Annotated in this window: 62 protein-coding genes, 1 tRNA gene and 1 pseudogene (2 of these 64 running past the window's edge); 25 read left to right on the plus strand and 39 right to left on the minus strand. The window is 69.3% G+C overall.

The features are described from left to right. On the plus strand, nt 1-148 hold the 3' portion of the coding sequence (locus tag BJ981_RS10785; RefSeq protein WP_184610422.1) for an NIDO-like domain-containing protein. The gene continues 3368 nt to the left of window position 1, outside the view; 148 of the gene's 3516 nt are visible here — the last part of the coding sequence; its start codon lies off the left edge, out of view; it ends in the stop codon at nt 146-148. A gap of 56 nt (nt 149-204) precedes the next feature. Here BJ981_RS10785 and BJ981_RS10790 read toward each other — a convergent pair whose 3' ends face one another. Both BJ981_RS10790 and BJ981_RS10795 read right to left on the minus strand, forming a co-directional pair. After that, nucleotides 205-1563 carry a hypothetical protein gene (locus BJ981_RS10790; RefSeq protein WP_184610425.1) on the minus strand — a complete coding sequence of 453 codons (1359 nt, stop codon included), beginning with the start codon at nt 1561-1563 and terminating at the stop codon, nt 205-207. Continuing rightward, nucleotides 1560-2096, minus strand: a complete 537-nt coding sequence (locus BJ981_RS10795; RefSeq protein ID WP_184610427.1) for a SigE family RNA polymerase sigma factor — start codon at nt 2094-2096, stop codon at nt 1560-1562. Before BJ981_RS10795 ends, BJ981_RS10790 begins: the two co-directional genes overlap by 4 nt. Before the next feature lie 162 nt (nt 2097-2258). Between BJ981_RS10795 and BJ981_RS10800 the strand changes: the two genes are divergently transcribed. Then, complete coding sequence (locus tag BJ981_RS10800) at nt 2259-3047, plus strand: arylamine N-acetyltransferase family protein (RefSeq protein ID WP_184610429.1); 789 nt, start codon at nt 2259-2261, stop codon at nt 3045-3047. Here the strand turns inward: BJ981_RS10800 and BJ981_RS10805 are convergent, their stop codons facing one another. The 5 genes from BJ981_RS10805 to pobA all read right to left on the minus strand — a co-directional run bounded on the left by BJ981_RS10805 (nt 3048) and on the right by pobA (nt 7257). Then, the gene (locus BJ981_RS10805) at nt 3048-3953 is read right to left on the minus strand and encodes a DUF72 domain-containing protein (protein WP_184610431.1); all 906 of its coding nucleotides are present in this window, start codon (nt 3951-3953) and stop codon (nt 3048-3050) included. A gap of 5 nt (nt 3954-3958) precedes the next feature. Next, the gene (locus BJ981_RS10810; protein WP_184610432.1) at nt 3959-4786 is read right to left on the minus strand and encodes an MBL fold metallo-hydrolase; all 828 of its coding nucleotides are present in this window, start codon (nt 4784-4786) and stop codon (nt 3959-3961) included. Between the two features lie 75 nt (nt 4787-4861). After that, the gene (pcaG, locus tag BJ981_RS10815) at nt 4862-5374 is read right to left on the minus strand and encodes a protocatechuate 3,4-dioxygenase subunit alpha (RefSeq protein ID WP_184610434.1); all 513 of its coding nucleotides are present in this window, start codon (nt 5372-5374) and stop codon (nt 4862-4864) included. Next, a complete protein-coding gene (gene pcaH, locus BJ981_RS10820) occupies nt 5374-6042 on the minus strand; it encodes a protocatechuate 3,4-dioxygenase subunit beta (protein ID WP_221314688.1) in 669 nt (222 codons plus the stop codon). The genes pcaG and pcaH overlap by 1 nt, the downstream gene beginning before the upstream one ends. A gap of 42 nt (nt 6043-6084) precedes the next feature. Then, nucleotides 6085-7257, minus strand: coding sequence for a 4-hydroxybenzoate 3-monooxygenase (gene pobA / locus BJ981_RS10825; protein WP_184610438.1), 1173 nt, complete (start codon nt 7255-7257; stop codon nt 6085-6087). Nucleotides 7258-7418: 161 nt separating this feature from the next. Here pobA and BJ981_RS10830 point away from each other — a divergent pair, with 161 nt between their 5' ends. Both BJ981_RS10830 and BJ981_RS10835 read left to right on the plus strand, forming a co-directional pair. Further along, the gene (locus BJ981_RS10830) at nt 7419-8186 is read left to right on the plus strand and encodes an IclR family transcriptional regulator (RefSeq protein WP_184610440.1); all 768 of its coding nucleotides are present in this window, start codon (nt 7419-7421) and stop codon (nt 8184-8186) included. An 89-nt stretch (nt 8187-8275) separates the two neighbouring features. Then, complete coding sequence (locus BJ981_RS10835) at nt 8276-8668, plus strand: DUF3224 domain-containing protein (RefSeq protein ID WP_184610442.1); 393 nt, start codon at nt 8276-8278, stop codon at nt 8666-8668. On the opposite strand, the gene BJ981_RS10840 is transcribed toward BJ981_RS10835, so the two are convergent. Continuing rightward, complete coding sequence (locus tag BJ981_RS10840) at nt 8653-9654, minus strand: helix-turn-helix transcriptional regulator (RefSeq protein ID WP_184610444.1); 1002 nt, start codon at nt 9652-9654, stop codon at nt 8653-8655. The genes BJ981_RS10835 and BJ981_RS10840 overlap by 16 nt on opposite strands. Before the next feature lie 43 nt (nt 9655-9697). Between BJ981_RS10840 and BJ981_RS10845 the strand changes: the two genes are divergently transcribed. The 4 genes from BJ981_RS10845 to BJ981_RS10855 all read left to right on the plus strand — a co-directional run bounded on the left by BJ981_RS10845 (nt 9698) and on the right by BJ981_RS10855 (nt 11465). After that, the gene (locus BJ981_RS10845) at nt 9698-10174 is read left to right on the plus strand and encodes a hypothetical protein (RefSeq protein ID WP_184610446.1); all 477 of its coding nucleotides are present in this window, start codon (nt 9698-9700) and stop codon (nt 10172-10174) included. Between the two features lie 294 nt (nt 10175-10468). After that, nucleotides 10469-10588, plus strand: coding sequence for a DLW-39 family protein (locus BJ981_RS37460; RefSeq protein ID WP_211264163.1), 120 nt, complete (start codon nt 10469-10471; stop codon nt 10586-10588). A 60-nt stretch (nt 10589-10648) separates the two neighbouring features. Beyond that, a complete protein-coding gene (locus BJ981_RS10850) occupies nt 10649-11374 on the plus strand; it encodes an HAD family hydrolase (RefSeq protein WP_239139362.1) in 726 nt (241 codons plus the stop codon). 15 nt (nt 11375-11389) lie between these two features. Beyond that, nucleotides 11390-11465: transfer RNA gene (locus BJ981_RS10855), tRNA-Ala, on the plus strand. 44 nt (nt 11466-11509) lie between these two features. Here the strand turns inward: BJ981_RS10855 and BJ981_RS10860 are convergent. The 4 genes from BJ981_RS10860 to BJ981_RS37930 all read right to left on the minus strand — a co-directional run bounded on the left by BJ981_RS10860 (nt 11510) and on the right by BJ981_RS37930 (nt 15119). Beyond that, nucleotides 11510-12187, minus strand: coding sequence for a site-specific integrase (locus tag BJ981_RS10860; RefSeq protein WP_184610450.1), 678 nt, complete (start codon nt 12185-12187; stop codon nt 11510-11512). A 357-nt stretch (nt 12188-12544) separates the two neighbouring features. After that, nucleotides 12545-13330 carry a MerR family transcriptional regulator gene (locus BJ981_RS10865; RefSeq protein ID WP_184610452.1) on the minus strand — a complete coding sequence of 262 codons (786 nt, stop codon included), beginning with the start codon at nt 13328-13330 and terminating at the stop codon, nt 12545-12547. Between the two features lie 83 nt (nt 13331-13413). Beyond that, entirely contained in the window at nt 13414-14796 is a 1383-nt protein-coding gene (locus BJ981_RS10870) for a serine hydrolase domain-containing protein (protein WP_239139363.1), read from the minus strand. Between the two features lie 194 nt (nt 14797-14990). Continuing rightward, a complete protein-coding gene (locus BJ981_RS37930) occupies nt 14991-15119 on the minus strand; it encodes a hypothetical protein (RefSeq protein WP_260324625.1) in 129 nt (42 codons plus the stop codon). Between the two features lie 178 nt (nt 15120-15297). Here BJ981_RS37930 and BJ981_RS10875 point away from each other — a divergent pair, with 178 nt between their 5' ends. Beyond that, a complete protein-coding gene (locus BJ981_RS10875) occupies nt 15298-16254 on the plus strand; it encodes an alpha/beta fold hydrolase (RefSeq protein WP_184610454.1) in 957 nt (318 codons plus the stop codon). A 399-nt stretch (nt 16255-16653) separates the two neighbouring features. Here BJ981_RS10875 and BJ981_RS10880 read toward each other — a convergent pair whose 3' ends face one another. Further along, nucleotides 16654-17499 (minus strand): class I SAM-dependent methyltransferase, encoded by an 846-nt coding sequence (locus BJ981_RS10880; RefSeq protein ID WP_184610456.1) that lies wholly within the window; start codon nt 17497-17499, stop codon nt 16654-16656. 383 nt (nt 17500-17882) lie between these two features. Continuing rightward, nucleotides 17883-18083, minus strand: coding sequence for a hypothetical protein (locus tag BJ981_RS10885; RefSeq protein WP_184610458.1), 201 nt, complete (start codon nt 18081-18083; stop codon nt 17883-17885). A gap of 811 nt (nt 18084-18894) precedes the next feature. On the opposite strand from BJ981_RS10885, the gene BJ981_RS10890 reads away from it, so the two are divergent. After that, nucleotides 18895-19299: a hypothetical protein gene (locus BJ981_RS10890; RefSeq protein ID WP_184610459.1), complete on the plus strand. Its 405-nt coding sequence runs from the start codon at nt 18895-18897 to the stop codon at nt 19297-19299. A gap of 97 nt (nt 19300-19396) precedes the next feature. On the opposite strand, the gene BJ981_RS10895 is transcribed toward BJ981_RS10890, so the two are convergent. The 5 genes from BJ981_RS10895 to BJ981_RS10915 form a co-directional block, all read right to left on the minus strand. Then, nucleotides 19397-19789, minus strand: coding sequence for a hypothetical protein (locus BJ981_RS10895; protein ID WP_184610461.1), 393 nt, complete (start codon nt 19787-19789; stop codon nt 19397-19399). A gap of 694 nt (nt 19790-20483) precedes the next feature. Continuing rightward, nucleotides 20484-20894, minus strand: coding sequence for a type II toxin-antitoxin system VapC family toxin (locus BJ981_RS10900; RefSeq protein ID WP_184610464.1), 411 nt, complete (start codon nt 20892-20894; stop codon nt 20484-20486). Continuing rightward, entirely contained in the window at nt 20891-21211 is a 321-nt protein-coding gene (locus BJ981_RS10905; RefSeq protein WP_184610466.1) for a type II toxin-antitoxin system Phd/YefM family antitoxin, read from the minus strand. Before BJ981_RS10905 ends, BJ981_RS10900 begins: the two co-directional genes overlap by 4 nt. A gap of 9 nt (nt 21212-21220) precedes the next feature. Continuing rightward, a complete protein-coding gene (locus BJ981_RS10910; RefSeq protein ID WP_184610468.1) occupies nt 21221-21874 on the minus strand; it encodes an SMI1/KNR4 family protein in 654 nt (217 codons plus the stop codon). Between the two features lie 120 nt (nt 21875-21994). Beyond that, nucleotides 21995-22315 (minus strand): hypothetical protein, encoded by a 321-nt coding sequence (locus BJ981_RS10915; RefSeq protein ID WP_184610470.1) that lies wholly within the window; start codon nt 22313-22315, stop codon nt 21995-21997. A gap of 420 nt (nt 22316-22735) precedes the next feature. On the opposite strand from BJ981_RS10915, the pseudogene BJ981_RS39620 reads away from it, so the two are divergent. Next, nucleotides 22736-23246 (plus strand): annotated as a pseudogene (locus BJ981_RS39620) (DUF4386 domain-containing protein). 199 nt (nt 23247-23445) lie between these two features. Here BJ981_RS39620 and BJ981_RS10925 read toward each other — a convergent pair. Next, nucleotides 23446-23751 carry a hypothetical protein gene (locus BJ981_RS10925; RefSeq protein WP_184610473.1) on the minus strand — a complete coding sequence of 102 codons (306 nt, stop codon included), beginning with the start codon at nt 23749-23751 and terminating at the stop codon, nt 23446-23448. A 416-nt stretch (nt 23752-24167) separates the two neighbouring features. On the opposite strand from BJ981_RS10925, the gene BJ981_RS10930 reads away from it, so the two are divergent. Next, on the plus strand, nt 24168-25028 hold the full coding sequence (locus tag BJ981_RS10930; protein ID WP_184610474.1) for an RDD family protein: 861 nt from the start codon (nt 24168-24170) through the stop codon (nt 25026-25028). Nucleotides 25029-25042: 14 nt separating this feature from the next. Here BJ981_RS10930 and BJ981_RS10935 read toward each other — a convergent pair whose 3' ends face one another. Next, complete coding sequence (locus tag BJ981_RS10935; protein ID WP_184610476.1) at nt 25043-25720, minus strand: response regulator; 678 nt, start codon at nt 25718-25720, stop codon at nt 25043-25045. Beyond that, nucleotides 25717-26811 carry a sensor histidine kinase gene (locus BJ981_RS10940; RefSeq protein WP_204070365.1) on the minus strand — a complete coding sequence of 365 codons (1095 nt, stop codon included), beginning with the start codon at nt 26809-26811 and terminating at the stop codon, nt 25717-25719. The genes BJ981_RS10935 and BJ981_RS10940 overlap by 4 nt, the downstream gene beginning before the upstream one ends. Before the next feature lie 134 nt (nt 26812-26945). Between BJ981_RS10940 and BJ981_RS10945 the strand changes: the two genes are divergently transcribed. Further along, nucleotides 26946-28136 carry a serine hydrolase domain-containing protein gene (locus BJ981_RS10945; RefSeq protein WP_184610477.1) on the plus strand — a complete coding sequence of 397 codons (1191 nt, stop codon included), beginning with the start codon at nt 26946-26948 and terminating at the stop codon, nt 28134-28136. Nucleotides 28137-28438: 302 nt separating this feature from the next. Here the strand turns inward: BJ981_RS10945 and BJ981_RS10950 are convergent, their stop codons facing one another. From BJ981_RS10950 to BJ981_RS10965, 4 genes are all read right to left on the minus strand, one after another. After that, nucleotides 28439-28876, minus strand: coding sequence for a hypothetical protein (locus BJ981_RS10950; protein WP_184610478.1), 438 nt, complete (start codon nt 28874-28876; stop codon nt 28439-28441). A 256-nt stretch (nt 28877-29132) separates the two neighbouring features. Next, complete coding sequence (locus BJ981_RS10955; RefSeq protein ID WP_184610479.1) at nt 29133-29678, minus strand: dihydrofolate reductase family protein; 546 nt, start codon at nt 29676-29678, stop codon at nt 29133-29135. A 136-nt stretch (nt 29679-29814) separates the two neighbouring features. Next, nucleotides 29815-31452, minus strand: a complete 1638-nt coding sequence (gene abc-f, locus BJ981_RS10960) for a ribosomal protection-like ABC-F family protein (RefSeq protein ID WP_184610481.1) — start codon at nt 31450-31452, stop codon at nt 29815-29817. A 326-nt stretch (nt 31453-31778) separates the two neighbouring features. Further along, complete coding sequence (locus BJ981_RS10965; protein WP_184610482.1) at nt 31779-32246, minus strand: GNAT family N-acetyltransferase; 468 nt, start codon at nt 32244-32246, stop codon at nt 31779-31781. 97 nt (nt 32247-32343) lie between these two features. On the opposite strand from BJ981_RS10965, the gene BJ981_RS10970 reads away from it, so the two are divergent. Then, nucleotides 32344-33195: a DUF72 domain-containing protein gene (locus BJ981_RS10970; RefSeq protein ID WP_184610484.1), complete on the plus strand. Its 852-nt coding sequence runs from the start codon at nt 32344-32346 to the stop codon at nt 33193-33195. Nucleotides 33196-33216: 21 nt separating this feature from the next. Here BJ981_RS10970 and BJ981_RS10975 read toward each other — a convergent pair whose 3' ends face one another. Further along, a complete protein-coding gene (locus BJ981_RS10975) occupies nt 33217-33759 on the minus strand; it encodes a GNAT family N-acetyltransferase (protein ID WP_184610485.1) in 543 nt (180 codons plus the stop codon). Nucleotides 33760-33871: 112 nt separating this feature from the next. Further along, nucleotides 33872-34252, minus strand: coding sequence for a phosphodiester glycosidase family protein (locus tag BJ981_RS37465; RefSeq protein ID WP_275422308.1), 381 nt, complete (start codon nt 34250-34252; stop codon nt 33872-33874). Nucleotides 34253-34350: 98 nt separating this feature from the next. Here BJ981_RS37465 and BJ981_RS37470 point away from each other — a divergent pair, with 98 nt between their 5' ends. Continuing rightward, entirely contained in the window at nt 34351-34671 is a 321-nt protein-coding gene (locus BJ981_RS37470) for a hypothetical protein (protein ID WP_221314689.1), read from the plus strand. 655 nt (nt 34672-35326) lie between these two features. Here the strand turns inward: BJ981_RS37470 and BJ981_RS10985 are convergent. The 4 genes from BJ981_RS10985 to BJ981_RS11000 all read right to left on the minus strand — a co-directional run bounded on the left by BJ981_RS10985 (nt 35327) and on the right by BJ981_RS11000 (nt 37644). After that, entirely contained in the window at nt 35327-35737 is a 411-nt protein-coding gene (locus BJ981_RS10985; protein WP_184610487.1) for a PPOX class F420-dependent oxidoreductase, read from the minus strand. Between the two features lie 80 nt (nt 35738-35817). Next, a complete protein-coding gene (locus BJ981_RS10990) occupies nt 35818-36168 on the minus strand; it encodes a DUF1801 domain-containing protein (RefSeq protein ID WP_184610489.1) in 351 nt (116 codons plus the stop codon). A 355-nt stretch (nt 36169-36523) separates the two neighbouring features. After that, nucleotides 36524-37105, minus strand: coding sequence for an ArsR/SmtB family transcription factor (locus BJ981_RS10995; protein ID WP_184610491.1), 582 nt, complete (start codon nt 37103-37105; stop codon nt 36524-36526). A gap of 143 nt (nt 37106-37248) precedes the next feature. Continuing rightward, nucleotides 37249-37644: a hypothetical protein gene (locus BJ981_RS11000; RefSeq protein WP_184610492.1), complete on the minus strand. Its 396-nt coding sequence runs from the start codon at nt 37642-37644 to the stop codon at nt 37249-37251. Between the two features lie 590 nt (nt 37645-38234). Between BJ981_RS11000 and lpdA the strand changes: the two genes are divergently transcribed. The 5 genes from lpdA to BJ981_RS11025 all read left to right on the plus strand — a co-directional run bounded on the left by lpdA (nt 38235) and on the right by BJ981_RS11025 (nt 42050). Beyond that, entirely contained in the window at nt 38235-39635 is a 1401-nt protein-coding gene (lpdA, locus tag BJ981_RS11005) for a dihydrolipoyl dehydrogenase (RefSeq protein ID WP_184610494.1), read from the plus strand. Between the two features lie 134 nt (nt 39636-39769). Further along, nucleotides 39770-40291 (plus strand): RICIN domain-containing protein, encoded by a 522-nt coding sequence (locus BJ981_RS11010; protein ID WP_184610496.1) that lies wholly within the window; start codon nt 39770-39772, stop codon nt 40289-40291. Between the two features lie 96 nt (nt 40292-40387). Then, complete coding sequence (locus tag BJ981_RS11015) at nt 40388-40591, plus strand: DUF6203 family protein (protein ID WP_184610498.1); 204 nt, start codon at nt 40388-40390, stop codon at nt 40589-40591. Between the two features lie 244 nt (nt 40592-40835). After that, the gene (locus BJ981_RS11020) at nt 40836-41459 is read left to right on the plus strand and encodes a PadR family transcriptional regulator (protein WP_184610500.1); all 624 of its coding nucleotides are present in this window, start codon (nt 40836-40838) and stop codon (nt 41457-41459) included. A 153-nt stretch (nt 41460-41612) separates the two neighbouring features. Next, nucleotides 41613-42050, plus strand: coding sequence for an SgcJ/EcaC family oxidoreductase (locus BJ981_RS11025; protein WP_184610502.1), 438 nt, complete (start codon nt 41613-41615; stop codon nt 42048-42050). Between the two features lie 48 nt (nt 42051-42098). On the opposite strand, the gene BJ981_RS11030 is transcribed toward BJ981_RS11025, so the two are convergent. Both BJ981_RS11030 and BJ981_RS11035 read right to left on the minus strand, forming a co-directional pair. Further along, nucleotides 42099-43328 (minus strand): AI-2E family transporter, encoded by a 1230-nt coding sequence (locus BJ981_RS11030; RefSeq protein WP_184610504.1) that lies wholly within the window; start codon nt 43326-43328, stop codon nt 42099-42101. A 135-nt stretch (nt 43329-43463) separates the two neighbouring features. Then, nucleotides 43464-43907, minus strand: a complete 444-nt coding sequence (locus BJ981_RS11035; protein WP_184610506.1) for a hypothetical protein — start codon at nt 43905-43907, stop codon at nt 43464-43466. Between the two features lie 217 nt (nt 43908-44124). Between BJ981_RS11035 and BJ981_RS11040 the strand changes: the two genes are divergently transcribed. Beyond that, on the plus strand, nt 44125-44658 hold the full coding sequence (locus BJ981_RS11040; RefSeq protein WP_184610508.1) for a peptidylprolyl isomerase: 534 nt from the start codon (nt 44125-44127) through the stop codon (nt 44656-44658). A gap of 167 nt (nt 44659-44825) precedes the next feature. Then, the gene (locus BJ981_RS11045) at nt 44826-45707 is read left to right on the plus strand and encodes a rhomboid family intramembrane serine protease (RefSeq protein ID WP_184610509.1); all 882 of its coding nucleotides are present in this window, start codon (nt 44826-44828) and stop codon (nt 45705-45707) included. 86 nt (nt 45708-45793) lie between these two features. Here BJ981_RS11045 and BJ981_RS11050 read toward each other — a convergent pair whose 3' ends face one another. Further along, a complete protein-coding gene (locus BJ981_RS11050) occupies nt 45794-46039 on the minus strand; it encodes a cell division protein CrgA (RefSeq protein ID WP_184610511.1) in 246 nt (81 codons plus the stop codon). Nucleotides 46040-46349: 310 nt separating this feature from the next. Between BJ981_RS11050 and BJ981_RS11055 the strand changes: the two genes are divergently transcribed. The 3 genes from BJ981_RS11055 to BJ981_RS11065 are packed head-to-tail and all read left to right on the plus strand — an operon-like array spanning nt 46350 to nt 47733. After that, nucleotides 46350-46973 carry a class E sortase gene (locus BJ981_RS11055; protein WP_239139364.1) on the plus strand — a complete coding sequence of 208 codons (624 nt, stop codon included), beginning with the start codon at nt 46350-46352 and terminating at the stop codon, nt 46971-46973. A gap of 32 nt (nt 46974-47005) precedes the next feature. Further along, nucleotides 47006-47164, plus strand: a complete 159-nt coding sequence (locus BJ981_RS11060) for a hypothetical protein (RefSeq protein ID WP_184610513.1) — start codon at nt 47006-47008, stop codon at nt 47162-47164. Then, complete coding sequence (locus BJ981_RS11065; RefSeq protein WP_184610515.1) at nt 47161-47733, plus strand: anthranilate synthase component II; 573 nt, start codon at nt 47161-47163, stop codon at nt 47731-47733. Before BJ981_RS11060 ends, BJ981_RS11065 begins: the two co-directional genes overlap by 4 nt. A gap of 183 nt (nt 47734-47916) precedes the next feature. Here BJ981_RS11065 and pknB read toward each other — a convergent pair whose 3' ends face one another. The 4 genes from pknB to BJ981_RS11085 form a co-directional block, all read right to left on the minus strand. Then, nucleotides 47917-49764: a Stk1 family PASTA domain-containing Ser/Thr kinase gene (pknB, locus tag BJ981_RS11070; protein WP_184610517.1), complete on the minus strand. Its 1848-nt coding sequence runs from the start codon at nt 49762-49764 to the stop codon at nt 47917-47919. Nucleotides 49765-49846: 82 nt separating this feature from the next. Then, nucleotides 49847-51292, minus strand: a complete 1446-nt coding sequence (locus tag BJ981_RS11075) for a serine/threonine-protein kinase (protein ID WP_275422305.1) — start codon at nt 51290-51292, stop codon at nt 49847-49849. Further along, nucleotides 51289-52737 carry a peptidoglycan D,D-transpeptidase FtsI family protein gene (locus tag BJ981_RS11080; RefSeq protein ID WP_184610519.1) on the minus strand — a complete coding sequence of 483 codons (1449 nt, stop codon included), beginning with the start codon at nt 52735-52737 and terminating at the stop codon, nt 51289-51291. The genes BJ981_RS11075 and BJ981_RS11080 overlap by 4 nt, the downstream gene beginning before the upstream one ends. Next, on the minus strand, nt 52734-53687 hold the 3' portion of the coding sequence (locus BJ981_RS11085) for an FtsW/RodA/SpoVE family cell cycle protein (protein WP_372436939.1). The gene runs 423 nt beyond the window's last position; the window shows 954 of its 1377 coding nt (coding positions 424-1377); its start codon lies beyond the right edge, outside the window — the gene reads right to left on this strand; it ends in the stop codon at nt 52734-52736. The genes BJ981_RS11080 and BJ981_RS11085 overlap by 4 nt, the downstream gene beginning before the upstream one ends.

Genomic DNA, 53687 nt, shown 5'->3' on the forward strand with positions numbered 1-53687 from the left:
GGAGGTCGGCGCCTACACCGCCACCACGCGGCAGTACACGGCGAAGGTCACCGACGGCCAGCTCAACGTCCGCTTCGCCGACCGATCGGGCGACACGCTCGTCAACGCGATCCGCATCTCCGAACGCCCGGACAAGACCATCACCTGACCCACCGAGCCCCACCGGTCCGTCCCGACCCCCGCGGCGAGACGGACCGGCGGGGCTCACCAGTCCCCCGGCCCGGCGACGGCGGAGTACAGGTCCCCGAGATCCAACCGGCCACGGTGGACGACCGCCCCTCCGGCGGACAGGACGCGGTACTCGTACGTCCTGAGGCGCGACCGCGGCACGGCGGTCTCGAACACCGCGACCCCGTCGGGGCCGGTCGTCCTCGTCGCCGCCCGGTCGTCCTCGTCCCACAACTCCACGCGTGCCCCGGCGCGTCCCGGCACGTACACGGCCGCCGTGGCGGGGGAGCTGTCGTCATGGCTCGCTTGGCCGGTGACGGTCGTCCAGCCCACCGGCTCGTCCAAAGGCGTCTCGTCCCTTATGGCGCGGCCGAGCCGGTCCTGCTCCGTGCTCCCGTCGGGCGCGGTGTAGGTGGTCTGGACGATCAGGAACCGGGGCGTCGTGTGGCCGCGCACCATGGCGATCAGCGCCCGCCGCCGCCCGCCCAGACTGCCGCCCCACACGAAGCGGTAGGTCAGCGTCTCCGGCGGCGTACCGATCGTCCCCAGCCCGTACAGGAGCCCACGCGCCTCCGCGGACGCGAGGCCTCCGGACGCGGCTTCAGCGGCGTTGTCCACCTTGTCCCAGAACGTTAGATCGCTGCGATAGGACAGCGAATAGGACGGTGGCATCGCCCCCGAATACCGGCTGTCCAGGCGTGTCTTGACCGACAACTGCTCAGGCACGGCGTCGGGCACGGCCGAGAAGAACACCCCCTGGTCGACGGGGTACTCGAGCACGCGCGGCGCGGCGGGGGAGCCGTCCGGGTGGAAGGACAGCCGGGGCCGTACTTTCACGGCCGACATGCGCGGCGGGCCGAGCACCAGCAGCAGGTTCTTCTGGCCGGGGTCGAACCAGATCAGCGGGTCGTCGTCGCCGGGACCCGCGGAACGGCTGCCGAAGAGCTGCTCCTGCTCCAGGCGGTCGGCTGGAGCTCCGGCGAGCCCGGTGAGCACGAGCCCGTACGCCGCCCGTTCGTCGCCGACCACCACGACCACCATCCGCCGGCCCGCCGTCTCACCCGCGAAGAGCACCCGCGCGGCAGAGCCCGTGAACCGGACCCGGACTCCGTCGAGCAGCCGCTGGTCATGCGCGAGCGATCCGCGCGCGGGCCAGTTCAGCAGGCCCTGCCTCTCGGCGCTGACGCTCGTCCTGTCCCGGGCATGCAGTCCGGCCGGCACGCCCACCCCGGCCAGCACCACGGCGGCGGCGGTGGCGGCCACCGCGGCACGGCGGTGCCTGCGAACGCGGGCCATGCGGCCGGCGACGGCGGCGTAGGGGTCCGGATGGTCGGGGATCCGGTTCGCCCGCGAGGCGAAGGTCTCCCGCAGTCCGGATTCGATGGGGTTGGTCATTGTCTCCTCCCGGCCATGCCCGGGCCGCCGGCCCGTTCGTTCGTCGTCCGCTCGCGTCCCGGGTCCCGCAGCGCGTCCCGCAGCCGGTCCAGCCCGCGCGAGGTCTGGCTCTTGACCGTGCCGGGCGAGCAGCCGAGTACCCGTGCCACCTCGGCCTCGGGCAGGTCCTCGAAGTAGCGCAGCACCAGCACGGCCCGCATCCGCGGGGGAAGGCGCAGGACGGCCGTCCACAGCTCTTCCCGCAGGTCGAGCCCGGCGTGGGGGTCGCCGGACGCGCCGGGTTCGGGGACGCGGTCCGTGAGCTGTTCGGGGACGCGCCGGCGGCGCCACCACGCGACATTCAGATTGATCACGACCCGCCGCACGTAGAGCTCGGGGTCCTCGATGCGGCTCCAGCGGCGGTGGGCGCGCACGAGGGCGATCTGTAACAGGTCCTCGGCGCGGCCGTGGTCGCCCGTCAGCAGGTAGGCCGTGCGCTGCAGGGCGCGCCACCGGGAGGTGACGAAATCACGGAACTCATCCTCCGTCTGCACCGGCCACCTCCGTTGGTCTCACTTGTTCCGATACCGGACGGCGTCGAAAAGGTTGAGACGTCCGGCGGCCTTCTGGGGGAATGTCGCGGAGGTGGACGCGGAGGGGGCGCGTGGCGGTATGAAGGAGTGAAGGTGAGTCGGGTGCCGAAGGCGGAGGGGTCGATGGACGAATCTCGGGTGGACGCTTATCTGGCGCGGATCGGTGTCGCGCGGCCGGACGTCGTGGACGCGGAGGCGTTGCGGGCGATCCAGTACGCGCATCTGCGGACGGTGCCGTTCGAGAATCTGAGCATCCACCTGGGGCAGCCGGTCGTGCTCGACGAGGAGCTTGTGGTGGCGAAGATCGTCGATCAGCGGCGGGGCGGCTTCTGCTACGAGCTCAACGGCGCGCTCGGCGCGCTGCTCGCCGCGCTCGGCTACCGGGTGACCCGGCTGGCCGCGCAGGTGTTCGGCGGCGGCGAGCCGGGGCTGCCGTTCGACCACATGGTGCTGCGGGTGGACCTGGACGAGCCGTGGCTCGTCGACGTCGGCTACGGCAGCTTCACCCACTACCCGCTGCGCCTGGTGACCGGCGTGGACCAGCCCGACCCGGGCGGCGTGTTCAGGATCGTCCGCCACGGCGAGTACGGCGATCTGGACGTCTACCAGGACGGCAACCCCGAGTACCGCGTCGACGCCCGCCCGTACCGGCTGAAGGACTACCTGCCGACCTGCTGGTGGCACCAGACCTCGCCGGAGTCGCACTTCACGCGGACGCTGACCTGCTCACGGCTCACCGAGACGGGGCGGATCACCCTCAGCGGCGCCAAGCTGATCACCACGGTCGGCGGGCGGCGCGACGAGGTGGTGCTCGGTGACGACGCCGAGATCCTCGACGCCTACCGCACCCACTTCGGCATCACGCTGGACCGGGTTCCCACGGTCGCCGCCCCGCCGGTCGCGGCCGTCTGATCACTCGGCCGGTGGCGGCGGCCGGGCGGCGACGTCCCCGAGCAGGGCGGCGAGCTGCCGGGCGTTGGTCTGGGCGTGGTCCCGGTAGCAGTTGTTCATGAGCACGTGGGTGCGTTCGGTCTCGCCGGCCAGCTCGCGCAGCCTCGGCGCCCACTCCTTCAGCTCCCGCTCGGAGTAGAGGTAGCCGAAGCGCTCGTGGATGTCGCGGCTGGTCCACTTGTCGCTGTGCCCGTGGAAGCGGACGATCCCCAGGCGGGAGGTGGCCGCGACCACCGGGGGGACCGAGTCGGGGTAGCCCTGCGGCATGTCCACGCAGACGTACGGGATGCCGTAGGAGCGCAGGAAGTCCAGCGTCTCGGCCTGGTTCTGCTCCGACATCCACGTGCGGTTGCGGAACTCCACCGAGATCGGCAGCGGGTCGGCGCGCGCCTTGCACTCCAGGATGTACTGCTTGCCGCGCCTGCCGATCGGGAACCAGCGCGGGAACTGGAACAGCACGGCCCCGAGCCTGCCCGCCTCGCTCAGGGGCGCCAGCCCCGCGAGGAAGCGTTCCCACACCTGGTCCACGACGGCCGGGGCCACGTCCTGGACGTACAGGTTCCGCTTGTCCTGCGGCACGTCGTCCCTGAGGTCCTTGGGCAGCGCCCGCGGCTGGGTCGGATGGCCGGTGAGCAGCGAGAACGCCTTGACGTCGAAGGTGAACCCCGGCGGTGTGCGCTCCGCCCAGAGACGCGCCGTGTCCTGCGCCGGGGTCGCGTAGTAGGTCGAGTCGATCTCCACCAGCGGGAAGCGGCACGCGTAGTAGCGCAGGCGCTCCTCGGCCGTCGTGACGTCCGGCGGGTACCAGCCCGAGGCGAGCAGCGTCCTGTCGGTCCACGAGGCCGTGCCGACCTCGATCTCGCCCACCGGCTTCAGTAGGCGCCGTATCCGGCCGGGTGGCCGAGGACGTGGAAGGTCTCGCCGCGGGCGATGTACCGGACGCGGTCCGACAATCCGAGCATGTCGACATGCTCGCGGAAGTCGTCCAGGCCGGAGGCGAACGCGTCATAGTCGTCGTAGTGGATCGGCAGATTGACATCGGCCCCCATGAGCCGGACCCAGCGCGCCCCCTGGTCGCCGTCCATGGTCGTCATCAGCACCCCGAGGATCGTCGTGCCGCCCAGATGGACGAGCGCGACGTCGATCTCGGGGAACCGCTGCGGGATCTCGGCCAGGCGGTCGTACAGCAGCGTGTCCCCGCTGATGTGCATGCGCAGGCGCACGTCGCCGTCCCGGCCGAACTGCAGCATGCTGCCCATCACCGGGGGCACCAGCATCCGCGCCGCCGGCGGGGCGTGACGGCCGGGCAGCGCGGTGATCCTCAGCGTGGAATCCCCGTGGCGCAGGATGCTGTTCTGCCAGGTGTGCAGGCCCGTGGCGTTGCGGAATCCCTTGCGGCGCAGCCACGTGGCGGCCTGCGGCGTGGTGATGATCGGCAGGCTCTGGTCCAGCCCCTCGGTGGCGTACCGGTCCCAGTGGTCGCCGTGCAGGTGGGACAGTACGACCGCGTCGAGCGGTGGGAGCTGGGCGATCCCGATCGCCGGGTTCGTCCGCCGGCGTGTGCTGATGCCCCAGCCGAGATACGCCCGCTGGCCGCGGTGCAGGAAGCTCGGGTCGGTCAGCACGGTGAAGTCCATGCAGCGGATCACGGTGGTGGCGTTTCCGACGAAGAAGACGCTCGCCTCAGCAGGATCGGACATCACAATCCCCCTGTCTCCTGATATTTCAGGTTAAGCACACCGAGGCGGCGGCTTCGAAGCCGGGGGACCCGCCGCTCAGCAGGACAGGAAGACCGTCTCCTTCTCCCCTTGCAGGTGCACGTCGAACTCGTAGACGTTCTCCGACCGCTCACGCGCGATCAGCGTGGCCCTGCGCGCGGGCTCCAGCGTGTCCAGCAGCGGGTCGGGTTCGTCGCGCAGGTAGATCCGCGTCAGCACCGGCCGCAGCAGGCCCCGCGCGAACACCAGCAACGCCATGTACGCCCCGTCCGGCCGTACCGTCCGGAAATGGTAAAAACCCTCCGGCGTGGTGGCGCAGCGCCCGAAGCCGGACGTCCCCACCCCCTTGCGCCGCAGGGCGCCGCGCGGGCCCGACGTGCCCGTCCACAGCTCCAGCAGCGCGTCCGGCAGCGGCTCCCCCGCGCCGTCCAGCACCCGTCCCCTGATCTCGACGGCGCCCGGATGCGTCTCGGACACCAGCTCCCAGTCCTGGTCATAGGGGAGCGCGTGGGCGAAGAACGGGCCCACGGTCTGCGAGGGCGTCACGTTCGCCGCGCTGGTCTCGTACATCACGCCTCCATAGGGGTACGGCCGAGGACGATGTCGAACTGGTAGCCGAGTGCCCACTCCGGCTCGGTGAGGTCCAGGTCGAACCGGGACACGAGCCGCTGCCGCGCCGCGTCGTCCGGGATGGACTGGAAGATCGGGTCGAAGGGGAAGAGCGGGTCGCCGGGGAAGTACATCTGCGTGACCAGCCGCTGCGTGAACGCCGTCCCGAACACCGAGAAGTGGATGTGCGCGGGACGCCAGGCGTTGTGGTGGTTGCGCCACGGGTAGGCGCCCGGCTTGATCGTGACGAACCGGTACCGCCCCTCGTGGTCGGTCATGCACCGTCCGGCCCCGGTGAAGTTCGGGTCCAGCGGGGCGGGGTGCTGGTCGCCCCGGTGCGCGTACCGGCCCGCCGCGTTCGCCTGCCAGACCTCGACCAGCGAGCCGACGACCGGGCGGCCGTCCGCGTCCATGATCCGGCCGGTGACGATGATGCGCTCCCCGATCGGCTCGCCCGCGTGCTGGCGGGTGAGGTCGTGGTCCAGGGGGGCGACCTCCTCGTGCCCGAAGACCGGCCCGGCGAGCTCGATCGCGTCGGGCCCGAGCTCCGGCATGACCGGCGGGCGCGCGGGCGCCCGCAGGATCGTGCTGCGGTACGCGGGGCTGAGGTACGGGGGATGGATGTTCAATGCGTGTTCCTTCACGGATTCGGTGCGGTGGGGCCCGCCAGGTCAGTCGCCCGGCTCGTAGGGGAGGCCCACGTAGTTCTCGGCCAGCGTCCGGGCGGCGGCCTCGGACGAGGTCACGTACTCCAGGTGGGAGGTCTGCAGGCGCCGGGCGTAGGGGTCGTCGGTGTCGAAGGTGTGCAGCAGCGTCGTCATCCACCAGGAGAAGTGCTGCGCCCGCCACACCCGCCGCAGGCACGCCCGCGAGTACCCGTCCAGCAGATCCGCCGAGCCGGTCTCGTACCGGTGGGCCAGCGCCCGGGTCAGCACCCGCACGTCCGCGACGGCCAGGTTGAGGCCCTTGGCGCCCGTCGGCGGCACGATGTGCGCGGCGTCCCCGGCGAGGAAGAGGCGGCCGTACTGCATGGGCTCGGCCACGAAGCCGCGCATGGGGGTCACGCCCTTGTCGATGATCTCGCCGGTGGTGAGCGTGAAGCCCGGCACCGTCTCCAGCCTGGTCTTCAGCTCGTCCCAGACGCGCTCGTCCGGCCACGCCGCGAGGTCCTCGTCCGGGGAGACCTGCAGGTAGAACCTGCTGATCTCGGGGGAGCGCATGCTGTGCAGGGCGAAGCCCCGCTCGGTCCTGGCGTAGATCAGCTCGTCGGCCGACGGGCGCACCCTGGCGAGGACGCCGAGCCACGCGAAGGGGTACTCGCGCTCGTACGTGGTCAGCACCCCCGGGGGGATCGACGGCCGTGAGACGCCGTGGAAGCCGTCGCAGCCCACGATGAAGTCGCAGTCCAGCCGCTCGCCGCCGAAGGTCAGGTACGGCCGGCCTGAGTCGACGTCGTGCAGGGCCACGTCGTCCACCTCGAACCGCACGTCGCCGCCGGCGGCGAGGCGGGCCGCGATGAGGTCCTTGACGATCTCCTGCTGCCCGTACACGGTGATCACGTGGCCGGGGACCAGCTTCTCGAAGGCGATGCGGTGCCCGGCGCCGCCGAACCGCAGCTCGATACCCTCGTGGGGCAGGCCCTCGCGCAGGAGCCTCTCACCCACGCCCGCCTCCACGAGCGTGTCCGTGGTCCCCTGCTCCAGCACCCCCGCGCGCACCCGCCCCTCGGCGTGGTCGCGGCTGCGCCGTTCCAGCACCACGGATTCGATGCCCTGGAGGTGGAGCAGATGGGAGAGCAGGAGACCGGCCGGACCCGCTCCGACGATCCCCACCTGTGTTCGCATAAGGGAAGCATCGGGGCGAGAGGGCCCGGTCACGAGCTTCCGGTTCCGCTCAGTGGAAACTCGGGGCAAAATATCCACAGCATGTGGATGACGACCTGTGGACGCATCAGGGCAGGTGAGGCTGCCGGCCCTGCTCGTGCCACGCATCGGAAGGGGGCGACGTGGCGGGCGGGTCTCGCGAACCCGGACGCTCGGTGACATCCCGGGTGCTGGCCATCCTGCGCTCCTTCGACGGCGACCACCTCGGTCTCACGCTGACCGAGATCTCCCGGCGCAGCGGCGTCGCCCTGACCACCGCCCACCGCCTCGTCGGCGAGCTGGAGGCGTCCCAGGCCCTCACCCGCGCCCAGGACGGCCGCTACCGCATCGGCCTGCGCCTGTGGGAGATCGGCCACCTCGCCGCGGGACGGCTGCCCGAGATCGCCCATCCCTGGCTCCAGGAGGTCTACGCGACCACGGGGGAGAACGTCCACCTCGCCGTCCGCGACGGCCTCGACGTGCTCTACGTGGACAAGGTCCACGGCCGCCGTGCCGTCCCGATCGTCTCCCGCACCGGCACCCGCCTGCCCATGCACCCCACCGGCGTCGGCAAGGCCCTGCTGGCGCACGAGGCCGACTGGTTCATCACCTCCTACCTCGAACGCAGGCTGGAACGGCCCACCCCGCACACCATCACCGAACCCGGGCGTCTGGCCCGCGAGCTGGCCTCGGTGCGCTCCCAGGGGTACGCCTTCACCTACGAGGAGATGACGCTCGGATCCTGCTCGGCCGCGGCGCCCATCATCGTGGACGGCCGCCCGATCGCCGCCCTCGGCATCGTGCTCGCCTCGCGCCGGGCGCGCGAGCTGCCCCACATGGTCGATCCGCTGCGCGCGAGCGCCGCCCAGATCGCCCGCGCCTACGGCAAGGACTCCCCGTCCGTCACCTGACCGTCCTCGCATCCCATGGCGTACCTGTCACAGGATGTCAGCCTCACCGGCCAGGATGGTCGTCACGTCCACGAGCGGGGAGGACCGCCATGCCACGTGCCGAGGGCACTTTCGACATAGACAGCTGGGAGCCCCAGACCTACGACGAGCGCGAGGGGGCCACCCTCAGCCGGGTGCGCATCACCAAGACGTTCCGCGGCGGCCTGGAAGGGGCCAGCACCACCGACATCCTGACCGCGGTCGCCCAGGTGGAGACCTCGGCCGCCTACTGCGGGTTCGAGCGCTTCACCGGCGCCCTCCACGGGCGCGAAGGCACCTTCGTCCTGCACCACACCGCCACCAGCGCCGGCGACGAGCAGACGCTGCACTGGACCGTGCTGCCGGACTCGGGCACCGGCGAGTTGCGGGGCATCACGGGTGGCGGCGGCATCGTCAACGACGGCGGCGCGCACTCCTACCACCTGGACTACGAGCTCGGCTGACCCACCGGAGACAGCGCGAGGTACATGCCGGCCAGCTCGCGCGCCGTCGCCTCCAGCCGGGCGCGCAGCTCACACGGCGCCAGCACCTCGACCTGGGACCCGAGCTTCATGAACTCGGTCTCGGCGTGGTCGAGCGACTCGATGGGCACCACGGCCGTCACCCAGCCCCCCGCCCCGGACGGCGTGGCCGTCCTGTCCACGGCCTCGACGACGGCGCTGCTCATCAGCTCGCGCAGGCGCCTGCGCCCCGCGGGGGACAGCCGTATCGTCGCCTCGCCCTGGTAGAGCCTGCTGCGGAACTCCGCGAGAAAGGACCTCCAGTAGGCGGCCAGGTCGAAGTCGCACGGCCGCTCGAACGTCTCGTCCAGCACCTCCAGGTCCAGCACGTGGTGCACCCGGTACGTCCTGACGTGCTCGCCGCGCCGCGCGACCAGATACCACTTGCCGCCCTTGAGCACGATGGCGTACGGGTCGAGCAGGCGGACGACCTCGGCGGGCTCCCTCCAGCGGCGGTAGCGGATCTGGACGCGACGCTGGTTCCACACGGCGTCGGCGATGGGGGCCAGGTGCGGCGAGCGGTCGCCGTCGTAGTACCAGCCGTGCGCGTCCAGGTGGAACCGCTCCTGGATGCGCGCCGCCCGGTCCCGCAGCTCCGGGGGCAGCGCCGCCTGCAGCTTGAGCTGCGCCGCGGCGACCACGGCCCCGAGCCCCAGCTCGGCGGCCGGCCCCGGCATGCCCGCCATGAAGAGCGCCTCGGCCTCCTCGCTGGTGAGGCCGGTCAGCCGGGTGCGGTAGCCGTCCAGGAGCTGGTAGCCCCCGGCGGGCCCGGCGTCCCCGTACAGCGGCACCCCCGCGGCGTGCAGCGACTCGACGTCCCGGTAGATCGTGCGGACCGACACCTCCAGCAGGTCGGCGAGCTGCCGTGCGGTCAGCCTGCCGCGCGCCTGAAGCAGCAGAAGGATGGAAAGCAGCCGGCTCGCGCGCATTCACTGACAATACGTGTCAGTGTGCCGTTCGTACCGTGCAATCATGCCTTTCACCGAGGGGTTTCTGCGTGTTACGGGGACGATCGACGTCGCCGGACGCCACGTCAAGCGTTACCACGTCAGCACCCTCGACGCCGAGATCGAGCCGGAGGTCCAGCGGGCCGCGTACGCCTTCCTGCCCCGCCTGCTGCCCGGCCCCGACGAGACGCCGCCCGCCGCGTTCACCGTCCTGCACCGGGGGAGCGGCGGCGCCTGCTACCTCAACGCCTACACCTGGGTCTGGGACAACGTGCTCGAATGCCACACGGCCGCCGCCGGAGTGCCCTTCCTCGGCTGTGCCGACACCGACCCCACCCACTTCACGGAGCTCGCCAGGCCCTGGATCGGCTGCGTGTGGGAGCTGCCGCCCCTGGAGCACGAGCGGGCCGCCTGGGTACGGCACATGCTCGCCCCGGACGAGCCCCTCCTGCCCGCCTACCTGGCCGACACGCTCCCGGAGGGCCGGGTCGGCGGCGGCTGAGATATGTGCTGTCCGCTGATTGTCCGCTATCAGACGAAAGTTGCGGCGTGAGATATCTCGGCACGGTAGTTCGCGGGTGTAGTGCCTGATCAGCGGCTTGACGGACACTTACCCCAAGGCCCTAACCTCCTTACGGAAGTCGGGAAGCCCGGCCCGTATCGCAAGATTGTGGATAACCGCTTTCCGGGCGGTCCGGGGTGGGAGCCGATCCCTTGCTAGGCTGCAAGCATCTATTAGGAACCCGGCGTCGTCCCATCCCCTGCTGATGGGACCGTTGAGAAGTGGGGTCACACCGTGAAGAAGCTGCTCGTTCTCGCGCTCGTTGCCCTCGGGGGGCTGCTCGTCTGGCGCAAGGTTCAGGCCGACCGCGCCGAGCTGGACCTGTGGACCGAGGCCACCGGCAGCGAGAACTGATCATTCCTGGCCGCCCGTGCGGGCGCGTTGATGGTTCTAGGTCAAGGCGGAGGTGACGGCATGACGAGCGCCTCACCCATCAAACTGGCCTGCCTCGATCTGGCCGGCACCACCATCGGTGACATCGCCATGGTGGAGCGGGCGTTCGCCGAGGCGATCGCCACTCAGGGCATAGTCCCCGGGACCGGCGCGTACGCGCGTGCCATGGTGCACGTGCACCGGTCCCGGGGCTGCCCCAAGATCGAGGTCTTCCGCGGCATCTTCCCCGGCAACGAGGCACAGGCGCAGGCGGCCAACCTGACGTTCGAACGTTCCTACGAGGAGGCCATCGAGCGCGCAGGGCTCTACCCCGTGCCCGGCACCGTCGAGGCCCTCGAGAAGCTCCGCGCCGCCGACGTCAAGATCTGCCTCATCACCGGCTTCAGCCGCGGCACCCTCGGCCGCGTGCTCAACGCCATCGGCTGGATGGACAAGGTCGACCTCGCCCTGTGCCCCCAGGACGCCGGCCGCGGCCGCCCCTGGCCCGACATGGTGCTCACCGCCATGCTCCGCCTCCGCATCGACGACGTCCGCCAGGTCGCCGTCGCCGGCGACTCCGAAAGCGACATGCTCAGCGGCAGCCGCGCGGGCGCCTCCATAGTCGCCGGCGTCCTCACCGGCGTCCACAGCCGCGAACGCCTCCTCCACGGCGGCGCCACCACCATCATCGACTCCATAGCCGACTTCCCCACCCTGATCCTCGACAGCCACCAAACCCCCGCCCCAGTAGCCACCTCGGCCCGGTAGGCTGTCCCCAGACAAGGGGCCTTAGCTCAGCTGGCAGAGCGCCTGCTTTGCAAGCAGGAAGTCAGGGGTTCGACTCCCCTAGGCTCCACCAGGAAAAACGCCGCTTTCCCAGCAGGGAAAGCGGCGTTCGTGCCATTAACGTGCCATTAGCCCGCAGGGACCAGCCCGCCGGCCACCCCGTCGCCATCGCTTCTCCGCCGTTCCGCCTCCACGCGCGCTGAGCGCATCGGCAATCCTCTGATCAGCGTCCCGCGTGGCGTGCTGGTAGATGAGCGCCGCCCGGTCACTATCGTGTCCCATCCGCGCCTTGAGATCGGCCAGGCTCGCACCAGACTGCGCGGCCAGCGTGTTTCCCGTGTGCCGAAGGTCGTGGAAGTGCAGACCCTTGAGCCCCATCTCTTTGAGCGCGTCCGTCCACTTGGCCTCACGCCGGAAGTTGCCGCCCCGTAAGAAGCCGCCCCGGACGCCGAGGAACACGAACGCATCCTCACTCTCCGCGACGAAGTCCCCAAGGTGTTCCGTCAGTGCGGGCACGATCGCCGCCGGGATACCGACCGTGCGCTTCCCGGCCCGCGACTTCGGCGGGCTCAGCACCATCTCTCCGCCGTCCAGTTCGAGGAGCTGTTCCCGGACCCGCACGGTTCGGCGCTTGAGATCGATGTCCGACCGCCGCAGTCCGATCACCTCAGCCCAACGCAGACTCGCGAAGGTCGTCAGCAGCACGAGCGCCCGGAAGCGCCGATCGGTCATCCGGTCGGCCAGTTCGAAGACCTGGGCCACGGTGAGCGTCGGTCGCTCGCCACTGGCAGACATACGCGGTTTTCTGTCGCGAGTACGACAAGGCTGCTAAAAAGGTCGATCCAGAACTCAAAGGCGCCAGACCCAGCCGCGCGCAGCTCCACCGCTGGCTGAGCGGCGAAATCAAAGGCCTGCCCTACGCCGACCACTGCCGGGTATTAGAGGCCATGTCCCCGGCTACAGCGCCGAGGAAATGTTCCGCATTCAAGCGCCCGATGCCATAGCCAACGGCACAAGCCAATCGCCGGCCACGCCTCGGAGCACCGAGCGACCTCCCGGTCTCCGGCAGCTCGGACCGCGCCTCCACCCATGCCTGTTCGCCGCTGACTTGTGCTCGATCATCCCTTTGCTGTCTGGCAGTGCCCGACCTATTCAATTGCTGTCGGGCCGAGGGATTTCGACGCCGGCGGCACGAAGCTGGGACTCAATGAGGGTGGCCAGGTGGTCGCTGGCCGTGCCTTGTTCGGAACCGAAGTCGCGAATGACGCGATAGCGAGTCCCGGCTTCCTGGCGTGCTTGAAGCCCGGTCACGATCTTGAGATGATCGAGGTTGGCAAGGTAGTGGTTGGCCATCTCTGCAGCAAGGCCCGGGATTCGGGGATCATCAGGTGCCCAGGTGACAGTTGCAGCCGCGCGACGGCTCAGCTCGACGAACTCCGGATCCTGTATCGCGTGTTCGATGTTGTCCAGGTGTTCGTTAAAGCGCTCCGGTACGAGGGCTTTGGCCAGGATCAATCCCTCTCGGGAAGCACTGACGTCCTCGGCGCGGAAGCCCTGGTCAGCCATCCTGTTCAGTAGCGTCAAGGCTCGATCGGGCAGCAGCGCACGGTCGCTGTCTGTGAGTCGATGCAGTGTGTCGCGGCGACTGATCAACTCCTCGATCTGAGCTGTGAGTCGCTGCTCCACGTCGACTAGGGCACGGGCGAAGTCCGCGTCGTCCGCATCGAGCAGCGCGCCGATCTCGGCCAACGGGACGCTGGCTCCGGCAAGTGTGCGTACCTGCACCAGCCGTAGGAGGTCGGCCGAGCCGTAGCGCCGATAGCCTGAGGTGTCCCGCGCGGGCTCGGCGACCAGGCCGAGTTTGTGATAGTGCCGCACCGTCTTCACCGTCACCCCGGCGAATGCTGCCGCCTGGCTGATCGTGATGCCGTTACTCATGTGCACAGCCTGCCCGCTGAACGGCCCCGGCGACGCCGCCCACACCGTCGAGATCTCGCGGGCTGCCAATTGGACCGTCCGCGTCAGGCGGCGGGGCGAGTCGTGGTGCGGAACACGGCATCGACCAATCGTTGCGTGGCCTGCTGGTACGCAAGCGCCATCGTCAGGGCGGGATCGTCGACATAGTTCAGGGTCGCGGTCAGGCTTTGCCGGCCGTCGGGGGTGCTGTACATCAGCGCGGCGTGGCCCGCGGCACCGCCGTTGTGGGTGATCACCGTGCCGTCCTCACCCAGATCCTGCACGAACACGCCCAGGCCGTAACCCATCCCCGGGATTGGCGTCGCGTGCGTGGTGAGCATCTCCTTGGTCAGCTTCGCGGGGAGCAGTCGCCCTGTGACCAGTGAGCGGAGGAATGTCTCCAGGTCCTGTGAAGTGGAGATCATGTCCCCGCCGCTGGAGATCCAGGACGGGTTGTGCTCGGTGACATCGATGGTCCGTTCGGTGCCGTCCTCCTCGTACCGGTAGTAGGCGTGCGCGTGGGGCTCGGCGATGTCGGTCTCGCTGGTCGGTTGTGCGGTGCCGGTGAGACCGAGCGGCTGGATCACGAGTCGGTGCATCTCCTCGGCGACGGATCTGCCCGTGACCTTCTCGATGAGGAGGCGGACGATCACGTAGTTGGTGTTGGAATAGCTCCAGTCCGTGCCCGGCTCGAATCGGGCAGGCTTCGACAACGCCAGACGGGCGAGGTCCTCGGCCGGGTAGCTGGTGAAGCGGTTGTCCGCCCACTCTTTACCGGCCGTGGTCGCAGGGATCCCGGCAACCATCGTGCCGTCGGGGTAGTACTCGCCGGTGAAGTTGAAGATCCCGCTGGTGTGCTGCAGGAGCATGCGAACGGTCACCCGAGGATCGATGCCGAACTCGGGCAGGTAATGGGCGGCAGCCGTGTCAAGATCGATCTTTCCTTCACCGACCAGTTGCAGGGCGGCCGCGGCTGTGAAGGTCTTGGTGTTGCTGCCGATCCGGACATGTCCATCGATTGGAGGCTTGGCCTCCTGGCCGATCTCGCTGACGCCGGCGCTGCCAGCCCAGACGCCGTGCTCGTCCCGAACACGCATGGTGATCCCGATAATGCCGGACGCGACGATCTCATCGAGGATTGCCTGGAGCTCCGGACGCTGCACGTCTGCGGCAATGGGCTCGTTCTGATTGGTAGAGGGCATGTTCCCGGTTCCTTGTAGCTCTGGTCCGTGGCACCCGATCGCGCCAACGAAGACGAGCCTGCACCCTGACCTCGGGTCAACCTCAAGCTCGATCATGGAATCCTCTGAAGTGGCATGCGCCGACTGTTGAGATCCCGAGATCGACGGGCGTTCGATCGCGTGGCCGAGCGCGGTTCGAGAGCTTCGGCGCGGGGGCCGCCGACGTTCAGACGCGGGCGCGAAGACGTCGCTGAAGTAGTCGCTCACCCACTCATCGTCGGTAGTCCTGCCGACGAACGGGACGATCTCTTGATCCGGCAGGGGTTACGCCGGATGCGCTGGTCATCCACCGCCGTCGTGAGAACGGCCTTGAGGAGCCGGTACGCCTTGGCCACGGTGACCGCGCTCACGCCCGCGTCGAGAAGGCTCTTACGCCACCGGCGCACGTGGGGGTCCTTGACTCACTGAGTGCCACCGGCCGCGACCTCCAAGACCGGCGTACGGTGCGAGTAGATGAAGCACGCCGACCGGCCGCGCCCGTCCACGTGCAGGGTCGTGGTCTGCCAGGACCCGTTGACCGGCCTGCCCATCAGGCGGCATCCTCCCGTGTGCCAGATACGGATCGGGCGGGACGTGATCTCCGTGAGTATGCAGCCGCCGAAGATCGGGTTGATGCGTCCTTTTGCTGGAATGGCAACAGAACTTAGGCCCTGACCTCCCTCGACCCTAAAGTCAGGGCGACCAACGAGTCCTGGTCGAGGAGGGACGATGACGGCGAAGCACCGGATCTTGAAAGCAGGCGCGGAGCGGATTCACGTCGTAGAACAGGGCAGCGGCCCGCTGGTGCTGCTCGTCCATGGTTTCCCCGAGTCGTGGTATTCCTGGCGGCGGCAGCTTCCCGTGCTGGCGGCAGCCGGTTACCGGGCCGTCGCGCTCGACGTACGGGGCTACGGGCGTTCGTCCAAGCCGCAGGACCCCGCCGCGTACCGGATGCTCAACTTGATCAGTGACAACGTGTCGGTGGTCCGGGCACTCGGTGAAAGCTCCGCTGTGATCATCGGCCACGACTGGGGGGCGACGATCGCAGCGCAGTCCGCACTCCTCGAGCCCGAGGTGTTTCGTGCGGTCGGATTGTTGAGCGTCCCTTACACCCCGCCCGGCGGGCCTCGGCCAAGCGACGTGTTCGCGGGAATGGGCGGCGAGCAAGAGTTCTATGTCTCCTACTTCCAGCGCCCCGGACGAGCCGAGGCCGAGATCGAGCCCAACGTGCGCGGCTGGCTCGCTGGGTTTTACAGCGCCCTGTCGGCGGACACGATGGCTGCGGCGGACGCCTCAGACCCACACTTCATCGCCCCGGGCGGCACACTGCGCGAGCGTTTCCCCACCGGCGCGCTGCCGTCCTGGCTGACGCAAGACGACCTCGACTTCTATGCCGCCGAGTTCGAGCGCACGGGCTTCACCGGCGCCCTCAACCGCTACCGCAACATGGACCGCGACTGGGAGGACCTGGCTACGTACGCGGGTTCCCCGATCAAGCAGCCATCCCTCTTCCTCGGCGGCACCCGTGACGCCTCCACCATGTGGCTCTCCGACGCCATAGACGCCTATCCGCAAACGCTCCCCAACCTCACCGGCAGTCACCTCCTAGACTGCGGCCACTGGATCCAGCAAGAACGCCCCGACGACGTCAACCGCCTGCTCGTGGAGTTCCTCGACAGCCTCTGACCGGGACTTCCAAACCGTCGGGCCGAGCCATCGTAGAGATCATTGGAGGACCTCCCGATCAGAAGGTTCGCCACAGGAGCGTGCCAGATGCGTGCCAGAACAGGTGGGGAACCGCGGTCACTCACGGGGAATCATGGGGACTCGACCAACCCTGACCTTGACCCCTGTTTTCCCAGCTCAGCCCTCAAGGCCAGCAGCTGATTCCCAAACTGACAGTGCCTCGACCTGGGGAACACCGAGTAAGCCGAGAGGCACTTGGACACCAGAATGACTGGATGCAGCCGCAAAGCGGACACGACGCGGCTACGCGGAGGCCCTGGAGGTTGCTGTACTCCTCTGCCGTACCGTCACCGTCTGGCCCTCGCAGACGGTGAAGTTGCCGACGTGGCCTGCGCTCGCTCAGGTGACCCGCGCGGCCACCAGGGTCTCGAAGGTATAGGGCCGCAGGCCATCGGCACGGCCGGCGAAGTACCGCTGCTGGAGGTCTGCACGTGCGGGGTGGTCCACGACCTTTAGCCCGCACCGGCTGATCAGCCTCTCGATCTCGGATACCGGCCAGCCAGGCTGAAGAGGCTCGCCGGCAGAAGCCGCGATCGGCGTGTAGATACGGGCGAATTCCGTCCCCGCGTCGTCGAGCGCACAGTCCTCGGCCCGGTAGGAGAACACCACCTCAGACCCGGGAGCAGCCGCCGCGATCGTGCGCAACGTCGACTCGATCGCCTGTGCCGTCAGATAGGGGGCGACGCCCGTCCAGCAGAACATCGCCGGCTGCGCCCAGTCGAACCCAGCCGGGCCCAGAACATCCAGAACCGGTCCGGCCTCGAAATCAACCGGCACGAATACCTGCGAGTCGCTGAGCGGCAGGCCGAGCTCCCTGACCCGCTCGAGCTTCCAGGCCTGGGAGGCAGGGTGATCAACCTCGAACACCGTCAGCGAGCCGAGCAGATCCGGCCGCCGCCACGCAAACGAGTCAAGCCCCGCGCCAAGAATCACGTACTGCGTGAAGGCACCAGCAGCCAGCCGGTCCTCGGCGTACCGGCTGCGGGTGCAGACAGCCGCACGGGACTCGCTGCGGACCGGGCCGGGGAACAGCGGATCGAACTGGTCTCGCAGCTGCTGCCATACCGGGCCGACAAGCACCAGGGCCAGCGCATCGTCCAGTACCCACGGCGACGCCGTCTCCAGGCGAAACAATCCACGCGACACGGCCGCAAACATCGCCGTCCTGCTCGGCGCGCTTTCCATGTATTCCTCCCCGCCGGCCAGAACCCAGCATGCTGGCCACGCCTGGCCACTCCGCGCACTTCACAGGATGCGCCTGAAGCGCCCTGACGGCCATAGCCAGATCGCCTGGCAGCCACGATCTGTTCGCCATCGGGATCCTCCAAAACGGCCAGGCACGCCAGCACCACAGCCGCCTGCACGCCACCACGCTCACCGTCCTGCGCGAAGTCCTTCAGATGCGCTTCCAGGTCAGCAGTGATCAGCGCCGGGATCACGACCGTTCGCTTTCCAGCCGCGGACATGGGTTCGGTGAAGACCAGGCCCTTGCCCCGCGATGCGGATGAGTTGCCGCTCCACCCGCACCGTTCCGGCCTCCAGGTCGACGTCCCGCCGGCGAAGCCCGGTCAGCTCACGCCTTCGATCCACTCCCCCGCGTACTTCCCGAACTTGATCTTCCCCGTGTCAGGATCGAGACGGTCACCGTTGAGGATCTCCGCCTTTTGTCTGGTCAGCCAGATCTCGGCGTCACGCTTGGTGGCGAAGGTGTTCGGCGCCGGGTGGTCGATGCCGTCCGGCCCCGGGGAGCGAGCCTGGTTGCCGGGCATGCGGCCTGGGGGCCGGTCCCGGCCGCGGGCAGATCGGGCCGCACGTCCACTCCGTCGCACACCCAGGAGCCGGACGACTCGGTCATGCTCAAGCCGCGGAAATCAGCGCCTTCGCTGCCACCAAGGCGACTCAGGCGACGCATGCGGATCAAGCGACGTCCGGGCGAGAAACCGCCTGTCCAGCGGGAGAACCAAGGAGTACAGGTAGGGTCTGGCCCATGGCGGCAAAGCCATGAGCGCCTGTTCCAGCCTCCAGCGTGGGGCCACTCCGGAGCATTCAGGGCACATGCATGTCGGTGCGATCCGGTCAACGGTTCCGGGGACCACTGCCTGTGCCCAAGCGAGCAACGCCTCCGCTATCTCGCCTGGCCGCATTCGGGTGTGCTCAAGCCTGATCACCGCAGCCATTGGACGACGGCCAAGACCAGGGACCTGATGGATCGAGGCTCTGTGAGTTCCGCACACCGACCCACGTGCACGAACCCGAGAGGGGCGCCTACGAGGCATAGCCCTTTCTGATCAACGTCATAGGCATGATGATGGCACCGGTCGGCCCCGTTCCTTCACAGCCTCGGCGCGAAACAAGCAATGCCTCCGGCGGGGGCGCTCCGGCTCCGGGGTGATCGCCAAGGCCTTGGCCCGCTTCCCCTTCGGGCGGGTCGACGGCACACGGGGTGATCAGGAGGGCGGACTGTACGCGCCGCGCGTGTAGGGCCACGGGCGAGCTCTTCCTCGTACGCTGGCTTTCGTGGATGTCCAATCTGTGGCCTGGGCTGCGATTCCCGGCCCGAAGTGGTACTCGCCCCAATGCGTGGCGGAGACGTTCAGGGCCTTGATGCGGACGACATGGGCTGACCAGGATCGGGGCGGTGGTATTCGCTCAGCCGTCGGTAATGATCACGCTGGCACGCTCTACCCGGCTGCTGTCGCAGGCACAGATGTATTGCTGCACATCATTTCCGCCTGCCCGGGCGCACCGAGGAACGCCGCCCTGTGCGTCCTGTTGGACTGGTGGGGGTGCTTCCAGCCCGAACCGGGTTTCGACGCGTACACCGATCAGGACGAACATCGAGTCGAGATCATCCCCGCAATCATGCAGCGGGTAGAGCAAGCAGCCGACACCCTGCGTGTCATCGCAGAGCACGACACGCAGGCGCGAGGGCTAGTCCGAGAACTGCTCCGCAGCCTCGACCGAGGTTGGATTGCCGAGGAGTAGCAGATGGCCGACAGTTCACCTCAGCCCAGCCCACAGGCAGTTCGCCGGGCCATTAGCGGGCCATCAAGAATGGTCACTGGGGGCATGTGATGTGCGGTCAATCCCCGTAACAGTGCAACATCAAATCGGGCTCTGCGCGCCAGCTCATCAGCAGTTTCCGCATGGCTGCCACCAACTCACGCTGTGCGTCATCGCTGGCAATTACCTCCAGGCGATCGATATCAGCCGCAAGCTGAGGTATGTCACGGCGATCGAGAACAGCGTCCGACCACGGGTCGAGCTGCCCGAGAATCGGCAGCCTGCTGCCCCCGGCATTGTTGACCAGCAGCAGTAGTGTCTCCACTTCCACGTCCAGCAGCCAACCTCGCTGCTGCGCTGTCCTCCACTCCTCGCCGTCGGCACGGCGGTGCTCACGACGCTGCGCACGAGTAGCCCGGCGCAGGCTCTTCGGACGAGGCTGCGGAGGACGCAACATCAACAGCAGTCCCATGCCGGTGACAGTACTGGCCCTGGTGCATGAACTTCACTGGCTGGCGCGCGTGCCCGTTCCGTGCCCGATGGAGCGCGGTCATCCGGGGGGAACCTGCGGCTTGCCCGCGACCGCCAAGAATGCTACTGCGCGCAGATAGTTCGATGTAGTTGGGGTTTGCGTCGGCGTCCCGCTGCTTTCGTTTTCGTGATCCATTCAAGAACCACTACGACGGCAACCGGTGACCCTATCCCCGCGAGCGGGGACCAGAGTGGCGCCGAGCCCCACCCGAACGGAAGTGGTATGGGGACGGTCAGGAATCCGCCAGGGTCGAGCACTGAGCATTCCTCCATTGGGCGCATGGTTCGTTAGGAGGATCTTGATGCGTGGAACGCGCCGGTAAGCCCGAAAGTTGCTTCCCGTCAGAAGCCCCACCAGGAGGACCGCAACTCTCGGTGGTCAGGCGTCAAGAGCCACGGTGAGCCGGCCTTTGCCTGGGGTCGTTGCCCCTCGATGTGAACGAGACCGCCACCTGCCGAGGGGCGTGCGGCCGGGCCGCCCTCTGTTCGATGGTCAAAGCCAGTCGCTGGGGCTCCTAACAGACGGTGGACTACGCAGAGGAGGAAAGGGGCCGACTCTTGCTCGTCCGGAAGAACCGGCCGTCAGTGCAGTAGGAGTCGAACGATCGCGGAGAATCGCGACGAGGATGCGTTGCTCAGCGTGGTCGTGTGACCGGGACCACGGTGAGCAGGTGGTCCAGGCCTTTGAAGTCCCTTGGGTTGCAGGTGTACAGGGGGAGCCGGTTGGCGATCGCCACGCAGGCGATCATCAGATCTGCTGTTCGAGGGCGGGGTCTGCGTCCCGAGGCGATGACGGCGGTCCACAGTTGGCCGTACTCGCGGGCGGCGGTGTCGTCGAAGGGCAGGGGGTCGAACTCGGCTTCGGTGGTCTGAAGGATCTTCATTCGCTGAGCGAGTTCCTGTGCCCCGGTGGCCACCAGCACGCCGACGGACAGTTCTGCGGTGGTGATGGCGCTGATCATCATCTCGTCCGGTAGCTCCTCGGGGTCGATTCCGGCGCGCAAGATGAGGATGTTGGTGTCGAGCAACCCTTGAGTGGGGGTCATTCCCCGTCCTCTGTGAATTCGCCTCTCCCGTAGGCGCGATCGTAAGGGTCGTAGAGGTCGTCGTTGACGTGGTGGTCCATGTCCTCGCGGTACTTTCGGTCGTCCAGGCGCGGCATGCCGCGGGACACGGCGGCGAACTCGGCCCGCGAGACGGCCCGGCGTCGACGGCGGATGGGGACCAGATCGCCGATGTGGTGTCCGTTACGTGTGACGGCGTACCGCTCTCCGCGTTCCAGCCCATCCATGATCTCCGCGGACCGGTTGCGCAGATCACGCTGGGAGATCTGGTGGGAGTGGTCGGGCTCAGGAGTGCTCACCCATCGAGTCTACCCCGCGTGCCATCTGGTGCTACAGAGTAGCACCGCGTTGATCACTGAGAGTTCACGGGGGAGCGCGAGCAGCCCCGACCTGGGAAGGCGCATGTCGGGCGTAAGTAGTGTGCGTCTTTGCAAGCTAGAAGTCAGGGGTTCGACTCCCCTTTGCCTCACCTCGGCTCGAAGGCCACCTCTCATGATCCAGCCCATCTCCGTCATCCACACCGTGCCGGCGAGTTCGCCGTTCATCGCCAGCATGCTGATCCATGTACAGCCGTGGTAGCAGAGGAACATGGTCCCTGGCATCGGCTTGTCGATCCAGAGGATGGGCTTGGTGCCTTTGGCCGCGAGCAGTGGTAAGCGGTCCACGTGCGCGCGACTGATCGGGAAGGAAGCTGACACGGAGACCGCGGCTTCCGGCTCTTCCGCGAAGCTTCCTTGTTCGCGCAGGGTCTCGTCTGTGATCCACTCCAGGTCGAGCACAGGGCCAGGGCGGACGCCGCGTCCGAAGCGGAGGAGGAACGAACGGAACTCTTTGGGCAGAGGCGCCCCCACAATCCCTTCGAGTGCCTGCACCTCTTCTTCGGACAGGGGTGCGATATCCGACAGGCCGGCGAGTTGGGTGAGTTCTTCGCCTAGCTGGGCCAAGCTGATCTCTGATCGCATCCCATCCTCCTCGTGCGCTACCGAGGGAGTCTCAGGCAGGTTGGTGTGGCAGCGTATACGGGAGCGTTGACCAAGACGATCGTTCGTAATGAAGTGGCCTACGCAAGACGTAGTCGGGGTTTATGCGGTGCGTGGTGACTGCCACAGCTGGCGCCTTCGTTTCAGCCAGGTCGCGGCGGCGGTGTTCAACGTCACGCCCCAGATCAGGAGGACGACGATCCATTGCGTCCATGTCAGCAGGGTCATCTGGCCGGAGAGCAGGATTCGAGCAGTGGCGTAGGGGGCGAGCCATGCTTGGGCGGGGTGGAACGACTGGACACTGCTCAGTAGCAACCACGTGCCCATCGGGAACACGATGGTGGCGAGGCACGCGACCGCGGGGCGGCGCAGCAGCATGCCTAGGGCAGTGCCGGTGAGTTGCGCGACGGTCTGCACCAGCACGCTGCCCAGGGCGACGGTCCCGGCGTGGAGCCACGGGTGAGTGCCAGGGCCGGGTGGAGCGACCGCGAGTGTCACGGCACAAACCAGGATTCCGTATGTGCCGACAATGGCAGCGAGCAGTGCCGCCGCCAGCAACGTTGGGAACAAGCGGGTGGTAGGGGGTGTCTTCCGTAGGTCGCCGGCTAACAGCGCACCGAGGAATGGCGCCGGGATCGACATCACGGTCTGCGTTGCCTCTGTGAGTGTGGCGAACGACTGGTCTCTGGGAATGGCTGTCATGCGTAACCCCACGGTCGTCAACAGGCCCGCCAGTAGGGTGATCGCGAACAACCACCGTCGGGGCCGTGTCCCGAGGGAGCGCCGGAGCGCGGCGCTGGTCGCCTTGCCTAAGCTGGTGTGCGCGTTGTCAGTGTTCACTGAATGCCCTCTCTAGGCTCGCCTTCCTGGTCGGTTCCTTCCGTCAGGATCTCCTGTGCGATCGGTGAGGTCACCAGTTCATGGCAGCAACGGGGAGGGACCAGAACCCAGGTCCTTCTCGGCGCCTTTCTCGAAGTGGTCCTGGCGCTCGCTATCGTCGGAACCACCGTCGCGCTCTTTCCCGTCGTCAAGCGTCAGAATGAAGGTGTCGCTCTCGGCTATGGTGGTTTACGCATGCTTGAGGCCGGTGTCATAGCCGTCGGCGTGGTTCCGCTGGACGTTCCTGGTCGGTCCCGGCTTCGTCTGTGGAACGAACACCCTGCTGCTCGCGTACGTGCTTTACCGGTCCGGTCTCGTGCCGCGGTTCATCCCGGTACTGGGGCTGGTCGGGGGCCCGTTGGTGTTCGCCTCGGGGGCCGCGCAGATTTTCGGGCTGTGCGAGCAGATTTCGGGGTGGGCGGCCGTCACCGTTGTTCCGGTGTTCGCGTGGAGATCTGCCTCGTCCTCTACCTGATCGTGAGGGGGTTCCGGCCTTCGGCCGTGGCGAGTTCCCCCATGCCGCCGGTCGCGGCCGGTCCCGAATCCTTGGCCGTGTGACCCAGGCCTGCGGCGGTCGCCCGAGAAAGGGCGGCCGCCGCGAGGCGCCTCACCATACGCTTTTCGGTGCCTGGCGCTATCGCTCTAGAATCGGCTCCTGTTTGGGGCTGGGCTTGTTAAAGAGGGATCCGGTATCCGTCGTAAACGTATGCGTATCTCGCGCCCATGTCGAACTTCCACCACTGGTTTCCGGCGGTACTGATGCAGGACGCCTCGATGATCTTGGGGGTGGAGATATAGCCGATCACGTCGCTGGAACCGCTGTACGAGGAATGTACGGGTGTGTTGTTCGCGAAGTTCATCCACTGGGGAGTTATAGGGGAGCAGCCGGCAAGTGGACTGGCGTTGGCCGTATTGATCGGGACGAGAGTGCCCAATGCGAGCAGGGCGGCGCCGGCCAGTAGTTTTTGCCGAAGTTTCACTGATGCTCCTCACTTTTCTGATCATGTGACATGATCAACGTATATTGTCGCGAGTTCACTGGGTACATGGCCGCGGGGTGACATATTCGTGTGTTGACTTCTGACGCACTTGTGGTCGCGGTTCTCCGTTCAACGGCGGCGTGGACGGTGGGGGCCATGGATATTGAGCGTTATTTCGGACGGTCTTAGAGGGGACGCGTGCTGTCCCAATATCGCTAAGATGTGGCGGATCCGGTGAAAGGGCCGCCTTGTCGCACTCCTTCAAGTTGTCCAGAACGGCACTGCTGACCTGGGCTGTTGCCGTGGCCGTCGCTGTGTTTCCGACCTGGGAGGAGTGGCGGGATCGGCTTGAGCCGGGGGAATTCGAGAGCTACTCCTGTATGGGGTGGGGGCCGGGGCAGTGGGGGAGCTCGCCGTTGGACCCCCTGCGGGGCGATCTCGACGTGCTCATGGAGAACGTGGTGACGTGGGCGGTTCCCGCGCTGGTGGTCGTGGTGGGGTTTCTCGCCTGCGTCGGGGGCAGGGGTCCGCGGAGCGTGGCATGGCGGACGGCAGGGGCTCTCTGCGTCATCGCGGTCGTCGAGCCGCTTACTCCGGCCTACGCGGCGGGGGACGGCTCGTGTGGCTTGCTGCCGATCCTCAGTGCGGAGTGGTTCGCCACGGTGATGGGCGCGTGGGGAAGCACACAGTTCTGCCTCCTCGGCGCGGCCGTGCTCGTGCTGGTCGCCTCCCGGATGACGGTTCCGGCCACCTCGGAACACGTGGCGGCGGCTCCGCCGGACGGTGTGACCTGGCGTCGGCCGATCGCGGTCCTGGTGGACTACGCGATCATCATCGTGATCCTCACCTTCGGGCTGCCCCTTGTCATGGGCCTGACCGACCTGGACAGGCCCTTCTCCATGAGCCTGGACTTCGGGCTGCTGGGGGAGGGGGTGAGCCTCTTGTCGTTTCACGTCGAGGCCGGCTGGTTGATCGTCCTGTTCGTCGTTTTCCTGTACTTCTGGGGACAGCACAGCCGGTGGGGACGGACGCTGGGGAAGCGGCTGTTGCGCATTCACGTGGTCTGCGCGCGGACGGGGGGCCGGCCTCCGGCGGGCAGGGCGGCCCTGCGCGCGCTGATCTTCCCGATGGCGTTGTTCGTCCCGGTGGTCGGGCCCCTCGTTCTGGTGCTGGACGGGCTGTGGACGCTCGTCGACCCCGGCGCCAGGACACTGCACGACCGATGGGCGCGCACCGAGGTCGCGCGCCGGATGCCGGACGTCAGATCCGGGGTTTGACCCGCCGTGTCCCCTCAGAGGTCACGATCGCTGCGTGGTGTGACAAGTCCTGATTCGTACGCCACGACGACGGCCTGGGCGCGGCTGTTGAGAGCGAGCTTGGCCATCAGGCGCTTGACGTGCGTCTTGACCGTCGCCTCGCTGAGCACCAGCCGTCCCGCGATCTCCTGGTTGGTCAGGCCGTAGGCGACGAAACGGAGGATCTCCGTCTCCCGCGCGGTGAGCTCGGACAGCCGCGAACGGGTCAGGGAGGTGGCGCGGTGCTGGTCGGCGTACGTCTCGATCAGGCGATGGGTGATGGCGGGGGCGAGCAGGATGTCGCCGGCGGCGATGGCGCGCACCGCGGAGATGATCCGGTCGGGCGGGGTGTCCTTGAGCAGGAAGCCGGAGGCGCCTTCGCTGAGCGCGGTGTAGACGTATTCCGGCAGGTCGAAGGTGGTCAGCACGATCACGCGCGGCATCGGGTCGGCATCGCCCGCGAGGATGTCGCGGGTGGCGGCGATGCCGTCGAGTACCGGCATCCGGACGTCCATGAGGATCACGTCGGGCCTGGTCTCGGCGGCCAGGGCCACGGCCTGCTCGCCGTCGGCCGCCTCCCCGGCGACCGTGAAGCCGGGCGCCGCGGTGAAGAGGGCGACGAGGCCGGCGCGGATCAACGGCTGGTCGTCGGCGATCAGCACGCGGGTGGTCATCGGTCACGTCCCGTGGGGAGTCGCAGCACGACGCCGAACCCGCCGTCCACGGGCCCGGCGGTCACGGTGCCGCCGTACAGCTCGGCGCGTTCCCGCATGTTGTGAATGCCGCGGGGAGTGTGGCCGGGGCCGGGCGGCGGTGGCGGGTTCCCGGTGTTGACGATCTCCAGCGTCAGCAGGTGGCCGGCGGTGTAGTCGAGCGTCACGCGCGCCGTGGCCGGTCCGGCGTGCTTGAGGATGTTGGTCAGCGACTCCTGGGCGACGCGGTACGCGCACAGGTCCGGCCCCGGCGCCAAGGGCCGCCGCTCGCCGCGCACCTCGACGTCCACGGGCACGCCCGCCCGTCTCATGCGCGCGACCAGGCCGTCCAGGTCCGCCAGGCCGGGCTGGGGGCCGAGTTCGCCGTGGCCGTCGATGCGCAGCACGTCGAGCAGCCGCCGCATCTCCGTCAGCGCCTCGCGGCTGGTGTCGCCGACGGTCGCGATGGCTTGCCGCGCGGTGGCCAGGTCGCTGTCGAGGACGTACTGGGCCACGCCCGCCTGTAAGGACACCACGGACATATGGTGGGCCACCACGTCGTGGAGTTCGCGCGCGATGCGGATCCGTTCGTCGGCGGCGGCCTGCGTGGCGCGTTCGGCGAGGTGCTCCACCCGTTCGCCCCAGCGCCGCGTGCTCTCGCCGAGGCCCCACGCGACGAGCACGATCACTATGGCCTGCATCGTCTCCGGCCACGTCATGACCGGTGACAGCGTCAGGTACACCGAGGCCATCACGAGGGTCGTCGCCGCGAACATCAGCGCCGCCACCCACCGGGGCCGCAGCGTCGCGACCGTGAACATCGCCACCAGGACGCCCAGCCCCGTGTTGATGAACAGATCGTCATTGAGCATCGCGTACACGGTCAGCGCGCCGAGCATCACGCACATCGTGATCACGGGGGCCCGTTGCCGTACCGCGATGGGTGCGATCATGAGCACGATGAGGGCGAAGGCGGACGGATCAGCACCGCCGTACGCCACGACGGTGGCCGTCATGAGCCCGGTGAGCACGACGGCGAGCAACACGTCCACCAAGATCGGCTGAAATCGCACCGGCCCACGGTAACCGCGGCACGGATACGCGGTCACCAGCCTGTGGGGGCATTTTCGGCTACCCCTGTGGGGGTACCCGGAAATGCCGTCGCAGGGTGACGATGAATCGCTCGCCGATTTCTAGTTTTCTCGGCATGAGACGAACTTCCACATTCGCGGCGGCCCTCTGCCTGGCCGTGGGAATTTCCGCCGGTACGGCGGCCGCCTCCGCGGCGCCGGCGTCCGGCACATTACAGCGCGACGCCGACCTGCTGGTCGCGGAGGGTTCACCGGGTGCGCTGGTGGAACTGGTCACGCCGCGGGGGCGCGTGCGGGTGCGCAGCGGGTACGGCGACGTGAAGGCGAGGACGCCCGTGCCGTGGGACGCGCGGTTCCGGATCGGCAGCTTCACCAAGATGTTCGTGGCCACGACCGTGCTGCGACTCGTGGGCGAGGGGCGGCTGTCGCTCGAGGACACCGTGGACCGGTGGCTGCCGGGAACGGTCGCGGGCAACGGCAACGACGGACGCCTGATCACCGTGCGGCAGTTGTTGCAGCACACCAGCGGACTGCACGAGTACGTGTCGGAGATGCCGAACGTGTTCAAGGAGAAGGACTTCCTGCGCACCCGGTTCGACACGGTCACCGCCGCCGAGGCCGTGCGGCTGGCGATGTCCAAGGCGCCGGACTTCGCGCCGGGCACGAGCTGGGCGTACTCCAACACCAACTACATGCTCGCCGGGATGCTGATCGAGCGCGTGACCGGGCGGACGTGGCAGGAGGAGGTGACCGCGCGCGTCATCCGCCCGCTCGGCCTGCGCCACACCTTCACGCCGAGCACGTCGCCCTTCATCCCCGGCCCGCACGCCAAGGGCTATGACCGGTTCACCGAGAAGGGCATGGAGGCCGGGCCCGACGACCCGTTCGGGCCGCCGGTGGACGTGACGCTGATGAACCCGTCCTGGGGCGGCTCGGCGGGTGCGATGATCAGCACCACCGAGGACGGCGGCACGTTCCTGCGGGCCCTGCTGGGCGGGAAGGTGCTGCGGCCCGCGCAGCTCGCGGAGATGAAGCGGACCGTCCCCACCCCGCCGGAGTGGTCGGGGGTGCCCGGCACCAGGTACGGCCTGGGCCTCATCTGGACTCCGAACTCGTGCGGCGGATCGTGGTCGCACGGCGGCACCATCCATGGGTTCCTCACCGACAACGGCGTGACCGACGACGGCAGGCGGAGCGTGGTGGTGTCGAGGAACACCCGCACCCCCGTGCCGGCCGGGAGCACCACGGTGCCGGACCAGGACGCCGTGTCCGACCTCATCGACCACGCCCTCTGCGGCGCCGGCTGACATCCCATGAACCGAGGGCGGCGGGCCCGCCGCCCTCTTCGGTGTTCCACCGGCGGCGCGGGAGCGGGTAGACGGTGTGCGAGGGCTTGCCGGAGCTTGATAAAAGCCGGGCGTTCTCGGCTTGCCGTTGTTTCGTTAGGAACGGCGGACGATATGGGGGCGCTTCCCCACATCGGCGAATTCATGGAGGACGGCGGCGATCGGTCCGTGATTTCCGAGCCGCGGAATTGTCGTCGGCCCGTTCGTCGGGGCCGGTGGCCGGGCGGAACGCGTTCCGCCCGGCGGTGCGCGAGCCCGGACGATCAGGGGTTGCCGGAACGGCAGATCGGGGTGGTGTGGTACTGGACGGATGCCCCCGTGGCGTCGGACACGACCGCCAGGATGTCGTACGCGAAGGTGGGCTGGCAGCCGATCGAGACGAAGGTGCGGTCGTTGAACGCCGGCACGTTGGTGCCGTTCAGGTACCAGCGGATGGCGATCGGCGCGACCCCGCCGCTGTAGGACACGTCGCAGAGGAAGCGCCGCGCGAGGGGCTCACAGTAGCCGCTGTTCAGGGTCAAGGCGAGCAGGGTCGCCGAGGAAGCGGCGGTCGAGGTGGACCTGGACGATGCGGCAGACGCGGCGGACTTGGCGGTGGACGCGGTGGACGCCGCCGAGGCTGACGGGGCGAGCGTGCCGGGTAACGCCAGCAGGCCGGCCGCCGCTGCGGCGGATAAGGCGATTTTGAGCGGCTTGCGCATGTCTGTCTCCTCCTGGGATGGGACTGAGTGTCGCGCTGCCCTGGGGGGTGCGGCAGCCCGTCCATCCCATGATTCGCCGGCGCGGTCGCGACGGATGACGGGACCGACATTCTTCGCATAACGCTGGCGACCGAGAGCTCGTCCGACAGCCGGAACGCCGCCTCCCGCGAGGGGAAGGCGGCGTTCGCGCGTGCCGGGTCGACGAGCCGTCGGCGGCCGTGGCCGGTCGATCGCCGTCGAGCGGCGGCGTCGCCGGCTACTTGGCCGCGACCTCGTAGGCGAGGTGGAGGACGCCGGTCTTGAAGGTCGTCGAGGAGACGAGCTTCAGGGGGATCTGGACGCCGTCCTCGAACAGCCGCTGGCCGGTGCCGACCGCGATCGGGTGTACCAGCAGGTGGAGCTCGTCGATCAGGCCGTGCCGCAGCAGGGAGCGCACGAGGTTCGTGCTGCCGCTCATGTTGATGTTCAGGCCCGGCTCCTGCTTGATCTTGGTGATCTCTTCCACGAGGTCACCCTTGACCAGGGTGGAGTTGTTCCAATCGGCCTTGTCCAGGGTCGTCGAGACGACGTACTTGCGGACGTTGTTGATGAAGCCGGCGAACTCCTCGTCGGCGGGCTGCTTCGGCCAGAACTCCGACCACTCGTCGTACATGACCCGCCCCATCAGCATCGCGTCGGCGTCGGCCGCCAGCGCGCCGATGGCGGCCCCCATCTCGTCGTTGAAGTAGGGGAAGTGCCACTGGTCTGGCGCCTCGACGACGCCGTCCAGCGAGATGAAGAAGGACGCAACGATCTTCCGCATGTCTGGTTTCCTCCGCCTCAGGTTTCTGCGTCCCAGAATGGCATCCGACAATCAAAGCTGTCAAGACAAACTCAATTGTCGGTGTTGGGCGCGGGATCGTCCGGCTCAGGGGGTGGGACGGCGCTGAGCGCGCGTGTCACAGCTCGTCGGGCGCGGATGTCTCGTGGAGGGCGCCGGAGGCCAGGTGGAGCCAGCGGGTGACGCCGATGGCGTGCAGGAAGGGCAGGTCGTGGCTGACGACCACGAACGCGCCCTCGTAGGCGTTCAGGGCGTTCTCCAACTGGCCCGCGCTGGTCAGGTCGAGGTTGTTGGTCGGCTCGTCCAGCAGGAGCAGGTGGGGCGCGGGGGCGGTGGACAGGACGCAGGCCAGGGTCGCGCGCAGGCGCTCGCCGCCGGACAGGTCCGCGGCGCGCAGGTGGACGCGGTCGCCGCGGAAGAGGAACTGGGCCAGGCGGTGGCGCCGCTCGTTGTCGCCCATCTGGGGCGCGAAGCGGCGCAGGTTGTCCACGACGCTGAGGTCGAGGTCGAGCAGGTCGAGCCGCTGCGACAGGTACGCCGCCCTGCCCGCCGCCCGGTCGATCCTGCCGGCCGACGGCTCCAGCAGCCCGGCGACGAGCTTCATCAGCGTGGACTTGCCCGAGCCGTTCGCGCCCAGCAGCGCGACCCGCTCGGGCCCGCGCAGGCTCAGCGTGACGCCCGGCGGCGCGAACACCGCCTCCCCCGTCCCGTACCCGGCGTTGACGTCCTCCAGGGTGAGGACGGTGCGCCCGTCGGGGACGCGGGTCTCGGGCAGGGCGATGGCGATGCGCGCCTCCTCGCGGAGCGCCTGGCTCGCCTCCTCCAGCCTGGCCTTGGCGTCCGCGGTGCGCTGCTGGTGGACGTCGGCCGACCGCGCCGCCGACTCCTGGGCCTGGCGCTGCAGCGTGCCCGCGTGGATACGGGACAGGCCGAGAGAGCTCTTGTTCCGTTTGGCGTTGCTCGCCCTGCGCTGGGCGCGTTCGCGGGCCTCCTGGGCCTCGCGCTTCTGGCGGCGCAGTTCCTGCTCGGCGCCGCGCACCGCCCGCTGCGCCGCCTCCTGCTCGCGGTCCACCGCCTCGGTGTAGGCGGTGAAGTTCCCGCCGTACAGGCGCAGCTCGGCGGGGTGCAGCTCGGCGATGGACTCCATGCGTTCCAGCAGGGCGCGGTCGTGGCTGACCACCAGCAGGCAGCCCTTCCACTCGTCGACGACCTGGTAGAGCCGCTCGCGCGCGGCCCGGTCGAGGTTGTTGGTGGGCTCGTCGAGCAGCAGGACGTCCGGCCGCCGCAGTACCTGGGCGGCGAGGCCGATGGAGATCACCTGGCCGCCGCTGAGCGTGCTGAGCGGCCGGTCCAGCGTGACGTCGCCGAGGCCGAGCCGGTCGAGGACGACGGTGGTGCGCTCCTCGATGTCCCAGTCGTCGCCGACGGTGGTGAAGTGCTCCTCGCGCACGTCGCCGGCCTCGATGGCGTTCAGCGCGGCGCGGATGGGGGCGATCTGGAGAGCCTGGTCGACGGTGCCGTCCAGCATCGGCAGGGCCTGCGGCAGGTAGCCGAGCTCGCCGTGTACGGAGACCGAGCCGGCCGTGGGCCGCAGCTCTCCGGCGATGAGCCGCAGCAGCGTGCTCTTGCCCGCTCCGTTGGGGCCGACGAGGCCGGTGCGGCCGCCGCCGAGGGCGAAGGACAGGTCGTCGAAGACAGGGGTGTCGTCCGGCCAGGCGAACGACAGGTCGGTGCAGACAATGGTGGCGTCGGACATCAGCGTTTCCCGAGGACGTGAAAGCCCGGCCTGAGGGGGCGCGTGACAGGACGTGGGGGCCGTAGAGGCCCCGGCACGGTCGGACGCGCGCCAGGCCGGCGCATGGGCATGATGGACGGATACCGCGGGCCCGGGCGCGCTCCAACGCGCGAGCCGGACCGGCCACGTCACCTCGCGTCGCGCGGTGGTGACGGGCGGCGGGGTATCACTCGGAGGTGTCGTCCTCGCTGACCAGCATGCTGGGGCCTCCGTGCCTCGTCGATGTCCCCGAACGGGGTTCGCTTCGCATGCTACCACCGGGCGCCGCGCGCCCGGTTCGCCCGTTGTTACGCCTCCGCCGCCTCCAGGACCAGGAGGATTTGCTCGTCGTCGCCGCGCCGGACGGCGCCCGCGCGGCGGAAGCCGCTCTTCTCCAGCAGGCGCACGGACGCGGTGTTGCCCGCGAACGGGTCGGCGTACAGGGGCCGGGTCCGCTCGAGGCTCAGGAAGAGGGCGAGCGCGCGGGTGGCGATGCCCCGGCCCCAGAACGGACGGCCGAACACGTAGCCGATGTAACGCTCGTCCTTCTCCCACCAGGACACGATGTTGCCCGCCACCTCGCCGTCCACGGTGACGGCCTGCACCAGGACGGCCGGATCGCCGAGCACCTTCGTGGTCCAGTGCGCCATGAAGACGTCGCGCTCGCGCGGCGTGAACCTGGACCGCCGCGCCGCCTCGGGATCGTGCTCGTGTCGCAGGAAATGTTCGAGGTCGGGCGGCTCGACATCGCGCAGTCGCGGCTCTTCGTCGCTCATGAGGCCCGAGTGTCGCACCGGCCACCGACATTTTCCGTGGCCACGCGGGGCGGATCGGGTGCGCCGGGCGGGCCACGGCTTGGATAACGTCGGGTCCATGCGGCTTCATGTGGGATGCGCGATGTGGACGCACACGTCATGGCAGGGCAGGTTCCTGCCGCATCCGCTTCCTCCCGGGGAGCGGCTGCGGGCCTACGCGACCTGGTGCAACGCGGTCGAGGGCAACACGACGTTCTACGCGACGCCGTCGCGCGGCACGGTCGAGTCGTGGGCGCGGCAGATCGCCCCTGACTTCCGCTTCCTGGTCAAGCTGCCCAAGACCGTCACGCACGAGCGCCGCCTCACCGACGCCGGCGAGGAGCTCCGGCCGTTCCTGCACGCGATCGAGCCGCTCGGGCCGCGCGTCCAGGCCCTGTGGGTGCAGCTCCCCGGGACGTTCGGGCCGTCCGACGTCGACACCCTCGCGGGTTTCCTGCGCGGGCTGCCCGATTCGTACAACTACGCCGTCGAGGTGCGCCACCGCGCGTTCTTCCAGGACGCCCGAGCCGAACGGCTCCTGGAGGGCGCGCTCGCCGAGTCGGGCGCGGAGTGGATCCCCTTCGACACCGTCGATTTGTTCCAGCGCCCGCCCGTCACGGACGCCGAGCGGGAGGCGTGGTCCAGGAAGCCGCGCATGCCGCGCCGGTCGAAGGCCCTCACCACCCGTCCGGTCGTGCGCTACATCGGCAGGGACGACGTGACGCTCACGGTCGAGGGGCGCCGGTACTGGGCCGAGACGGTGGCCGGGTGGCTGCGGGAGGGCCGCTCGCCGACCGTGTTCATCCACACCCCCGACAACACCGAGGCCCTCGCCCTCGCCCGGCGCTTCCACGATGACGTGCGGGCGCTGGTGCCCGAGGTCGAACCTCTGCCCGAGCCCATGCCCGCCGAGCCCCTGACCCTTTTCTGAGGCGGCACGCCGGAGACCGGCCTACGCCTCCGGGTGCCGGTCGACGCGGTAGACGTAGTGCGCCCAGTCGTCGATGGGGTTGTCCGGCTCCAGGTCCCCCTCGGCGACGCGGCGCAGCCCGGCCTTCTCCAGGGCCCGCCAGGACCTGCGGTTGGCCGCGGACACCGGGACGAGCACGCAGGTCGCCGTGGGGATGTCGGTCCACGTCCTTTCGACGACCGTGCGGATCATCTCGGTCCCGAGGCCGACGCCGACCCGCGTGGGGTCGCCGATGAGGTAGTCGATGCCCACCGCGCCCTCCGGGACCTTGACGACGGGCGCCAGCTCGGCGACGTAGTCGGGGAAGTCGGCGTACTTCGCGCGCTGGACCAGCCCGAGCGGCACGCCGTCGTGGAAGACGAGCAGGTCCTCGGAGGGATCCTCACCGCGGGTGGCGGGGCCGAAGTCGCGCGCCACCCCCTCGGGGGAGGTGTCGTGGTTCCACCACCGGGCGACGTGCGGCTGCATCAGCCACTCGCGCAGCAGCGGGAAGTCCTGCTCGGTCAGGCGGCGCCATGTGATCATCAGGACCTCCGGGTGCGAGGCGCGTCAGGCAGGTGGGGGCCGCCGCCCGCGGAGCGGTTCACGCGGGATGCCGACGGTAGCAAGGGCGTGCGACCGCCGGCATCCGAATATCTCAGCGCCGCGGCAGCACCTGGATCGTGTCCCCCACCGGCCGCTCGCCGGTGGCGTCCGAGGGACGGTTCACGAGCGCGCCGTTCACGGCCATGGCCGAGGAGCCGCCGCCGTCCAGGTTCAGCGCGTCGACCGCGCCCAGCGACTTCATGAAGCGCGCGGCCTCGACGAGGGTGAAGCCCTCGCTGCCGCCGCTGAGACGGCCGTCCACGGTCACGAGCAGCAGGCGGCCCTGCCGGTCGATCCCGGCCATCGTGCGCGGCTGGCGGTTGTTCGCCCAGGCGAAGCCGAAGGACAGGTCCAGCGGGTCCACGGTGCCCTCGGTGGCGGCGTCGACGTGGATCCGGCCGTCCTCCACGAGCGTGGGGGCGGCGCTGACGATGCCGTGCGCCCGGGCGGCCGCAGTTCCGCAGCAGGCCGGGCGTGCGGTTGACGCCCTGGACGTCGTAGGCGGCCCGCCCGGCGCGCGCGGTCACCGTCGTGGTGAGGTCGGCGACGCGGGCACGCCGGCCGCCGTCCCGCAGGATCAGCGCGGCGCGCGATCCGGCCGCCATCGAGGCGAGCTCGCCGTCGTGGGCGCTGACGCCCGCCGGGACGCCCTGCGCGCCGTCGGCGTCGGAGGTGATGAAGAAGCCGCCGTTGACGCCCACCAGCGACCCCAGCTCGGCGGCGACCGCCGAGGTCTTCTCGCGCTGGGCGACGTTGCCGTCATGGGTGGCCGTGACCGTGCCGCGGAACGCGCGCGGGTCGATGACGGCGACGTTGACGTTCTCCACGTCGGCGGGCTGGTCGGCGTCGTAGCCGGTCCACTCCACGGTGGCGCGCAGGCCCGCCGCGGTGACCTTCGCCGCGGCGGCGGCCGCCTCGGGCTGGGCGGCGTAGAGGCCGGCGCGCACGCCCATCAGGCCGCGCGGGGTGTCGGCGTACTCGGGCCAGGGGATCGGGGTGACGTCCGGGGTGAGCCCGGCGGCGCGCAGGCGTCCCGCGGTCTCGTCGGCCCACCCCTGCGTCCCGACGGGGGCCCAGGCGGGGGCGCCGGTGAGCCGGTTCGTGGTGGGCGCCTGGACGGTGACGGTCCAGCGGGGCGCGGCGGCGGGGTTCCCGATCGTGCCGGTGCGCACCTCCACGCCCGGCGCGACGACCCGGGTCGTCCACTGCGCCGTGGCGCCGGTGGAGGACGGCGGCGCGTCGGCCACGGCGGCCGGGGAGGTCGACAGGGGCCCGCGACGGCCAGCGCGGCGACCAGGCCGGCCGCGAGGCGTACGCCGCGGCCGGTGCCCGGGCGGTTGTCCTGGTTCGTCCTTCTCAGTCGGAGGATGAGCGGAACGCCGGTAATGGTGGGTTCCAGCCCAAATGACCAAGTCGGAAGTTCAGCGCCCCGAGAAGAACATCGGGGCGGGGACATGGATAACGCCGGTGGCCGGGACGGTGAACGCTGGACGGCGGCGCGCGAGGGTCAGCCCGCGCCGCTGCCCAGCACCTTCCGCGGGGTCAGCCGGATCACGACGCGGACGACCTCCGGGGGAAGGGCCAGATACTCCTCGCCCGCGCCCGAGCCCTCGTACCGCTCGGCGAGCGCCACGGCCAGGGCGCGCCCGGTGTCCTCGGTCACGGTGGCGGTGCCGCGCACCTCGATGTACGTGAGCGGGTCGGCCTTGTCGTAGACGCAGAGGCTCGCCCGGGGGTCGCGCCGCAGGTTCTTCTCCTTGCGCCTGCCCCGCGCCGTGGAGATGAGCACGTCGTCCCCGTCTCTGCCGACCCAGACCACGGAGGTCTGCGGGCTCCCGTCCGGGTTCAAGGTGCCGAGAACCCCCAGGTTGGCGCCGTCGATGAGCTTCCGCGCGCCGTCGCCGAGTGTGACAGTCATGATCGGTAGCCTAACCCTCGGCCTCTGGGGACGGGCGGTTCCTCGTCGGGCCGCACGACGACGCGCGGGGAGCCGAGGTCCTACTCTTCGTCCAGCTTCACGGCCTGCTTGATGTAGTCGCGCAGGGCGGCCTCGTTCAGGGACTCCAGCGTCTTGATCTTGACGTGCCGCGTGGTCTTCCCGATGCCGTCCAGCAGGCCGTGGGAGTCCTGGAACTCCGCGCCGCGCGTGAACGCGAAGGTGATGTGGGTCTTGCTCGTGCTGATGATCGCCAGGTTCCCGTTGGCCTTCCACGCCGGGGACCCGCGGCTGATGATCTCTTCGGAGGCGGGGGCCTCCTGCTTCATGAGGGAGCGGAGCTTTTCCACGATGCCCTGATGCTGGGGAAGCACCTTGGTCTTGACGAACTCGTCCACTTCTTTGCTGCTCACCGCGAACCTCCTTGCTCGTTGCCGTGGCTTTCACGCCAAAGGCGCCGGCGTGGTCATGGCCTCGCTCGTATCGCATTGTCGCTTCGATAAGCGAAAAGCGCCTTCGTGGATGGGCGCCCGCGTCCGGGACGGAGCGTCGTTCCGCGTCCAGCATCGCATAGCGGGATGGCCGTAGGCAGGGGCCACGTCATCGGGGAACGTGAAGAACAGGGGTCGTGTAGGGGTTGATCCGGCACACCCGGGAAGGCGCGCGCACGTCGTGCGCGAGGGCGATTTCCGCAGGGCGGGCGGCGATTCCCATTATGCGATTCCCCGCGCCGCGGACGGTATGGGACCGGTACGGGAAAGGCGGCGTTCAGGGGTCGACCTTGGGGTGCACCGCGACGATGACGCGGTGGTCCCGTCCCCCGCGCGCGCCCTCGTGGTGGTACTTGCCGGTCAGCGCGGTCACGGCGGAGGCCAGTTCCCGCGCGAAGGCGGCGCGGTCGGCGGCCGAGGCGAAGCGGATCTCGCCGTCGACGGCGAACGTCGCCACGGGCCTGCGCGCCTCGGCGGCTCCGGTGATCAACGTGCCGAGGTCGCGCACCAGCCGGGCCGCCAGTGCCAGGAGCCACCGCGCCGAGAGCTGGTCGGGCGAGCGGGCCGGGTCGGGCGCGACCGCGTTCAGCGCGATGGGGGAGATCACGTACGACGACGCCGTCGCCCGCAGGACGCGCTCGGTCGCGTTGCCCTTGCGGCGCTCCTCGACGAGCTCGACGAGGCCGTGCCGCTCCAGGGCCTTGAGGTGGTAGTTGACCTTCTGCCGGGGCAGGCCGATCCGGGCGGCGAGCATGGTGGCGGACGCCGGCTCGGAGAGCTCGGACAGCAGGCGCGCCCGCACAGGGTCCAGCGACACCTCGGCCGTGGCCGGGTCCTCGATGACTTCGACGTCTCTCATACCATCAGCGTGACGCCGAAAAATAATGTTGTCAATATAGATAACTATTGTCGGAGACGGCCGATATGCCCGTGTTCCCGCGCTGCCGTGCCGGGCGCCGCCGCCGGGGGCGGACACGGTGCGGGGAACACGGGCGGCCGTGGTCAGGCCTTCGGCGTGCGCTCGGTCGAGGTGGAGGTCGCCGTCACCGGTCCCCCGATCGAGTCGGGGAAGACGAGCCTGATGTTGACGGTCTGCGCCTGGCGGTTGACGTTGTGGCTGCGGCTGTGGCTGAGGTTCCAGTTCCGGGCCCAGTTGCGGGCCCAGCTCCGTGCCAGCGAGCTGTTGAGGGCGCGCGCCCAGGCGCGGTTCCAGTTGCGGTTCCGGTGGCGGGACCAGTCCCGCCACTCCCCGCCGCCCCCGCCGCCCCCGGTGGGCAGGCGCGTGGCGGTGGCCGCTTCGGCGCTGGTGACCGTGGCCACGGCGCCCATGCCGACCATGCCGGTGGCGAGTGCGGCGCCGATCGTGAGTGTGCTCAGGAACCTTTTGAGCTTGGGCATTGCTGATCCCCCTGGGGCGACATCGATTGCGTTGCACTGGCATTCGCGTAGATGGCTGTGAATGCTGTGATGACTACGGAGTCTTCACGCTTGTCTTTTTTCCGGGGGCGAGGTGTGACAAACGAATAACTGCCGCTTTTGCTATGTGCTTAACCTCTTGTTGTGGTGTTCGATTCGAAATTTCCCAACTTCAACCGACATGATCAACTTGATCATGTCGTACCCCGACGTGCCAGGTAACGTCACGCCACGCGCGCGGAAAGCCCATCGCGGCAGGGGTTGGAGGAGGGCGGCGCCGGATGGTGACCCGTGTCGTTCCTGGAGAAGGGATGGATTCGGGCTCGCCGGACAACGGTGATGGCCGACAGGGGTGAAAGCCTTATGAGGATAAAGGACAAAGTCGAGGTCTCTATCGCAAACCTGGGCTTTAATCCGGAATAGCGGCTTTTCGGGGCTCTGTCCGCTGCGTGAGGATAGGGGTGCTTCGTCCGTCAGAAGCCGTCCGGCCGAGGGAACGACGGCCGGCGCGGCCCGCCCGGCGCCCGCCCCCGGTGCACCGGCACCCTTCCGGACGCCTTATGGTCCGGAGCATGAGTACTCATTATGACGTCGTGGTCGTCGGGGCCGGCCCCGGCGGGTACGTCGCCGCGATCCGGGCCGCTCAGCTGGGTCTCAGCACGGCGATCGTCGAGGAACGCTACTGGGGCGGCGTCTGCCTCAACGTGGGATGCATCCCGTCCAAGGCGCTGCTGCGCAACGCCGAACTCGCCCACATCTTCACCCACGAGGCGAAGACCTTCGGCATCCGCGTGGACGGCCAGGTCACCTTCGACTACTCCGAGGCGTTCAAGCGCAGCCGCAAGGTCGCCGACGGCCGGGTCAAGGGCGTCCACTTCCTCATGAAGAAGAACGGCATCACCGAGTACAACGGCCGGGGCACCTTCACCGACCCCAACACGTTGCAGGTGGCCGTGGCGGACGGCGGCACCGAGACGGTGACCTTCGACCACTGCATCATCGCGGCGGGCGCCACCACCAGGCTCCTGCCCGGCACCTCGCTCAGCGAGCGGGTCGTGACCTACGAGGAGCAGATCCTCAGCGACGACCTGCCCGAGAGCATCGTGATCGCCGGTGCGGGCGCGATCGGCGTGGAGTTCGCCTACGTCCTGCGTGCCTACGGCGTGAAGGTGACGATCGTGGAGTTCCTGGACCGGCTCGTGCCGCTGGAGGACGAGGAGGTCTCCGCCGAGCTGGCCAAGCGCTACAAGCGCCTCGGCGTCGAGGTGCTGACCTCCACCCGGGTCGAGTCCATCGACGACTCCGGCGACAAGGTGCGCGTGACGGTCTCGCGCGGCGGAGAGTCGCAGGTCCTGGAGGCCGACAAGGTGCTGCAGGCCATCGGCTTCCAGCCGCGCGTCGACGGCTACGGCCTGGAGAAGACCGGCGTGCGGCTGACCGACCGCGGCGCCATCGACATCGACGGCCGCTGCCGCACCAGCGTGCCGCACATCTTCGCCATCGGCGACGTCACGGCCAAGCTCATGCTCGCGCACGCGGCCGAGGCCATGGGCGTCATCGCCGCCGAGACCATCGCGGACGCCGAGACGATGGAGCTGGACTACGTCATGATCCCGCGGGCGACGTACTGCCAGCCGCAGATCGCGAGCTTCGGGTACACCGAGGCCCAGGCCCGCGAGAAGGGCTTCGAGGTCAAGGTCGCGAAGTTCCCCTTCATGGCGAACGGCAAGGCGCACGGGCTCGGGGACACCACCGGCTTCGTGAAGCTTCTCAGCGACGCCCGCCACGGCGAGATCATCGGCGGCCACCTCATCGGGCCCGAGGTCACCGAGCTGCTGCCGGAGCTCACGCTGGCCCAGCAGTGGGACCTGACGGTGAACGAGGTGGCGCGGAACGTCCACGCGCACCCGACCCTGGGCGAGGCGGTCAAGGAGGCCGTCCACGGACTCGCCGGTCACATGATCAACATGTGACGCCCCGAGGCGCCGGCGGGGTGGCCAGGCCGTTTCCCGGCCATCTCGCCGTCGTGTCGTCCCGCTCCGATCGGGTCCCGCGCGTGTAAGTTCGGCTACGGAGAGTAGTTGTGCGTGCGCGCAGAGGAGACGCGATGCGAAGGTACATCACCCGGACCGCCCGCCTGCTGAGGGCGCCGGCCGTGGTGCTCGGATGCGCGGCCGTGGTGGCGGGATCCACGGCCGGGTCCATGGCCGGGGCCGTCGCCGACGCCAAGCCCGAGCCGATTCGCAACAACGCCAACTCCAAGTGCCTGGACGCCGACCTGAACACGATCGCGCGCAACGGCACCAAGGTCCATCTCTGGCACTGCAACGGCTGGAACAACCAGAAATGGAACTACGACCGCAAGGCGCACACCATCCGCAGCCAGTACAACGGCCGGTGCCTGGACGCCGACCTGAACGGCATCGCCGACAACGGCACCAAGGTGCAGCTCTGGGACTGCAACGGCTGGAGCAACCAGAAGTGGATCTACGACGCCGTCAGCCACACGATCTACAGCCTCTACAACGGCCGGTGCCTGGACGCCGACCTCGGCGGCATCGGCAGTAACGGCACGAAGGTCCAGCTGTGGGAGTGCAACGGATGGGCCAACCAGAAATGGACGCTGTGAGCGCCCCCTCGCGGGCCGTCCCCCCGGCCGTGCCGATGGCATGGCCTCCTCGCATGCGGGTAGTGGGGTGCCGGATGCCCGGAAAGGGGAGGAGCCGTGAAAAGAATCCTGCAACTCCTGGTGACCCGCTGGCTCGCGCGTACGCCGGTCGGCCTGGTCATCCTCGGTGTCGGCTGGTGGCTCACGCGCAGGCGGCGCGCCGGCAAGGCCGCGCCACCGCAGGATGTCCCGCGCGAGCCCGGCCGCGGATCCCGCGATCCTTACGCCCGGACGGCCCCCTCGCGGCGCGGGCGCGGGTAGCCTCCGCCGTTCTCCCCGGCGGGCCGCCGTCGCGTGCCGCGCGCCGGCCCCCGCCGAAGGCCGGCCACTTACCCCGCCGCCCTGGCGTACTCCGCCCCGGGAAGGCACTGCCACGTCTTTTACCCGCCTGGCCCCCGGACGGCCCTGAAGCCCGCCGTCCGGGGGTTTTCTCGTCTCCAGTGGACAGGCATCTTCCAATAGTGCAAACTGCCATAAGGAAGTTCGCACCACGAAGGAGACGGCGATGGCACGCCGCAGGGCCGACCGCGACCTGACGTCGCTCACGGTGCTCGCGCTGCTCTCCGTACGCCCGAGCCACCCCTACGAGCTGCACCGGTTCATCGTCGAGACCCACAAGGACTACGTCACCGGCCTCCCCCGCAGCCTCTACCACGCCGTCGACCGGCTGGTCGCGGAGGAGCTGATCGGTCCGGTGGAGACGACCCGCGAGGGCCGCCGCCCCGAGCGCACGGTGTACGAGATCACGGCCGAGGGGCGGGCGGAGCTGGGCAGCCGCCTCAAGCGCCTGCTGGAGGACCCCGAGTCCGACGGCCGGGCGTTCGTGGCGGCGATCTCGCTGGTGGGGTGCCTGTCCCCCGAGGAGGCCCGCCGCGCCCTGCGGACCCGCGCCGCCACCCTGGAGGGCATGGTCGTCGCCCAGGACGCCTACATCTCCGGCCTCACCGCGACCGGCCTGCCGCCGATCCTCCTGCTGGAGGTCGAATGCGTCAGGGCGCTGCGCGCGGCCGAGCTCGACTGGGTGCGCGGCGTGCTCGCGCGCCTGGAGTCGGGGGAGCTCGGCTGGACCGGCGCGCTCAAGTCCGGCCTGCTGGACGACCTGCTGGGCGAGGAGCGGCCGCCCGCGTGAAAGAGACCGCCGGCCGGGTGCGCCAACACCCGGCCGGCGGCCGTAACCCGAACAGATCCGCGAAGGCGGCCGTCCAGGGTCACCCGGCCTCCAAGGATAGGCGCCCCCGCGGATCGATCCCGTGCCCTGAGGGGCCTTTCCGAGGAGAGATCCATGACCGAGACGGCCACCGCCGAGATCCACGACCTGCTGCGCCGCATGACCGACGCCTGGAACGCCGGGGACGCGCGCGCCTACGCCGGGCAGTTCACCGAGGACGCCGACTACATCACGTTCTTCGGCATGCGCATGACCGGCCGCGAGGCCATCGAGCAGTCGCACCGGGCCCTCTTCGAGGGGCCGCTGAAGGGCGTCAAGCTGACGGGGAGCGCCTCCGGGCCCGCCGCGCCGTCGATCCGGTTCCTGCGGCCGGACGTCGCGGTCGTGATCGCCTCGGGCGGCTCCACGCTGGACGGCCGCCCCGCGCCGGAACGCGACTCGATCATCTCGCTCACCGCCGTGCGTGAGCCGGACGCGTGGCGGTTCGCCGCCTTCCAGAACACCCGCGCGGCGAGCCCGGAGCAACTGCGGGCCATGGGCGGAGCACGGTGAGGACGACGGCTCTGGCCGGGCGCCGCCCGGCCAGAGCCGTCACCGGCCTCACAGCCGTTCCTGGCGGGGTACCACGACCTCCCTGACCAGGAGCAGGATCGCGGCGGCCAGGGGGATGCCGAGCAGGGCGCCGACGATGCCGAGCAGTGCCCCGCCGAGCAGCGCGCCGATGATCGTGGCGATGGGCGGCACGTCCACCGAGGACTTGAACACCCGCGGCGAGATCATGTAGTTCTCGATCTGCTGGTAGACCACGAAGAAGATCACGCACGCGATGCCGGCCTGCATCGAGGTCAGGAACCCCACCCCCGAGGCGACCGCCGCGCCGAGCACCGCCCCCACCATCGGGATGAGGTCGGTCACCGCCACGAAGATCGCCAGCGGCAGCGCGTACGGCACCTTCAGCACGGCCAGGAAGATGTACGTCACCACGCCGGCGATCAGCGAGATGATCAGGTTCCCCGCGACGTACCCGCCGATCTGCTTGATGATCTCGTCGCTGAGCAGCCGCACCCGCGTGCGGCGGGAGCGCGGGACGAGCCGGTAGCCCGTCTCCTTGATCGAGTTCAGCGAGCCGAGGAAGTAGAGGGTCAGCACCAGCACCGTGAGGCCACTGAACAGCGCGCTGATCACGACGCTCGCCACGCCCAGCAGCCCGCCGAACATCTGGCTCGCCAGGTCGCCGCTGGTGACGTACTGCTGGAGCTTCTCCAGGAGCTGGTAGCGCTCGTCCACCGAGCGGATCATCGGGTGGTTCTGGAGTTGCTGGACGTACTCGGGCAGGTGCTGGACGAAGCCCGTCGTCTGCTCGGTGAGCGGGGGGACGATGGCCAGGCCGAACACCACGAAGAACGCGATGACGGCGCCGAACACGATCGCGATCGCCGTCCGCCGGGACAGGTTCCTGCGCTGCAGCCACTCCACGGCGGGGTTCAGGCCGATGGCGAGGAACAGCGAGACGATGATGAGGACGAGCGCCGAGCCGGCGCTCGCGATGGCCTGGACGAGCAGCCACGCGGTCAGCACGCCGAGCGCGGCGGTCAGGCCGAACAGGAAGGGGTTGCTCCGCAGCGGGCGTCCAGGGCGCCCGAACGGATTCTCGTCGCGGTCGTCCACCTCGCGCGCGGAGGCGCGTGGCGGGGCGTCGTCGCGCGGCGCGGGATCGGGGGTGCGCGCGGAGGCGGCGGCGGTGTCGCCGCCGCTCGGCGCGGGGCCGGCCGGGAACGGGGGAAAGACGCTGGAGATCTCGGCGCGGTCGGAACTGCCAGTCTCGGACACGCGACTCCGCTTCCCCGTAGGGCACGGGGTAGTCGCACCTTCGCCCTGATAAAGCCCGAAAAATCCTGATCTATCCCCTCAACGCACCCGCCCCCCGGAGTGGTCGTCCGGGGGGCGGGTGCGGGGGCCAAGCGATCAGTAAATGCGGCGCGAGCTCTCTTCGGTCGTCGCACCGGTCTCCTCGGCGGCGCCCGTCGGCTCCGCTCGCTCTCCGGACCACCTGCTGGCGTCGGCCGAGGTGTCCTTCATCGAGTCGGCCCACTGACGGGCGTTGTTGCGGTAAAGGACGATGCCCACCGCGCACGCGGCGAAGCCCGCGAGCAGCGCGATCGTCGACCACCGCCCCCGGCCGCGGCGCCGGAGCGTCGGCGACGGGTCGATGGCCTCCGCGGCCTGGGTGAGGAACTGGCTCACCTTGGGCGCGATCTGCTCCTCGACGGAATGGGCGGCGCGGTCCAGCATCGGCGCGGCCCAGACCCGGGCATCCTCGATACGGTGCGAGGCGACGTCACGCGCGTTGCTCGCCACCGGGCGGACCTGTTCGGCCGTCCGCCTGGCCTGGGTCTTGATCCGACCCATCCGCGTCTCCGGTAGAACCATGGTGACGCGGCGTTTTCTCATTGTCAGGGACACGATAGCCTCCCCTGTCCTTGGGGCCCCGCAGGCTCACCTTCCCGAACGATGGCGGCTCAATCCTGAGGCGGCATGGGAGGATGCCGGGTAGGCCAATGCGCCATAGTCCTGAAAACACCACAGAACAAACCCATAAAAGGGCATCGAAGGGGGCAGTCCTCTCGTGGCTGAGAATCTCATCGCCAAGCTCCGCACCAGTCTCGGAGACATCAAACTCCGTCTCTTCCCTGACCACGCGCCGAAGACCGTGCGCAACTTCGTCGAACTCGCCGAGGGCACCCGCGAGTGGACCCATCCCGAGACCGGGCAGAAGTCCAACGACCGGCTCTACGACGGCACGATCTTCCACCGGGTGATCCAGGGGTTCATGATCCAGGGCGGCGACCCGCTCGGCCAGGGCATCGGCGGCCCCGGCTACGACTTCGACGACGAGATCCACCCGGACCTCCAGTTCAACCGGCCGTACCTGCTGGCCATGGCCAACGCGGGCAAGCGGTTCGGACGCGGCACGAACGGCTCGCAGTTCTTCATCACCGTCGTGCCCACGCCGCACCTCAACACCAAGCACACCATCTTCGGCGAGGTGATCGAGGGCCACGAGGTCGTCGACGCGATCTCCAAGACCCCGACCCGGCAGGAGCGGCCCCTCACCGACGTCGTGCTGCAGGAGGTCGTCATCGAGCGCGTGCAGTCCTGACGCGTTCCGGCGCGAGCGCGTGGGGGGCGGGCCGGCCGGCCGGTCCCCCCGCGCCGCGGGCCGTTTTCGCGTGGTTCTCCAGGTGTAACGGCGCGGGGCGCTCGAACGGCTGCATAGGGTGGCAGTCTGTGGAGTAAGCGCACCGGCGAAGGGGCCGCGAACAGGCGATGACCACTCAGCCCGACCACCCGAATCCGGCGGACCGGCCCCAGGGGCCGGAGCGGCCCGATCCGAACACCAGCGACGCGCTCCCGATGTGCTACCGCCATCCGGACCGCGAGACCTACGTGCGCTGCCAGCGCTGCGACCGCTCCATCTGCCCGGACTGCATGCGCGCCGCCGCGGTGGGCCACCAGTGCCCCGAGTGCGTGCGCGACGGCAACAAGACCGTACGCCGCGCCGAGGCGGCCTTCGGCGGCAGGCCCGTCACCACCCCGGTGGTGACCTGGGCCCTCCTGGCGATCAACGTGCTCGCCTACCTCGGCGAGGTCATCAACGCGCCGGCGGTCCTCGACCGGTTCATGATGTCGGCCGACCACGTCGCGGCCGGGGAGTGGTGGCGGCTGTTCACCAGCGCCTTCCTGCACGCCGAGCCGCCGTCGTACTGGCACATCCTCTTCAACATGTGGGCGCTGTTCGCCATCGGCCCGCAACTGGAGAAGATCCTCGGCTCGCTGCGGTTCGCCGCCGTCTACCTGCTGTCGGCGCTCGGCGGCTCCATGGCCGTCTACCTCTTCGGCAGCTACGCCGTCGGAGCCTCGGGCGCGATCTACGGCCTGTTCGGGGCGATGTTCGTGATCTCGCGCCGCATGGGCTACGACGTGCGCGGGGTGCTGTGGCTCATCGGCATCAACGTCGTGCTGACGTTCGTGGTGCCGGGCATCAGCTGGCAGGGCCACCTCGGCGGGCTCGTGGCGGGAGCGGTGGTGACCGCGTTGTTCGCCTACGCGCCCGCCCGGAGCCGCAAGGCGTTCCAGCTCGCGACCGTCGCCGGAATGCTCGTGGTGTACCTGGCCATCCTCATGGCGGTGCCGCCGCTGGCCGCCTGACCGGAGGGCGGGCTGCTTCCCCAGGTTGTGGATAAAGCCTGTGGAAAAAGTCCGCCCCCGTCGGCGAACAGCCGCTCAGGACGGGCTCACCGCCAGCGGGTGGACAGCACCACGCCGAAGATGATGAAGACGAACCCGGCGAGAAGGTTCCAGTTGCCCAGCGTGACGATACCTGGCAGATCCGGCGCGATGTAGAAGAGCGCGATCCACAGGATGCCGATGATCCATGACGCGACCATGACCGGTGCCAGCCACCGAGGGCTCACCTTCACCTGCTGCGACTTCTGGGGCGGGGTGTAGACCGCCTTCTTGCGAGTGTGAGACTTGGGCACGGCAGCTCTCCTGGTGGGGACCCGCGCAGGTGGCGCGGGCTCTGGCGCCAGCCGGTTCGCTGGCATACGAGGTCCGGAGCAAGCCTAGTCGGCGCGGGCGCGAACGGCGATTCCTAAGTGAACAAGCTTTCGTTCAGAGGTGCCGGAAATTCTTGATCGGCCCCGGCCGCCCCGGGCAAAGAGGCGGTCAAGCAGCCGTCGGTCTCCCGGCGCGCGCCACCCCTCGCCGATACTCTGGCGGCGCAGGGCGCACCGGGGCGCCCGGTCACCTCCCGGGAGGGGGCAGGCCGCCCGCGGCCACCGAGACGCCATGAGAATGCTGCTGCGCACGTGCGGCGAGCTCAGCGTCACCGGCGGCCTGGTCATGCTGCTGTTCTGCGCCTACCTGCTGTGGGGCACCAGCTCCTACACCGAGTGGTACCAGAGCCTGCTGAAACGCCGGCTCCTGGAGACCTCCAAGGTCGTCCACCACGGCGGCAAGCTCTCCAAGATCGACCTAGGCGACGCCGTCGCGCTCATCCGCATCCCCCGCCTCGGCCGCGACTACGAGTACGCCGTCCTCGAAGGCGTCACCGCCGAGGACCTGCGCCGGGGGCCGGGCCACTACCCGGGGACGGCGCGGCCGGGCGCGGTCGGCAACTTCGTCCTGTCCGGGCACCGCACCACCTACGCCGCCCCCTTCAACAGGATCGACGAGCTGCGCCGCGGCGACGAGATCGTGGTCGAGGCCCCCGAGGCGCGCTACACCTACCGCGTCTCCGGCAAGTCCGTCGTTGACCCCTCCCAGGTCGAGGTCATCGCGCCCGTGCCCGGCCATCCCGGCCGCAGGCCCAGCGAGGCGATGATCACCCTCACCACGTGCCACCCCGAGTACTCGGCCCGGCAGCGTCTCGTCGTCTACGGCGTCCTGGCGGGCACGCGGGAGCGGCGGTAGACCCGGCGTCTCCACCCGAGCGAGGAGGACCCATGTACGGATGGCTCTGGCGCGTGATCCCCGGCGGCACCCTGGTCAAGCTGGCCACGGTGCTGGCGCTGACCGGTTGCGCGGGGGTCGTACTCTGGTATGTCGTGTTCCCGATGCTGGAGCCCCACGTGCCACTCGACCGGGCGACCGTAGGCCGATGACCCGCGTGCTCGTCGTGGACAACCATGACAGCTTCGTCCACACGATCGTGCAGTACCTCCGCCGGCTGGGCGCCGACTGCGACGTCCGGCCACGCGACCATGTCCGGGTACGCGACGCCGAGAGCTACGACGGCGTGGTGATCAGCCCCGGCCCCGGCACGCCGGAGGCCGCGGGCGTCAGCGTGCCCCTGGTGAACTACTGCGTCCTGCGCGACGTCCCCCTGCTCGGCGTCTGCCTCGGGCACCAGGCCATCGCGGTGGCCGAGGGCGGCGTCGTCGCCCGGGCGCCCGAGCTGATGCACGGGCGCACCAGCGCCGTCTCCCACGACGGCAAGGGGGTGTTCGCGGGCCTCCCGTCGCCGGTGACCATGACGCGCTACCACTCGCTGGCCGTGGTCCCGGAGACGATGCCCGAGGTCCTGGAGGTGAGCGCGGTCAGCGAGACCGGGGTCGTCATGGGGCTTCGCCACCGGCTGGCGCGGGTCGAGGGCGTGCAGTTCCACCCCGAGTCCGTGCTCTCGGAACACGGCCACGAACTTTTCCGAAATTGGCTCACACAGATCGTGTAACGCCGGGGGGCCTCAGGACGACTAACCGGTTGAGGGTCTCCGCCGTCGCCCCCGAGCGGCGGAGACCCTCTTCTCATGTCCGCCCCTGAAGTCCTGAACACGCCCGGCGGACGCCTTCCTGCCCTCTGACACGCGAAGGCCCCTCCCGGTCCGGGAGGGGCCTTTCTGGCGGCGTGCGGGGCCTCAGTTGCTGAACTCGTCCGACGGAGGCTCGGTGATCGGCGGATCCTCGGTCGGGGTGTCCTCCGTGGGCTCATCGGTCGGGAACGGGTCATCGGTGGGCTGCTCGGTCGGCGTGGCCTCCTCGGGCGGCCCGGACGACACGACCAGCGTGATCGTCATGCCCGGGTTCAGCTTCGCGCCCGCCTGCGGGCTCTGGCTGATGACGTTGCCCTCCGGCACGTCGGCGCTCGGCTGACGCACCGTCCTGACCTTGAGGTTCTCGGCCTGCAGGGCCGACTTCGCGTCCGCGAGGGTCTGGCCGGTGACGTCCGGCACGGTGACCTGCTGCTTGGGCACGTAGATCTTGACGATGCTCTCCGCGTCGACCTTCTCGCCCTCGGCCGGCTTGGACTGGAACACCTTGCCCTGTTCCTTGCTGGACACGATGGTCACGACCTGGGCCTTCAGCTTGTTGGCCTCCAGCGTGCTCGTGGCCTCCTCGATGCTCAGGCCCACCAGGCGCGGCACGGTGACCTGCGGGGCGCCCTTGGAGACCTGCAGCGTGACCTCGGAGTTCTTCGCGACCTTGGTGCCGCTTTCCGGGTCGGTCGCGATGACCGTCCCCTTCTCGACGTCGGAGTTGAACTCCTCGACGACCTTGACCTTCAGGCCCTGCGCCTCCAGCGCGCTCTTCGCGCCCTTGAGGGTCTGCCCGGCCACCGCCGGGATCTGCACCTCGCCGCCCGCCTCGTTCGAGCCGGGCGAACTGAGGAAGGCGTAGCCGATGCCGATGAACGCGCCGATGACCAGCAGCGGGATGAGGATCCACGCGGCGATCGCCAGCCCGCTGGTCTTGGAGCCGCGGCGGCGCTCGTACCGGCCGCCCGCCTGCGTCGGGGCGTACTCGTACGGCGGGACGGCGGTCGTGCGCTGGGTGGCGGGGCCGCCGGCGGGCGTGGCCAGCGTGCGGGTCTGCTGGCCGGTGTAGTTGTTGTTGGTCATCGCCATCGTGTGCGCGGCGTCGACCGGCATGCCCGACATGGCCCGCTGGATGTCCGCGCGCATCTCGGCCGCGCTCTGGTAGCGGTGCGCGGGGTCCTTCGCCATCGCCTTGAGCACGATGGCGTCGGCCCACTGGGGGATCTCCGGGTCGATCTGCGACGGCGGGATCGGGTCCTCCCGCACGTGCTGGTAGGCGATGGCCACCGGGGAGTCGCCGGTGAAGGGCGGCTGTCCGGTGAGCAGCTCGTACAGCACGCAGCCCGTGGAGTAGATGTCGCTGCGGGCGTCCACGCGCTCGCCCCTGGCCTGCTCAGGCGAGAGGTACTGCGCGGTGCCGATGACCTGCGCGGTCTGGGTCATCGTGGCGGCGGAGTCGGCCATCGCGCGGGCGATGCCGAAGTCCATCACCTTGACGTCGCCCGCCAGCGTGATCATCACGTTGGCCGGCTTGATGTCGCGGTGCACGATGCCGCCGCGGTGGCTGTAGTCCAGCGCCCGCAGGATGCCGTCCACGAGCTCGATCGCGCGCTCGGGCAGCAGGCGGCGGTCCTGCCGGAGCAGGTCGCGCAGCGTGCGCCCGTCGACGAACTCCATGACGATGTAGGGCACGGGGGTGCCGTCGGTCGTGTCCTCGCCGGTGTCGTACACCGCGACGATCGACGGGTGGTTCAAGGACGCCGCGGACTGCGCCTCACGCCGGAAACGGGCCTGGAAGATGTGGTCTCTCGCCAGGTCGGAACGGAGCGTCTTGATCGCGACGACACGGTCCAGCCGGATGTCCCGCGCGCGATAGACCTCGGCCATGCCGCCGCGGCCGACGACTCCGTCGAGCTCATAGCGGCCACCGAGTAGCCGAGGCTGAGTCATTTCCTGCACTGTCCCTTGCCGTTCATCTTGGGTACCGGCCCGCGGTGCGGCTGCCGGTGTCCATCATCGACCTCGCGCCGCATTACGTCTCCCCGTTCGGGGTGATTGTGGTGCTTGCGGATGAAGTGGGGCTTGGCGTCTCGCTCGGGGTGGGGGTCGGTGTGGGCGTCGGAGTAGGGGTCGGAGTAGGAGAAGGAGTAGGCGTCGGCGTCGGGCGCCGGGTTGGGGACGCCGTCCTGCTTACCGTAGCCGACCGTGACACCGTGGGCCTGACAGACGTCACCGGTTTCGGTGGACGCGATGCCGTCGTCGTCTTCGACGGGGACGGCGAGCGCGCCGGCTCCTTGGTCGCCGGTTCGGCCGGGCTGCTGGGCGAGGTCTCCAGCCCGAGCGGGAGCCCGCCCGCCGCGAGCGCGCCGAACCCGACCGCGGCCGCGCAGCCCGCCGCGGCGAACAGGCCGAAGGCCTTGCGGCGACGCCGCCGGGCCGGAGGGGCGCCCACCGGCAGGGGCCGGCCGAGATGAGGCTGGGCGGGACGGCCCCCGGGCGGGCGGCCGATGCGGGTGTGCTCCGGCGCCTCCGGGACGCGCGTCTCGTACAGGCCCTCGGCCGGGCCGTCGGGCGCGGGAGGCGTGACGGCCTGGCTCGCGAGGGCCTCGCGGACGGCGAACCCCGACGGGTCGGTCAGCGTGCTCAGATGGGCGGCGCCGGGCGTGGACAGCGCGTCGCGCAGCACCATCGCGCGGTCGGCCAGCTCACGCCCGTTCGCGGGCCGCTGCTCGGGGCTCTTGGCCAGCAGCGACCGCACCAGCGCGCGCACGGGCTCCGGCACCGACGCGGGCAGCGGCGGCACCGGCTCGTTCATGTGGAGCAGGGCGATCGCGACCTGGGTGGGCGCGGCGAACGGCGGCCTGCCGGCGAGGCACTCGTAGGCGACGATGCCGAGCGAGTAGAGGTCGGTGGACGGCGTCAGGACGCTGCCGGAAGCCTGCTCCGGACTGACGTACTGCGCGGTGCCGAGCACGGTGCCCGTCATCGTCATGCGCGCCCCCTCCAGGGCCCGCGCGATGCCGAAGTCGGTGATCTTGATGGTTCCGGACCCGGTGACCAGCAGGTTGCCGGGCTTGATGTCGCGGTGGATGACGCCCGACCGGTGCGCGGTGTGCAGCGCGCGGGCCGTCTGGCCGACCAGGTCCAGCGTCGCCTCGGGGCTCAGCGTGCCGTTGCGGGCCAGGATCGCCGCCAGGGACTCCCCGGGCACCAGCTCCATCACGAGGTAGGCGGTGTCGTCCTCTTCGCCGTAGTCGAAAACCTGGGCGATGCCGGGATCGGACAGGCCCGCGGTGATGCGGGCCTCGTTGCGGAAGCGCTCGCGGAACTCCGGGTGGGCGGCCACGTGCCGGCGCAGCAGCTTGACGGCCACCTCGCGGCCCAGGAGACCGTCGGTGGCCCGCCACACCTCTCCCATGCCGCCGGCGGCGATCCGGGAGATCAGCCGGTAGCGGTCGCTCAGCACCCGTTGGGTCACTTCTCGAGCACCGCCTGCATGACGTCGTGCGCGATCGGCGCGGCGACCGCGCCGCCGGTGGCGTCGTTGCCCGCGCTGCCGGACTCGACGAACACCGCCACGGCCACCTTCGGGTCCTCGGCGGGGGCGAACGAGATGAACCAGGCGTGGGACGCGGCGCCCTTGGCGGTCTCGGCCGTGCCGGTCTTGCCCGCCACCGTGACGCCGGGAAGCTTGGCCGCGGAGCCCGTGCCGTTCTCCACCACGCTGACCATCATCTGGCGGAGCTCGTCGGCGACGTCCTGCGTGATCGCCTCGTCGAGCTCCTCGGGCCGCGCGCTGTCGATCTCGTCGCCGTCCGGGCTGAGGATCTTGTTGACCAGGTACGGCTTCATGACCTTGCCCTGGTTGCCGACCGCGGCGGCGACCATCGCCATCTGGAGCGGCGTCATCTGGTTGCTGCGCTGCCCGATCGAGGTCTGGACCAGCGCGGCCTTGCCCTCGTCCTTGCCGATGTCGCTCGGCACGACCCGCAGCGGGATGTTCATGCCGGTGCCGATGCCGAACTTCGCCGCCTGCTCCTTGAGCTTGTCGTAGCCCATCTCCAGGGCCATGTTGGCGAACGCGGTGTTGCACGAGATCGTCAGGGCGTCCAGCAGGGTGGCCCGGCCGCCGCAGGACTCGCCGTGGTAGTTGCGCAGGCCGATCGTGGTGCCCGGCAGCGGAAGGACGTCCGGCGCGTCCACGGTGGTGTTGACATCCCGGGAGTCGTCCTCGCTGAGGTAGGCGGCCGAGGTGATGACCTTGAAGGTCGAGCCGGGCGCGAAGGTGGTCTCGATCGCGCGGTTCAGCAAGGGCTTGTTCGGGTTGTCGACCAGCTTGTTGTAGACCTCGACGGCCTTGGCCTTGTCGGGCGCGGCCATGGTGTTCGGGTCGAAGCTCGGCACCGACACCATGGTGAGGATCGCGCCGGTCTTCGGGTCGAGCGCCACCACCGCGCCGCGCTTGCCGCTCCTCTCCAGCGCGCGGTACGCGACCTCCTGGGCCTTCGGCACCAGGGTCAGGTCGACCGCCGCGCCCCGGTTCGGCTTGTTGGTGATCAGGTCCACGGTGCGGCGGACGAACAGGTCCGGGTGGGAGCCGTCCAGGTAGTCGTTCTCGAAGCCCTCGATGCCCTGGGCGCTCTCGGGGGCGAAGAATCCGATGACGGGCGCGTACATCTTGCCGTTGGTGTACTTACGCGCGAACCGGAACTTGCCGCCGACGTCCACCGACTTGGCCAGCGTCTGGCCGCCCGCGGTGATCATGCCGCGCTCGCTCTCGTAGCGGGCGTAGAAGCTGCGCTTGTTGCGGGCGTCGTTGCGCAGGCCGTCCGCCTTCACGGCCTGCACGTAGTTGATGTTGATCATCAGCAGGGCGAACATCAGGAGGCATGCCACGGAGGCGCGCTTGAGCGTGCCGTTCATCGCTGAAACACCTGCGTCAGTCCTTCGTCCTGGATGGCTTGCGGCGGCGGCCGGCGTGCGGCGTCTGACATGCGTACCAGCAGTGCGATGAGGATCCAGTTGGCCAGCAGGGCCGATCCGCCCTGGGACATGAACGGCGTGACCAGGCCCGTGAGCGGGATCAGGTTCGTTACCCCGCCGACGATGATGAAAACCTGCCAGGCCAGGATGAACGAGATTCCGCCCGCCAGGAGCTTGCTGAACGGGTCGCGCGCGGCGACGGCCGTGCGCAGGCCGCGCTGGACGATCAGGCCGTACACCATGAGCAGCGCCATCAGGCCGGTGAGCCCGAGCTCCTCGCCCGTGGCGGTGAAGATGAAGTCGGAGAAGGACAGCGGGATCAGGTCGGGGTGGCCCTGACCGAGCCCGGTGCCGAGGACGCCGCCCGACCCCATGCCGAACAGGCCCTCCATGAGCTGCGCGCTGCCGCCGACCTTGTCGAAGAGCGCCGGGTCCGCCGGGTCGAGCCAGACGTCGAAGCGGGCCTTCACGTGGTCGAACAGCAGCCCTGCGGCGAACGCGCCGCTGAGGAAGAGCGTGATGCCGATGAGCACCCAGGAGGTGCGCTGGGTGGCGATGTAGAGCATCGCGACGAACGCGCCGAACAGCAGCAGGGAGGTGCCGAGGTCCTTTTCCAGGACCAGCACGCCCACGCTGAGGATCCACGTGATCAGGACGGGGCCGAGGTCACGGGCGCGGGGCAGGTCGATGAACAGCAGGCGCCGTCCGGCGAGCGCCAGGACGTCGCGCTTGGCGACCAGATATCCGGCGAAGAACACGACGAGCGCCAGCTTGGCGAACTCGCCCGGCTGGATGGAGAAGCCGCCCACGCCGACCCAGATGCGCGCGCCGTTGATCTCTTTGCCCAGACCGGGCACCAGAGGAAGGATCAGCAGCGCCATGCCGGTGAA

The organism is Sphaerisporangium krabiense (assembly GCF_014200435.1).
GTDB classification, from domain to species: Bacteria; Actinomycetota; Actinomycetes; order Streptosporangiales; family Streptosporangiaceae; genus Sphaerisporangium; species Sphaerisporangium krabiense.

Bases quoted from the DNA above. Each gene is read 5' to 3' on its own strand.
- BJ981_RS10790 (WP_184610425.1), bottom strand. From the start codon at position 1,563: ATGACCAACCCCATCGAATCCGGACTGCGGGAGACCTTCGCCTCGCGG.
- BJ981_RS10800 (WP_184610429.1), top strand. From the start codon at position 2,259: ATGGACGAATCTCGGGTGGACGCTTATCTGGCGCGGATCGGTGTCGCG.
- BJ981_RS10810 (WP_184610432.1), bottom strand. From the start codon at position 4,786: ATGTCCGATCCTGCTGAGGCGAGCGTCTTCTTCGTCGGAAACGCCACC.
- pcaG (WP_184610434.1), bottom strand. From the start codon at position 5,374: ATGTACGAGACCAGCGCGGCGAACGTGACGCCCTCGCAGACCGTGGGC.
- pobA (WP_184610438.1), bottom strand. From the start codon at position 7,257: ATGCGAACACAGGTGGGGATCGTCGGAGCGGGTCCGGCCGGTCTCCTG.
- BJ981_RS10835 (WP_184610442.1), top strand. From the start codon at position 8,276: ATGCCACGTGCCGAGGGCACTTTCGACATAGACAGCTGGGAGCCCCAG.
- BJ981_RS10840 (WP_184610444.1), bottom strand. From the start codon at position 9,654: ATGCGCGCGAGCCGGCTGCTTTCCATCCTTCTGCTGCTTCAGGCGCGC.
- BJ981_RS10845 (WP_184610446.1), top strand. From the start codon at position 9,698: ATGCCTTTCACCGAGGGGTTTCTGCGTGTTACGGGGACGATCGACGTC.
- BJ981_RS10850 (WP_239139362.1), top strand. From the start codon at position 10,649: ATGACGAGCGCCTCACCCATCAAACTGGCCTGCCTCGATCTGGCCGGC.
- BJ981_RS10860 (WP_184610450.1), bottom strand. From the start codon at position 12,187: ATGTCTGCCAGTGGCGAGCGACCGACGCTCACCGTGGCCCAGGTCTTC.
- BJ981_RS10865 (WP_184610452.1), bottom strand. From the start codon at position 13,330: ATGAGTAACGGCATCACGATCAGCCAGGCGGCAGCATTCGCCGGGGTG.
- BJ981_RS37930 (WP_260324625.1), bottom strand. From the start codon at position 15,119: ATGGGCAGGCCGGTCAACGGGTCCTGGCAGACCACGACCCTGCACGTG.
- BJ981_RS10875 (WP_184610454.1), top strand. From the start codon at position 15,298: ATGACGGCGAAGCACCGGATCTTGAAAGCAGGCGCGGAGCGGATTCAC.
- BJ981_RS10880 (WP_184610456.1), bottom strand. From the start codon at position 17,499: ATGGAAAGCGCGCCGAGCAGGACGGCGATGTTTGCGGCCGTGTCGCGT.
- BJ981_RS10885 (WP_184610458.1), bottom strand. From the start codon at position 18,083: ATGCCCGGCAACCAGGCTCGCTCCCCGGGGCCGGACGGCATCGACCAC.
- BJ981_RS10895 (WP_184610461.1), bottom strand. From the start codon at position 19,789: ATGGGACTGCTGTTGATGTTGCGTCCTCCGCAGCCTCGTCCGAAGAGC.
- BJ981_RS10900 (WP_184610464.1), bottom strand. From the start codon at position 20,894: ATGACCCCCACTCAAGGGTTGCTCGACACCAACATCCTCATCTTGCGC.
- BJ981_RS10910 (WP_184610468.1), bottom strand. From the start codon at position 21,874: ATGCGATCAGAGATCAGCTTGGCCCAGCTAGGCGAAGAACTCACCCAA.
- BJ981_RS10935 (WP_184610476.1), bottom strand. From the start codon at position 25,720: ATGACCACCCGCGTGCTGATCGCCGACGACCAGCCGTTGATCCGCGCC.
- BJ981_RS10945 (WP_184610477.1), top strand. From the start codon at position 26,946: ATGAGACGAACTTCCACATTCGCGGCGGCCCTCTGCCTGGCCGTGGGA.
- BJ981_RS10950 (WP_184610478.1), bottom strand. From the start codon at position 28,876: ATGCGCAAGCCGCTCAAAATCGCCTTATCCGCCGCAGCGGCGGCCGGC.
- BJ981_RS10955 (WP_184610479.1), bottom strand. From the start codon at position 29,678: ATGCGGAAGATCGTTGCGTCCTTCTTCATCTCGCTGGACGGCGTCGTC.
- abc-f (WP_184610481.1), bottom strand. From the start codon at position 31,452: ATGTCCGACGCCACCATTGTCTGCACCGACCTGTCGTTCGCCTGGCCG.
- BJ981_RS10965 (WP_184610482.1), bottom strand. From the start codon at position 32,246: ATGAGCGACGAAGAGCCGCGACTGCGCGATGTCGAGCCGCCCGACCTC.
- BJ981_RS10970 (WP_184610484.1), top strand. From the start codon at position 32,344: ATGCGGCTTCATGTGGGATGCGCGATGTGGACGCACACGTCATGGCAG.
- BJ981_RS10975 (WP_184610485.1), bottom strand. From the start codon at position 33,759: ATGATCACATGGCGCCGCCTGACCGAGCAGGACTTCCCGCTGCTGCGC.
- BJ981_RS10985 (WP_184610487.1), bottom strand. From the start codon at position 35,737: ATGACTGTCACACTCGGCGACGGCGCGCGGAAGCTCATCGACGGCGCC.
- BJ981_RS10995 (WP_184610491.1), bottom strand. From the start codon at position 37,105: ATGAGAGACGTCGAAGTCATCGAGGACCCGGCCACGGCCGAGGTGTCG.
- BJ981_RS11000 (WP_184610492.1), bottom strand. From the start codon at position 37,644: ATGCCCAAGCTCAAAAGGTTCCTGAGCACACTCACGATCGGCGCCGCA.
- lpdA (WP_184610494.1), top strand. From the start codon at position 38,235: ATGAGTACTCATTATGACGTCGTGGTCGTCGGGGCCGGCCCCGGCGGG.
- BJ981_RS11010 (WP_184610496.1), top strand. From the start codon at position 39,770: ATGCGAAGGTACATCACCCGGACCGCCCGCCTGCTGAGGGCGCCGGCC.
- BJ981_RS11020 (WP_184610500.1), top strand. From the start codon at position 40,836: ATGGCACGCCGCAGGGCCGACCGCGACCTGACGTCGCTCACGGTGCTC.
- BJ981_RS11025 (WP_184610502.1), top strand. From the start codon at position 41,613: ATGACCGAGACGGCCACCGCCGAGATCCACGACCTGCTGCGCCGCATG.
- BJ981_RS11035 (WP_184610506.1), bottom strand. From the start codon at position 43,907: ATGGGTCGGATCAAGACCCAGGCCAGGCGGACGGCCGAACAGGTCCGC.
- BJ981_RS11045 (WP_184610509.1), top strand. From the start codon at position 44,826: ATGACCACTCAGCCCGACCACCCGAATCCGGCGGACCGGCCCCAGGGG.
- BJ981_RS11055 (WP_239139364.1), top strand. From the start codon at position 46,350: ATGAGAATGCTGCTGCGCACGTGCGGCGAGCTCAGCGTCACCGGCGGC.
- BJ981_RS11060 (WP_184610513.1), top strand. From the start codon at position 47,006: ATGTACGGATGGCTCTGGCGCGTGATCCCCGGCGGCACCCTGGTCAAG.
- BJ981_RS11065 (WP_184610515.1), top strand. From the start codon at position 47,161: ATGACCCGCGTGCTCGTCGTGGACAACCATGACAGCTTCGTCCACACG.
- pknB (WP_184610517.1), bottom strand. From the start codon at position 49,764: ATGACTCAGCCTCGGCTACTCGGTGGCCGCTATGAGCTCGACGGAGTC.
- BJ981_RS11080 (WP_184610519.1), bottom strand. From the start codon at position 52,737: ATGAACGGCACGCTCAAGCGCGCCTCCGTGGCATGCCTCCTGATGTTC.